Origin of the sequence: Janthinobacterium sp. LPB2021202312-11-4 (assembly GCF_037049705.1) — a bacterium.
Classification (GTDB): domain Bacteria; phylum Pseudomonadota; class Gammaproteobacteria; order Pseudomonadales; family Pseudomonadaceae; genus Aquipseudomonas.
Window position 1 is genome coordinate 57672 of sequence record NZ_JBAGKV010000020.1, and the last position, 56441, is coordinate 114112.

Sequence of the window (56441 nt, forward strand, 5' to 3'; positions counted from 1 at the left end):
TTGACTTGGTAGTAGAAGCGATTGGCGACCCAGCCCTGGATCTGCTCACGGCTGGCGCGGCCGGCGTACATGGCTTGGTGGAACGGATGATGGATGTGGTAATAGGCGCCTTTGGCGCGCAGGGCGGCTTCGAATTCGGTGGGGGTCATTGGGCGGTTGGTCATTGCGGATCTCCGGATTTTGCGGTGTCGGGTCTGGCGCCTTCGCGGGCAAGCCTCGCTCCTACAGGGTCAACACATGCCCCGTAGGAGCGAGGCTTGCCCGCGAAGAGGCCCTCCGCTACAACTCAATACTCATGCCATCAAACGCGACCTCAACCCCGCGCCGCTCCAGCAACGCACGCTCGGCCGAGTCTTCATCGAGGATCGGGTTGGTGTTGTTAATGTGGATCAGCACCTTGCGCTGACGGCTAAAACCTTCCAGCACTTCGAGCATCCCGCCGGGCCCACTTTGCGGCAGATGCCCCATTTCACTGCCCAGGCTCTGGCCGACTTCACACACGCGCATCTCATCGTCGCGCCACAAGGTGCCGTCCAGCAGCAGGCAATCGGCGCGTTGCATCCAGCTCAGCACTTCGTCATCGATTTGCCCCAGGCCCGGCGCGTAGAACACCGAAGCGCCGTTGCGCAGGTCTTCGATAAACAGGCCGATGGTGTCGCCCGGCTGCGGATTGCCACGGTTGGGCGAGTACGGCGGTGCGTTGCTGACCAGGGGAATCGCGCGAAATTGCAGGTGTTCGCAGGCGGCAATGTTGAAGGGCTCGCGGCCGAGTTCAATCGGTTGCCACTGCAAGCCACCGTTCCAGTGTTTGAGCATGCTGAACAGCGGAAAGCCACTGCTCAAATCCTCATGAACCCGTTCGGTACACCACACCGCATGCGGGCAACCTTCGCGCAGGCTCAGCAGACCGGTGCAATGGTCGATCTGGCTGTCGAGCAGGACCACCCCGGCAATCGCCGTGTCACGTAATCGACGGGCCGGTTGCAGCGGCGCGAAACTCTCGAGTTGCGCGCGAATATCCGGTGAAGCATTGCACAGCACCCAATCCACACCGTTATCGCTGACGGCAATCGACGACTGCGTGCGCCGTTGTGCGCGCAGGCTGCCGTTGCGCACGCCGGTGCACTGGCGACAGTTGCAGTTCCATTGCGGGAAACCACCGCCGGCGGCGGAACCGAGAACGCGGATGTGCATGAGCAATGCTCCAGAAGGCAGGCCCGGCCAACGCAACGGCTGGCCGGGTGATGGATCAACGGTTGGCGAAATACATCGTCACTTCGAAGCCAATGCGCAGATCGGTAAACGCGGGTTTAGTCCACATGGGTCAATCCTCTTCTTGTGCCGGGCAATTCCGGTAAAGCCATTAATGCACGGGCCGCCAAGGGTCCGAATGCTACTTTCGAAGGAGGTGGCGGCGTGCGTTGGTAGGGGGTCGGAATCCCCTGTAGGAGCTGCCGCAGGCTGCGATCTTTTGATCTTGAAAATCAAAATCAAAAGATCGCAGCCTGCGGCAGCTCCTACAGGGGTTGTGTGCATCCGTGAGTTGCGGCTATGCGCGGGAGGTTAGAAGAACCCCATCGGATTGATGTCGTAGCTCACCAGCAGGTTTTTGGTCTGTTGGTAATGGTCGAGCATCATCTTGTGGTTTTCACGGCCAACCCCGGACTTCTTGTAGCCACCGAACGCGGCGTGGGCCGGGTACAGGTGGTAGCAGTTGGTCCACACGCGACCGGCCTTGATCGCCCGGCCCATGCGGTAGGCGCGGTTGATGTCGCGGGTCCACAGGCCGGCACCGAGGCCGAACTCGCTGTCGTTGGCAATCGCCAGGGCTTCAGCTTCGTCCTTGAAGGTGGTGATGCCCACCACCGGGCCGAAGATTTCTTCCTGGAACACGCGCATTTTGTTGTGGCCCTTGAGCAGGGTCGGCTGGATGTAATAGCCGGTCGACAAGTCGCCTTCAAGACGCTCGGCCGCGCCGCCAATCAGCAGCTCGGCGCCCTCCTCCTGGGCAATTTTCAGGTACGAAAGAATCTTGTCGTATTGCTGCTCGGACGCCTGGGCGCCGACCATGGTTTCGGTGTCCAGCGGGTTGCCGCGCTTGATCTTGACGATCTTCTGCATCACCACTTTCATGAAGTCGTCGTAGATCGACTCTTGCACCAGCGCTCGCGATGGGCAGGTGCAGACTTCGCCCTGGTTGAAGAACGCCAACACCAGGCCTTCCGCCGCTTTTTCAATGAACTGCGGCTCGGCGTTCATGATGTCTTCGAAGAAGATGTTCGGCGATTTGCCGCCCAGTTCCACGGTGCTTGGAATGATGTTCTCGGCGGCGCAATGCATGATGTGCGCGCCCACCGGGGTCGAGCCGGTGAAGGCAATCTTGGCGATGCGTTTGCTGGTGGCCAGGGCTTCACCGGCTTCGCGACCGAAACCTTGCACGATGTTCAGCACGCCGGCCGGCAGCAGGTCGGCGATCAACTCGGCGAAGACCATGATCGACAGTGGCGTTTGTTCGGCGGGTTTGAGCACCACGCAGTTGCCGGCAGCCAGGGCCGGGGCGAGTTTCCACGCGGCCATCAGCAGCGGGAAGTTCCACGGGATGATCTGCCCGACCACGCCCAGCGGTTCGTGGAAATGGTAGGCGGTGGTCAGTTCGTTGATCTCGGCGGCGCCACCTTCTTGCGCGCGGATGCAGCCGGCGAAGTAACGGAAATGGTCGGCGGCCAGGGGTACGTCGGCGTTAAGGGTTTCGCGCACGGCTTTGCCGTTGTCCCAGGTTTCGGCGACGGCGAGGATTTCGAGGTTTTGTTCAATGCGGTCGGCGATTTTCAGCAGCACCAGAGAGCGGTCCTGAGCCGAGGTTTTGCCCCAGGCATCGGCGGCGGCATGGGCGGCGTCCAGGGCTTTGTCGATGTCGGCGGCGCTGGAGCGCGGGAACTCGGCAATCACTTCGCCATTCACCGGCGAGGTGTTGGTGAAGTATTCGCCATTGACTGGTGGCACGAACTCGCCACCGATGAAATTGCCGTAGCGCGGTTTGAAGGAAACGACGGCGCCGGGTGTGCCAGGTTGTGCGTAGATCATGGTGGGCCTCTGTCTGGGTCGATGCCTGTCGGGCAAACAGGCGATGCACCGATAGTAGAGAGCCCCGCTTGCCGGGCGAATGCGCCGTTGGCAGGGGGATTCTCGTTATTTGGTAGTAGGAGCAAGGCTTGCCAGCGATTGGGGCGCTGCGGTGATTCAGTAAAACCGCAGTGAGTTCATCGCGAGCAAGCTGTGCTCCTACAGGTTTTGTGCAGGTGTTCGATCAGTGCTTGGCCACTACAAGGTCTTTCGGCAACTTGAACGTCCAGAGCATGCCGCCCTGGTTGAAGTCCTTGATGCGCTTGGCCACTTCGCCGCCCCACAACGGAACCGCGCCGCCCCAACCGGACAGCACCGAGACGTACTGCTCACCGTCCATTTCCCAGGTCACAGGCGAGCCAAGGACGCCGGAGCCGGTCTGGAATTCCCAGACTTTTTCGCCGGTCTTGGCGTTGAACGCCTGGAGGAAACCTTCCGGCGTGCCGGTGAACACCAGGTTGCCCTTGGTGGTCAGCACCCCGCCCCACAGCGGTGCGTAGTTCTTGTGACGCCAGACTTCCTTGCCGGTGACCGGATCGATGGCGCGCAGCACGCCGATGTAGTCTTCGTTCAACGGTTTGATGGTGAAACCGGCACCGAGGAACGCCGCGCCTTTCTTGTAGGCGATGCCTTCGTTCCAGATGTCCATGCCCCACTCGTTGGACGGCACGTAGAACAGCTTGGTGTCCTTGTTGTAGGCCATCGGCATCCAGTTTTTCGCACCGAGGAACGCAGGCGCTACGAACACCGAACTGCCTTTGGCTTCAGCGCCAGGGGCACCCGGGCGGCTGGCTTCGTTGTAGATTGGCCGGCCGTCCTTATCCAGGCCGGTGGCCCAGGTGATCTTGTCGACGAACGGGAAGCCACGGATGAACTTGCCGTTGGTGCGGTCCAGCACGTAGAAGAAACCGTTACGGTCCGCAGTGGCGGCCGCTTTGATTTCCTTGCCGCCCTCGGTGTAGTTGAACGAGATCAGCTCGTTGACGCCGTCATAGTCCCAGCCGTCGTGGGGCGTGCTCTGGAAGTGCCATTTGATCGTGCCGTCGTCCGGGTTCAGCGCCAGGCGCGACGAGGAGTAGAGGTTGTCGCCAGGACGCAAGTGCGAGTTCCACGGTGCCGGGTTGCCGGTGCCGAACAGCAGCAGATTGGTTTCCGGGTCGTAGTAGCCGCCGAGCCAAGGGGCGGCGCCGCCGGTTTTCCACAAATCGCCGGGCCAGGTCTTACCCGCTTCGCCACCGGAGATGCCGTTTTCTATCGCTTTGCCGTCCTTGTAGACGTAGCCCATGTGGCCTTCGACGGTCGGACGAACCCACAGCAAATCACCGTTTTTCGGGTCGTAGGCGGAGATCTTGCCCACCACGCCGAACTCGCCACCGGCCACGCCGGTGATCAGTTTGCCGTTGATCACCAGCGGCGCGGCGCTGATCGAATAGCCTTCCTTGTGGTCGGCCACCTGCTTGCTCCACACCACTTTGCCGGTGTCTTTGTTCAGGGCCACGAGTTTGGCGTCGAGGGTGCCGAAGAACACCAGGTCGCCATACAGCGCCACGCCACGGTTGATCACGTCGCAGCACGGACGGATGTCATCCGGCAGGCGTGCGTCGTATTGCCAGAGCTTCTTGCCAGTGCGCGCATCCACCGCGAACACCCGGGAGTAGGAACCGGTCATGTACATGACGCCGTCCTTGATCATCGGCTGCGCTTGCTGGCCGCGCTGTTTTTCACCGCCGAAGGAGAAGGCCCAGACCGGCCGCAAATCCTTGACGTTATCGACGTTGAGGGTGTCCAGCGGGCTGTAGCGTTGACCCTGGACGCCCAGACCGTTGGTGACGATCTGCTCCGGGTTCTTGGGGTCCTGGAGGATGTCCTGGTCGGAGACGGCGGCCAATACCGAGCCAGACAGCAGCATGGCACTGAGCAGCACACTCAAGACGAAGGGTTGGCGACGTGCGGGTTGGGTCATGACGGCTACCTCTGCGGTTTTTGTTATACCCGGGAAATTTTCCCGGTCTGGTGCAGATTCTTGGGCGCCGCCGCCCTTCCAACAATTGCCCGCAATGCTGAGATTACTAGTCCCTTAGTACGGGGTCGATGTAGCGACCGCCACCAAACACCTGTGGGAGCGGGCTTGCTCGCGAAGGCGGTGTGTCAGGCAACATCACTGTGAACTGACACACCGCCTTCGCGAGCAAGCCCGCTCCCACAGGTGTTTGGTCATTGGGTTGCGGCGGAATCGACGCGGGTCATCTGCCCACGCTCATAGCGCGGGTACAAATGGCTGACGCTGCGGATCAGCTCATACCGGCTCAGGTTGATACCGGCAAACCGCTCGGGGATGGGGCTGCGGATCATCTCGGACATGTCACTGCCATTGGCAGCGCCGTCGCGCAGCAATTGATCGAGCCAGGTCAGGTAGTCGCGCATTTGCTCGAAGGGTTTTGCATCCGTGGCCACCGGGCCGTGGCCGGGCACGATCAGCGTCCAGGGCAAGGCTTGCAGGGTGGCGATGTCCGCCAACCACACCGCCAGCCCCGGGCTGTTGGGCGTGGTCAGGGCCCGTTGATAAAACACCAGATCCCCGGCAAACAGCACGCCGGTTTGCTGGTCGAGAATAGCCAGATCCGCGCCCGTATGCCCACCCAGGCTTAGCAGACGCAAATCGTGGTTCCCAAAACTTCGCACGCCCGGTGTCAGCGTCTCGGTCGGCAGCACCACCTCGGTGCCGCGCATCCAGTCGCCCACCAGCCGATACATATTCTCGGCCATCCCGTCACCCTGCTGATGCAGCAGCTCGGTGGTACCGGCCAACGCACCGATCGGCACGTCGGTAAACGCCTGATTACCCAGCGCATGGTCCGGGTGATGGTGCGTCAGCAGCACTTCGATCACCGGTTTATCGGTGACCGCCGCAATCGCTTTGCGCATGGCTTCGCCGTAACGTTTCGACGGGCCGGTGTCGATCACCACCACCCCGCGCTCGGTGACGAGGAACCCGGTGTTGACGATGTTGCCGCCGTTGGCCTTGGCGAAATTGTCGGTGCTGCCTTCCAGCAGCCAGGTGTCGGCCGCGATCAGCCGGGGCTTGAGGGTGTATTCAAGCTCCGCCGCCAACGCCGGCAGGCTCAAACCGATGAGCAACAGCAGAATCCAGCGCATCACGCGCTCCTTGAGTCAGGGGATGGCCGCATCGAATTGATTGCCGCTGTTATCGCGCAGCAACAGCCGCGTTTGCCCCGTGCCTTCGATGTCGAAGGCCAGGTTGGGGTTTTCGCTGACGGCGGGAAACAGCTCCAGCGTGGCCAGGACTTGATCGTTTTGATCCCGCAGTTCGGCGTGGTTGATATAGAACTCCGGAATGCCACCGACCATGCCGTTGTCCATCGGATGCGCCACTTGCAGGCGCAAGCGACTGAATTCACCACGGGGATAACGCCCGCCGAGCACTTCACCGATGTGTTCTTCCCAACCCGGCTGGGTACGCACCACGCTCGGCGCGGTGCAGCCGCCGCCCGCCGCGTCGATCAGGGTCGAACCGACGTGCCAGAGCCCATCCCGGGTCAGCACCGCCGCGCGCAACGGCGTGGCTTGTTCGATGCGGATACGGATCGACAGCCATGGCAACACGCGGTCCTGGGGTTGGAAGTCGACGATTTTCGGCAAGGGATTGAGTTCGGCCCAGGCGAGGATTTTCACGACATCGCCCTTGAACGCCCGGGCATCGATTTCCAGTGGCACTTGCCGGGCATCTTCAGCAAATGGCGGCGCCAGCAGCTTGACCCGATCATCAAACACGAACGGCGCGTCGCCGAGCATTTGCTTGTGATAGAAGGCCCACATTACCGACGGCACCGGGTCTTTGCCCGGATCGAGGTCCACCGCGTGGGCGGCCAGGGGCAACCAACAGGCCAGCAGGCAACCCGCTCGCCAGTTCATTATTGGTACATCTCGGGCACTTCGTACTGCAGACCGTAACCGGCATAAATGGCTTGCACCTTGCCCTCGCGAATCAAGGCTTCCAGCGCTTCTTCCACGGCATAGGACAATTGCCGGTTGCTTTCATGCACCGCCATGCCGATCTCCCAGCGTTGCTTGCCCATGTTCGGGTAGGCGTTTTCCGCCAGTGCCACTTGCGGGTCGTGGGCTTCGTGCACCTGCCAATCGACTTCGCCACGCATCGCCATCACCGCATCCACTTCGCCGGCCTTCATCGCGACAAACGCCTGGGGCACGCCGGGATAGTGGTGAGTCTTGGCGGCGAGCATGCCGTTGAACACCGAGGTCAGGTAGAACGACGGCACGCTATCGACTTCGACGCCGATCGGGTGCTGCTCGAACACCGCGACGCTGCCCACCGAATCCAGCCGACGACGGTCATAAGCAACCTGCCATTGTTCGTTCTGGTAGGGGCCGAACATCACCACATGGTCGTTTTCCAGCTCGCCGAGTTCGTTGCGTTTTTGTGCGTAATCGCGGTCGTAGGGCACGCGCATCATCAGGTCGGCCAGTTGCTGGTTGTGCAACTGGCTGCTGCGCCAGATGTAGTCGCGCAGGTCGTCGTCGAGCTTCTCGCCGGCCGGGGCCCAGATCAGTTTCAGCTTCACGCCCAAGGCTTTGGCCAAGGCTTGCGCGAGGTCAACATCAACCCCCCGGGCCTGGCCGGCGTCTTCAAAACTGTAGGGGGCGAAGTCCTTGTAGACCGCCACTTTCAGCTCCCCGGCGGCGATCATTTGGTCGTAGGTACGGACCTGCGCCTGCACCCCTTGGCAGCACAGCAACACAGCGCTGATCAACACAGCGAGCAGGCGCATGAATTACTCCTCGACGTGCACGCTATCCAGGTAGGTACGCACCGCCCACAAGGCTTCCTGACTCAGGTAATCGGCCATTTTCGGCATGTACACCCGCCCGTCACGCACCGCGCCGTGGCGCACCCGTTCGACGAACCATTCATCACCGGCATCGCCGACATCGAGCAGGCGCAGGTCCGGGGCGATACCGCCAGACTTGGCTTCCAGACCATGGCAGGCCGCGCAGTTCTGGTTGTAGGCCGAAGAACCGATTTCCAGCGCCTTATCGTGTTGCGGCGAATTGCGATACGGGTTCACCGCCGCCCAGCCATCGCCATCCACCGGCACGCCGGCGTCCTTGACAGGGGTCAGGCCCGGGGTTTCCACCGCTTGGGGCACCACGTTGCCGTGGGCCCAGACAGAACCTGCGCTGATAAAACCGGCCAGCAGTCCGGCAACGAGCAAGGCGTTGCGTTTTGTTGTCATTGTTATGCCCTCAGGGTTGCACGCAAAACCTCTTTGAAGAGGCTATGGCACCCATCTTAGGAACCCTGCCGCACCGGCCCCATGCTGCTTTGGTGGCCGCCATCCAGTACCTTGGTAGTAGGGCTTGTGGCGCACGCCCAATTCAGGTGCCCGATGGGAAGTCTTCCCGGCGACAGCGGGACTTTTTCCGTATCCGCAGACCCGTCCGGCGCACCACCCTGTGCAGGCCAAAACCTCCACTGGGAACTGCAACCATGACAATAAGATCGCTACCCGCCCTTTCCCCGCTGTCTATCGCCGTGCAGGCTTTTCTGCTGATGGGCAGCCTTTCGCTGAGTGCTGTCAGCTACGCCGCCAACGAACCGGCGACCCCGACCCACAACGTCACCTGGGAAGACATCGCCAACGATCACCTGACCACCAAGGACGTGCTGCAATACGGCATGGGCACCAACGCCCAGCGCTGGAGCCCGTTGGCCCAGGTCAACGACAAAAACGTGTTCAAGCTGACGCCGGCCTGGTCCTACTCGTTCGGCGATGAGAAGCAGCGCGGCCAGGAATCCCAGGCCATCGTCAGCGACGGCGTGGTCTACGTCACCGGTTCCTACTCCCGGGTATTTGCCCTCGACGCCAAGACCGGCAAGCGCCTGTGGACCTACAACCATCGCCTGCCGGACAACATTCGTCCGTGCTGCGACGTGGTCAATCGCGGGGCGGCGATCTACGGCGACAAGATCTACTTCGGCACCCTCGACGCGCGGCTGATCGCCCTCGACAAAAACACCGGCAAAGTGGTCTGGAACAAGAAGTTCGGCGACCACGCCGCCGGCTACACCATGACTGGCGCCCCGGTGCTGATCAAAGACAAAGTCACCGGCAAGGTGCTGCTGATTCACGGCAGCTCCGGGGATGAGTTCGGCGTGGTCGGCCAGTTGTTTGCCCGGGACCCGGACACTGGCGAAGAAGTCTGGATGCGGCCCTTCGTCGAGGGCCACATGGGCCGGTTGAACGGCAAGGACAGCACCACCACTGGCGACGTCAAGGCGCCGTCCTGGCCGAATGACCCGACCACCGAAACCGGCAAGGTCGAGGCCTGGAGCCACGGCGGCGGTGCCCCTTGGCAGAGCGCCAGTTTCGATGCGGAAACCAACACCATCATCGTCGGCGCCGGTAACCCCGGGCCGTGGAACACCTGGGCGCGGACCTCCAAGGACGGCAATCCCCACGATTTCGACAGCCTCTATACCTCGGGCCAGGTCGGTGTCGACCCGAGCACCGGCGAAGTGAAATGGTTCTACCAGCACACCCCGAACGACGCTTGGGATTTTTCCGGCAACAACGAGCTGGTGCTGTTCGACTACAAGGACAAGGACGGCAAAGTCATCAAGGCCACCGGCCACGCCGACCGCAACGGCTTCTTCTACGTGGTGGACCGCAACAACGGCAAATTGCAGAACGCCTTCCCCTTCGTCGACAACATCAGCTGGGCCAGCCACATCGACCTGAAAACCGGTCGGCCGGTGGAAAACCCGGGCCAGCGTCCGGCCAAACCGTTGCCGGGGGAAACCAAGGGCAAATCCGTGGAAGTCTCGCCGCCGTTCCTCGGTGGCAAGAACTGGAACCCCATGGCCTACAGCCAGGACACCGGGCTGTTCTACATCCCGGGCAACCAATGGAAAGAGGAATACTGGACCGAAGAGGTCAACTACAAGAAAGGCTCGGCGTACCTGGGCATGGGGTTCCGCATCAAGCGCATGTACGACGATCACGTCGGCACCCTGCGCGCGATGAACCCCACCACCGGCAAAGTGGTCTGGGAACACAAGGAACACCTGCCGTTGTGGGCCGGCGTGCTGGCGACCAAGGGCAACCTGGTGTTTACCGGGACGGGCGACGGTTTCTTCAAGGCGTTCGATGCGAAAACCGGCGAGGAACTGTGGAAGTTCCAGACCGGCAGCGGCATCGTCTCGCCGCCAATCACCTGGGAACAGGACGGCGAGCAGTACATCGGCGTGACCGTGGGTTACGGCGGCGCGGTGCCGTTGTGGGGCGGCGACATGGCCGAACTGACCAAACCGGTGGCTCAGGGCGGGTCGTTCTGGGTGTTCAAAATCCCGAGTTGGGATAACAAGACCGCGCAGAAGTAACCCACCTCTGATCATTCCCACGCTCCGCGTGGGAATGCAGCCCCGGACGTTCCGCGTCCACTCGGCGCTCCCTCACCCAGAGAAACCTGCCATGAAATACCTGCCCCTTTTTCTTCTTCTCATTGGCTCCTTGGCTCACGCCGAAGACGGCGACGACGCTCCCCTGATCATCAACGGCTGCACCCTCGCCGAACACAGCCAATGCCCCGGCGCCAACCTCAGGGGTGCCAACCTGAGCAATCAGGACCTGCGCGGCATGAACCTGGCCGGCGCCGACCTGCGTGATGCCGATCTGCGTCACGCCCAACTCGACCTCGCCAACCTGGAAAAAGCCCAACTGCAAGGCGCCAACCTGACCCGCGCCAGCCTGCAACAAAGCAACCTGCGCCTGGCGGATTTCACTGGAGCGACGCTGATGGCGATCCAGGGTTGGGGCCTGTTCGCCCAAGGCGCGCAGTTCGAAAACGCCAATCTCAGCGCCGCCTACCTGCAATTCGCCCGCCTCTCCGGAGCCAAACTGCACAACGCCAACCTGCGCGCCGCCGACCTGGAAATGACTTGGCTGAGCAAGGCTGATCTAAAAGGCGCCAACCTCAGCGACGCCAATCTGCAAGAAGCCAAGTTCGGCGAAAGCAACCTGGAACAGGCGAACTTAAGCGGTGCCCGCCAGCACTATGCGAATTTTCAGGACGCGAATATGGAAGGCTGCACAGGGTGCCCGACAACCTGGGACAAGTAACACAATCCATTGTGGGAGCGGGCTTGCTCGCGAAGGCGGCGGCACATCCAGCATTGATGTGACGCAAAGACCGCTTTCGCGAGCAAGCCCGCTCCCACAGGGTCCGGCGGTGGGCTGAATCAACTCGCCACCCGCACCACCCCCATATCAATCCCCAAATGCACCAGCTCCGTATGGGACGTGACCTGCAATTTGCTCTTCAACAACGTCAGGTGATTGGAAACGGTCTTGCTGCTGATGTTCAACTGCTCGGCAATCAACCGCGCCGGGGTGCCTTTGGCGAGCATCACGAAAATCTCCAGTTCACGCTGGGTCATGCTTTGCAAACGCGGATCACTGGCGTCCTGTTGCGGATGGCATGCCAGTTGGGTCGCCAGGGGTTGTTCGATATAGGCATGCCCGGCGAGGATGCGCCGCACCGCTTCGATCAACACTTCCGGCGCCGAGCTTTTGGTCAGATAGCCCGAAGCCCCCGCCTCCAGGGCCTGGCGCACCAGCGGCAACTCATCGTGCATGCTGAAAAACAGCACGCGCAATTGCGGTAGACGCTGGCGCAAGCGGCGGGTGGTTTCGAGGCCGCTGATGCCCGGCAAACCGAAATCCATGATCACCAGGTGCGGCACCGCTTCCTGAACCCGGAGCAGCGCCTCTTCACCGGTGGCGGCTTCGCGCACTTCCATCGCCGGCAACAGCGCCCGCAACAGACTGGCGTAGCCCTGGCGGACCACCGCATGGTCATCGACCAACAGAATATTCATGACGCCTCCAAAGGCATGCTCAAGGCCAGCGCCCAACCGGCGCCGGGGTGGCTGATGATCCGCAGATTGCCGCCGAGGCTGCGGGCGCGTTCGAACATCGAGTACAAGCCGACACCCGGCCGTTGCGGTTGTCTGGCGCCACGACCGTTATCGCGAATCAGCAAGCGCAGGTGCCCGCCGCAATGCTGCAGGCGAATCCGCACCTGACTGGCCTCGGCATGCCGCGCAATGTTGGTCAGGGCTTCCTGCAACAAGCGATAGAGATGGGTTTTGTTCGGCCCCGACAGCGCCGGCAACTGCGCGCTGACCTGCAACCGGCAATCGATACCTTGGCGGCCCTGCCATTGCTCCACCAGCATTGCGAAGGCTTCGGACAGCGGCAGGTGTTGCAGCACCACCGGGTACAAGTCGTGAACCAGTGCGCGAAAGCCCTGTTGCAGGTGTTCGCAGTTGTGCTCCAGTTCGCGCACCGTGCGCTCGACGGTCTCCGGCTGATCCGCCACCAGGCGCAACAGGCAAGCCTGGGCACGAATCCCGGCCAGGTACTGCCCGAGATCGTCGTGCAGGGTCTGGGCCAAATGCGTGCGCTCTTGCTCCTGCACCGCCAGCAAGGTGTGCGTCAGTTGGGTGTTGTCGGCGCGGGCCTGTTCCAGCGCGCCGGTCATACGGTTGAAATGCGTCGCCAGTTGCCGCGCCTCGGGCATGCCTTGCGCCCGCAACCGCACATGCAACTGGCCGCCGGAGACCTGCTGCAACGCCCGCAGCAACTCGTCGAGCAAGCGCATGCCCCGGCGCACCGCCCAGCGAATGGTCAACAGGCTGACCAGCAGCGCCAGCCCACAGAGGAACAGCACTTGCTGAAGGGAATCCCAGACTTCATCGATCTCGTCACGCGGGTCCACCGCGATCATCACCCGCCGGCCATCCTTCAAATCCAGCACCTGGGCGCTGTGCCGGGCTTCGGCGAACAACAGCCGTCCGAGCCAGGCGTCGAGGCCGTCCTGCGCCGGCAGCCGCGCCGCTTCGCCCGGTTCCAGCCAGTGCACCCGCACGTGGCGCAAGCTGCGGGTCAGGCGCGGTTGCAGGCTGACCGGGTCGCGCTCGGCGGTTTCGCTCAGGTATTCGACCACCGCCTCGGCGGATTGCAGCTCACGCTCCACGTCCGCCAGCGCCTGATGCACCAGCAACGCCATGCACGCCAGGGTAACCATGGCGAAAAAACCGCAGACCCACAGGTTGATCCGCCACAGGGCCGACACGCCTAGCGCCCCGGCAGCGTGGGCGACATCTGCACCAGCGTAGGTCGCGGGCCGTGCAGTTTATCGACGCCGATCAGGCTCAGGATCAGCAGCAACGGCAGGAGCAGCGCTTTGAGAATACGCATGGTCGATCTCCTCCTCAGTAATGGCCGTTGAAACCCATGCTAAAACCGCGCCGCCCGAGATGAGTTACTACCTTGGTACTGGCCCACCGGTACTTTCTGCATATTTCTTCTGCCCCGCAGGCTTCCTATGCTGGCTCTACCGTCATGGAGTGCCCTATGCGCCAGCTTGCCCCCTACGCCTTGATCTACCTGCTGGCGATTGCCTGCGCCGCCGGGCTGGCGACCCAGAGCCAGGCCGCCGATGCGCCGTTGCAGGTGCAAATCGGCTACTTGAGCTATCGGCCTGATCCGGGGCCGCTGCTGTCGAATGTCATTCCCGAACCCACCGATGCCGGACTGCGCGGCGCCGAACTGGCGATCACCGACAGCAACAGCACCGGGCGTTTTCTCAACCACAGCTACAGCCTGGTCAGTGCCAGCACGGATAACCCGGATGCGTTGATCGAAGCGGCCAAGGCCCAGCATGAACAAGGCCTGCGCCTGTTTGTGGTGAATGCGCCGGTGGAAACCCTGCGTCGGCTCAGCGCGGTGCTGACCGACAGTTTGCTGTTCAACGCCGGCAGCCCGGATGACAGCCTGCGCACCACCGACTGCTTACCGAACGTCCTGCACAGCCTGCCGAGCCGGGCGATGCTCGCCGATGCGCTGGCGCAGTTTCTGGTGGTGCGCAAATGGCAACGGGCGCTGCTGATTGTCGGTCCGACCCCGGACGATCAAGCCTACGCCGCCGCCCTGCGCCGCGCCGCCAAACGCTTCGGCCTGAAACTGGTAGCGGAAAAAGCCTGGAGCTTCGACAACGATCAACGCCGCAGCGCCCAGGCCGACATGCCGCTGTTCACCCAGACCGCCGAGTACGACGTGGTACTGGTGGCGGACGAACGCGGTGATTTCGGCGAATACGTGCCTTACCAGACCTGGTACCCGCGCCCGGTCGCCGGCACCCAGGGCCTGACCCCGGTGGGCTGGCACAAAACCGTGGAAACCTACGGCGCCGCCCAATTGCAAAAACGCTTCGAGGCCCTGACCGGGCGCTGGATGAATGACCGGGATTTCGCCGCGTGGATGGCCGTGCGCAGCATCGCCAGCGCGGTGACCAAATTGCGTCAAACCGACCCGATGGCGATCCGCACGCTGGAGATCAGCGACCAACTGCCGCTGGACGGTTTCAAGGGGCGCAAGCTCAGTTATCGGGCGTGGAACGGCCAGTTGCGCCAGCCGATCCCGATCGTTCAACCCCGCGCGCTGGTCAGCACTTCGCCCCAGGACGGTTTCCTGCACCCGGTCAACGAAATGGACAGCCTGGGCTACGACAAGCCTGAAGTGACCTGCCGCTTTCCCTGATTGTTCTTCCAGCACAACCACAATAAAAAGGAATCCGCCATGCGCCGTACCCTGCTCTCATGCGCCCTGCTGCTTGCCGCCGGGCACGCCGTGGCCAGCACCGCCTGGGTCTCCAACGAAAAAGACAACACCCTGAGCCTGATCGACATGCAGACCCTGCAAGTCACCGACACCCTGCCCGTCGGCCAGCGCCCGCGCGGTCTGTTGCTGTCCCACGACAGCAAGTTGCTGTACATCTGCGCCAGTGACTCGGACCGGGTCCAGGTGATGGACGTGGCCACCCGCAAGATCATCAAGGAATTGCCATCGGGCAAAGACCCGGAACAATTCGCCCTGCACCCGAACAACCGCTGGCTCTACGTTTCCAACGAAGACGATGCGCTGGTGACCGTGATCGACACCGAAACCTCCAAGGTCCTGAGCCAGATCAACGTCGGCGTCGAACCGGAAGGCATGGCGGTCAGCCCGGACGGCAAGTGGGCGGTGAACACCAGCGAAACCACCAACATGCTGCACTGGATCGACACCAGTACCCAGACCCTGGCCGACAGCACGCTGGTGGATCAGCGCCCGCGTTTCGTCGAGTTTTCCCCGGACGGCAAACAGCTCTGGGCCTCGGCGGAAATCGGCGGCACGGTGACGATTCTTGATGTGGCCACGCGCAAGATCCTCAAGACCGTGAACTTCCAGATCAAGGGCGTGCACCCGGACAAAGTCCAACCGGTCGGCATCAAACTCAGCGCCGACGGCAAGTACGGCTTCGTCGCCCTCGGCCCGGCCAACCATGTGGCGGTGGTCGATGCCAAAACCTTTGAAGTGCTGGATTACCTGCTGGTGGGCCGCCGCGTCTGGCAGATGTCGTTCACCCCGGACCAGAAGCAATTGCTCGCCACCAATGGCGTGAGCGGCGATGTGTCGGTGATTGATGTCGACAGCCTGAAAGTCAGCAAATCGATCAAGGTCGGGCGCTATCCGTGGGGCGTGGTGGTCACGCCATGAACGCACTGGACGTCAGCGATGTGAGCTTTGCCTATGGCGCCAAAGAAGCGTTGCGCCAGGTGAGTTTCAGCCTGGTGCCCGGGCGATTCGCGGCGTTGCTGGGCCCCAACGGGGCGGGCAAATCGACGCTGATTGCGTTGCTGACGCGGCTGTATGATTTGCAGCGCGGGGAGATCCGGGTCGGCGGCTGTTCGTTGCGCGATGCGCCGCGTCCGGCGCTCAAGCAATTGGGCGTGGTGTTTCAACAAAGCACGTTGGACCTGGACCTCAGCGTCGAGCAAAACCTGCGTTATCACGCCGCCCTGCACGGCATGTCCCGGCGCCAGACGGGCCTGCGGGTCGAAGCCGAACTGGCCCGCCAGGGCCTGACCGAACGCCGTCGCGAAAAAGTCCGTGAACTCAATGGCGGCCATCGCCGCCGGGTGGAAATCGCCCGGGCGTTGCTGCATGAACCGCGTTTGTTACTGCTGGATGAGGCCAGTGTCGGCCTCGACCCAGCGAGTCGCCTGGCGCTCAATCAACACATCCGCAGCCTCTGTCGCGAGCAAGGCATCAGCGTGCTCTGGACCACGCACTTGCTCGATGAAGTGCAGCCCAGCGACGACTTGCTGATCCTGCATCAAGGCCGACTCGTCGCCAGCGGCCAAGCCGAAGAACTGACCCAGGAACATGGCGGCGACCTCGGTTCGGCCTTCGCTCGACTGACCACCTCAGGAGCCGCCCGATGAATGCGTATTGGCAGTGTTTCAGCGGCATCGTCTTGCGCGAATGGCTGCGTTTTGTGCTGCAACGCACACGGTTTCTCAGCGCATTGGTGCGGCCGCTGCTGTGGCTACTGGTGTTCGCCGCCGGGTTTCGCGCGGCGCTGGGCATCGCGATCATTGAGCCTTACGACACCTACATTCCCTATGAGGTGTACATCATTCCGGGGCTGGCCTGCATGATCCTGCTGTTCAACGGCATGCAGGGTTCACTGTCGATGGTCTACGACCGGGAGATGGGCAGCATGCGCGTGCTGCTGACCAGTCCCCTGCCCCGGACCTTTCTGCTGTGCAGCAAGCTGTTGGCGACGTCGCTGATTTCGTTGTTGCAGGTGTATGCGTTTTTGGCGATTGCCTGGGTCTACGGCGTGCAACCGCCGGCGCCGGGCCTATTGATTGCGTTGCCGGCATTGTTGCTGGTGGCGTTGATGCTCAGCGCGCTGGGGTTGTTGCTGTCGAATGCAATTCGCCAGTTGGAGAACTTTGCCGGGGTGATGAACTTTGTGATTTTTCCGCTGTTTTTCCTGTCCTCGGCGCTGTATCCGCTATGGAAAATGCGCGAGTCCAGCGAGTGGCTGTACTGGCTGTGTGCGTTGAACCCCTTCACCCACGCGGTGGAACTGGTGCGGTTTGCCCTGTACGAGCGCTTCAACCCGCTGGCGCTGGGGGTGTGCATCGGCTTGACGCTGGTGTTCGTGCTGCTCGCCGTACTCACCTTCAACCCCCAGCACGCCGCCCTGCGCAAATCCACCTGACCACACATTCCCCGTAGGAGCTGTCGAGTGCAACGAGGCTGCGATCTTTGCTTTTAAAGATCAAAAGATCGCAGCCTCGTTGCACTCGACAGCTCCGACGGGGGATTGTGTTGAGCACAGGCACAAAATTACTACTTTAGTACTGGTTTACCTGTCTATCGTCGCATTCCAATCGCACCGCACCTGGCATGTAATGGGCTCATAACTATAAGGATTGAGCCCACATGCCGCGTGCCCGACGTCGTCTGCTACGCCCCACCCTCGCCGCGCTGTCCCTTGGCCTGTTGCTGAGCACCGCGCACGCCGAAACCCCGTTGTTTTCCGCTGACGGCTACCGCATCAGCCTGTACCGCAGCCCGACGCCCAATCAGCTTCAGGGCGCGACCATCGTCGACACCCCGGCCCTGCAAACCCTGCTCAGCCAGACACCGCGCCCGGTGCTGATCGACGTCTACCGCCGCCAATGGCTGCAAGGGCGTTTCATCGAAGACCAGCCCCACGAGAACCTGCCCGGCAGCCACTGGCTGGCCAATACCGGTGACGGTGATCTGACGCCCGACTGGCAGGCCTACTTTGCGCGTAATCTGGAGGCCTTCACCGATGGCGATCACCAGCAACCGCTGGTCTTCTACTGCCGCTCCGATTGCTGGTCGAGCTGGAACGCGGTAAAACGCGCCACGGCCATGGGCTATAAGTCTGTGTATTGGTATCGCGATGGCCTGGATGCCTGGCAAGCGGCGAACCTGCCCGTCGCGCCCGCCCAGCCCGAGCCCTTTCCCTGACTGAAACCCTGCGTGTGGTTGCCCCACCCAAAAACACAATAATGAGGTGAAAGGCTATGTACAAAATTCTGATTGCCGACGATCACCCGCTGTTTCGCGAAGCCATTCATAACGTCATCAGCGACGGTTTCCCTGGCAGCGAAGTAATGGAAACTGCCGACCTGGACAGCGCTTTGCTGCTGACCCAGGACCACGACGACCTGGACTTGATCCTGCTCGACCTGAACATGCCCGGCATGCACGGCCTCAATGGCCTGATCAACCTGCGCAACGAAGCGCCGACCATCCCGGTGGTGATCGTCTCCGCCGAGCAGGACAAACAAATCGTGCTGCAAGCCATCACCTATGGCGCGGTGGGGTTCATCACCAAATCCTCGCCACGCCTGCAAATGACCGAGGCGATCCAGCAGATTCTCAATGGCAATGTGTACCTGCCGCCGGACATCATCCGCACGCAAAAAACCGGCACCCATCGACGAATGAATGACAACCCGAGCTTCCCGCCGGAACTGCTCCAGGCCCTGACCCGCAAGCAGTTGCTGGTGCTTGAACGCATGACCAAGGGCGAATCGAACAAACAGATCGCCTACACCCTGGAAATCGCCGAAACCACGGTCAAGGCCCACGTCTCGGCGATCCTGCGCAAACTCAACGTGCACAACCGGGTGCAAGCGATCTTGAGTGCCGGGGATATTGATTTCGGGTCTTACCTGCGGCGCTGAGACCGAGTCGCCCCATTCGCGAGCAAGCCCGATCCCAGCTTGGAATGCGTTCCAACTGTGGGAGCGGGCTTGCTCGCGAAGAGGCCAGCACAAACACCTAAAGTCTCAAGGCCTGCCGAGCAGGTGACTCATCGCCGTCTTGAGCTTCATCGGCCGTACCGGTTTATGCATCAAGGTGTGCCCCAGCTCACGGATCTGCAGCTTGAGTTCATTGCTGTAATTGGCGGTGATCATCATCGCCGGAATAGCCGAGCCACGCCGGGCGTTGATCCGGGCCACGGCGTCAACGCCGTTCTGGTCGTCGTCCAGGTGATAGTCGGCGATCAGCAGGTCGGCCTCTTCGTGGTAGTTATCGACTTGCCGCGCCAGGTCTTGCTCCGACAGCGCCGTGACCACCCGACAGCCCCAACCTTCCAGCAACGTCCTCATCCCCGCACAAATCGCCGCGTCGTTATCCAGCACCCAGACCCGGGCACCGCGCAGGCGCTCAAGCATCGGCTCGCTCATCATCAGGCTCGGCAACGCCTTGGGCGCCGTGGCGCTGAGCGGCACTTCGACGGAAAACATCGAGCCCTTGCCCGGCCACGACCGCACATGAATCCGATGCCCAAGAATCCCGGCGATTTTCTCGACAATCGCCAGACCCAGGCCCAACCCGCGATCCTGATCCGGACGCTGCACATCGCCGCGTTTGAACTCCTGGAAAATCTCTTCCAGGCGATTTTCGGCAATGCCCATACCGCTGTCCCAGACTTCAATCGACAAGCGCTGATGATGACGCCGACAACCGAGCACGATGCGACCGCTGTAGGTGTAGCGAATCGCGTTGCTCAGCAGGTTGCGCAGTATCCGCGCCAGCAACTGGATATCGCTGCGCACCAACGCAGAACAGGCAATGAAGTGCAGCTCAAGCCCTTCGCTGCGGGCCACTTGGGTGTATTCGGCGGCGAGGTTTTCCAGCAATTCGCTGAGGGCGAACGGCGCGATGTCAGCCTTGATCACCCCGGCATCGAGTTTGGAAATGTCCACCAAGGTGCCCAACAGGTTTTCCACGTCTTCCAGGGAATTGCTGACGTTGCGCACCAGAATCGCGTTGGCCACCGGCTCCCGGCGCTCCAGCAAAGCGCTGGTAAACAACCGCGCAGCGTTGAGCGGTTGCAGCAGGTCGTGGCTGACGGCGGCGAGAAACTTGGTCTTCGACAGGTTGGCCTGTTCGGCTTCGAGCTTGGCCTCGCGCAGGCGCGACTCCACCCGCCGACGCTCGTCGATCTCGCGCAGCAGTTGATCGTTGAGGGTGGTCAGTTCCGCCGTGCGTTCGCGCACCCGCAGTTCAAGGTTTTGATAGGCCTGATGCAGCGCCTCGGCGGTGCGGCGGCGCTCGGTGATGTCGCGGATCAACACGAAAATCCCCACCACTTCCCCGGTGGCCAGGCGATTGGGCACGTAGGAACGCAGCATGTAGCGCTCCTGATTGTTGATGTTGGTTTCGGCGAACTCGAAGGTCACGCTTTCACCCGCCAAGGCCCGGGCGACATAGGCTTCCAGGCGTTGGTAATGCTGCTCGCTGTGCACCTCGCGCAGGCTCTGCCCGAGCATTACGCCCCGGGGCCAGCAGTACCATTCTTCGTAGACCTTGTTGGTGAACTCGTAGACCAGATCCGCATTCAGGTAAGCGATCAGCGCCGGCACGTGGTCAGTGATCAGGCGAATCCAGCGCTCGCTTTCACTGAGCGCTTCGGCGTGCTGGTAGCGTTCGGTGATGTCGGTAAACGTGTTGACGAAGCCACCGGTGGGCAGCGGATGGGTGCGGATTTCCAGAACCCGGCCGTCGTAGAGACGCTGTTCACATTCCTGCACCGGCCGACCGTTGCTGTCACGACTGGCCGGAGTCAGCAGGTTCAATTCGCTGTCGGCGATGACTTCGGCGAACGGACGATGGGCCGCCACCGGGGCCAAGCCGCTGAGTTCAAGAAAACGTCGGTTCCACAGTTCCAGGATGCCGTCGGCGTTAACCATCGCCACGCCTTGGGACAGGTTGTCCACGGCCCGCTGCAACAGATGGGATTTCTGCGCCACCGCTTGCTCGCGGCGTACGGTTTCGCTGAGTTTGACGTCGGTGATGTCGGTGAACAGGATCACCCGCCCGCCCTCCTGGGTCGGCCGTTCGCTGACTTGCAGCCAGCGGCCGTTTTGCAGGCGATACAACAGATTCTGATCGGCATGGCCCCGGGGCTCTTCGGTGAACAACCCGGTGGCGGTCATCAGTCGCTTGACCTCGGCCAGGTGCATGCCGGCAATGATCCGCACTCGGCTGTTGCCCCAGAACGCCTTGAAGCGGCTGTTGAACAGCACAATGCGCTGGTCTTCGTCGAACAACACGAAGGCGTCGGAAATGCTCTCGATGGCGTCGATCAAATGCTGGTGCGCGGTTTCTGCGCGCAAACGCGCGTCGCTGAGCAAGTGGTTGCCAGCCTTGAGTTCGGCCATGGCCTGGTTCAGGGCGTCGGTACGTTCGCGGACCTGCTCGGCCAGCACCACCGAATGCTGGAACGCCGCGTACGGATCGTTGCCCCGGGTGATGCCGGATTCGATGCGCTCGATCAGCGCGGCATTGATGCGCTGCAGTTTTTGATTATCGCGCTGCAGGCGGGCGATCTGTGCCTGGAGCTCAACGGTGTCCAGGGGAACGGCCTCGGGCAATGGCAACCCCGGTGAAGGTCTGGTTGATGTGCATGCCATTGAACTGTTCTCCGTAGGTGTTGAACCCCATCACCCGATGCTCACGCAAAAACGCCCCGATCGGCTCCAGGCTGTCGCGGTCTTCCAGTTCCAGGCGCCGCAGGAAGCAGTCGCAACCGATGGTCAGCAACAGGTCGCCGAGGCGTTCTTCCAGGCCTTCGAACAGCGCTTGCAGGTTCGGGAGCATGGGGCCGGGGGTCATGGCGGTGAGGACGATGCCGGTTTCCACGGCGCAGTAGAAACTCAGGCTCAGGTCCGGGTGGACTTGCTGGATGGCGCGCACGTAATACTGATCGTTGATCCGCACCGCCAACGGGTGCGCGGCGAAGATCCGGTGATCGAGTTCGGCCACCGGCACACCGATGTGCCGGGCGTACTCCTCGGCGGCGGGCTCGGCGTTGAGTTCGAAGACTCGCCGCGACGCGCTGTCGGCCCCGGTGACCACCAGTTTTTCCGCCCGGGGCAGGATGTGGTGGGTGGTGAACACTTCGAAATCGAGCCAGGTGTTGACCAGCACCACCACCGCCGCGCCGCTGTGGAATTCACCGCCGAAGTACACATGGGTGTGGGTCAGGTAATTGTCATCGCCGGCGGAACCGCCGAAATGCGGAATGTCGCCCAATGCCGCACTCAGCGCGGCGAGGACCATTTCTTCACGGCTGGACAGACCATCGAGCAGGGTCAGGGCAAAGCTGTTGCCCTTGATCGGCGCCAGGGTGTTGCTGCGGCAACCGCTCACCAGTCGCTCGACCATTTGCTGGGCGTCGATCAGGCTGAAGCGCTCCATTTCGTCGATCAGTTCGATGGCGATGGAAAAATGCCGATGGTCGAAACCCACCGCCGTCACGCAATTGCGGCCATAGCCTTGCGGGGTGATTTCCCCGGCGCTGGTGCAACCCACCAGGCGAATCCCGCCGAAACTCTGCTCCAGGGCCTGTCCCAGCGCCTGCAAGTCGTACTCGGCGGAACAGAAAAACAACACAAAACCCAGATGCGGATGCAACAACTGTCGCGCCAACTCCTGGGCTGCCTGCTGCGCGTCGGTGGCCTGGGACATCGCGCTGACCACGCCTTCACTCTGGACCTGCTGCATTGTCGCCTCCCGCAGGTGCGCCTGTATGAGGTGCGAGTGTACGAAGCTTGCGGGCCGGGACGTATGCTACTTGGGTAGCGGTCTTGGGATTCGATGGGATGAGAGTGGTGACAGATCTACAAAACACCACACAGATCACTATAGGAGCGAGGCTTGCCCGCGAAGAGGCCGTCACATTCAACATCAATGTCGACTGACACACCGCTTTCGCGGGCAAGCCTCGCTCCTACAGGGATCTGCGTGTGGGAAAATCTCGCCGCGATGCGCGCAGCCAGACTCGCCACCCAAGCCTTACCAGGTCAACACCGCCCCCACCGCAAACGTATCGGTGTCTTCGTTCTGCGCACTGGTGTCGTGGCCGTCGATGCTGAACTGGTTGTACTCGGCCACCAGCTTCAGGTTGTCATTCACGTCATGGAACAGCGCAATGCCACGGGTTTTATAGTCCGCGCCGCTGCCGACCACGCCGTTGCCGTCGTCATCGGTCTTGCCATAGGACAGCGCCAAGCGGTTCTTGCCCAGTTTGTAGGAGCCCTGCATCAGGTAACCGGTGCTGTCGACGTTACGCAACGTGGCTTCGCCGGCATTGTTGGTGAAAAACGGGTTGATGCCTTTGGCCTGGAACCCGGAACCGGTCAGCGACAAGCCGCCCATTTTCGCCTGCACGCCATAACCGACGCCTTTGGAGGTGACGGATTTAACCGTGGAATCGGTGTTGTCCGAGGTCTGGTAGCTGCCGTTGACCCAGCTGTAGATCTTCGCCCCGGCCACATCGAACTGGTAGGTGATCTCGCTCTCGGTACGCGGGTTTTCCTGATAGGCCTTGCCCAAGGCGCTGCTGTTGTTGGTGTCCACCGGGTCCATGATCCCCACCGCTACCCGCAAACCGTCCATCACCGGCGTGCGGTAGGTGATTTGCGAGGTCGGGAACGGGTATGGATAACCGCTGCCGATGTTGCCGAACGACACCCCGCCACCGTCCACCAGCCCCAGGCTGTCGCTGACCTGGCCGTAACCGGCGAGCAGTTCATCGAGCAGGATGTTGGAGCGGGCAAACAGGCCGAAATCCTTGCCGATCAGCACCTCGCCCCACTCGGGATTAGCCACCGTGCCATAGAACTGCCGCACGTCGATGGCGGTGTCGGTGCCGTTGGTCTGGCTGTCGTTGATGGTCACCCAGAACGAAGCCCGGGCGCCGAGTTTGAGGTCATCGATCTGCTTGCCCATGTTGAAGCCCAGGTAGTTGGGCAAAAAACCCATCTTGACCCGCGCCTGGCGGCGGTCGTACTGATCGCCGGCCCGGTCCACGTTGCTGTTCACATAGAACGCGTTGATGTAACCGTCGGTAGAGAACGTGGTCTGGTCCTTGTCGTACAGCATGATCTCGGCGTCAGCCCATGGGCTCAGACCAAAGGACGACAGGCCGGCGATAACGGCAGGCAAGAAACGATGCGTGAAGTTCTTATTGTTATGCATGGCGCACTCCGCAACAGGGGACGAGTTGTCGGAGGCGATTATCGAAAGCTGACCGGCGGCGTCATACGCTGCCTTGGAGGTGGTTTTGAACTGCTTTGGAGGGGCCGGTGGCGCGCGGCAACTCCGGCGTAAGACCGGGCCGTTGCAAGGCCCGGAACTTAAGGCGTACGCCTGCAAGCGGGACTGGCACCCGGAGGAACCAGTACCGGCTAGGCGCCCGCTCTAAACAGCATGTAAGCGGCGACCACGACACAGACGCTGGCGAAGCCGACCTGCAACGCGCGAGCCGGCACCAGGGCACACAACCTGCGGCCAATGACCATGCCGACGATGCTGGCGACGATAAATGCCACGCCCAGGCTGTCGATCCGGACACCGGCATGAAACGCGCCGATCACGCCGATGGCCGAAATCAAACTGATCACCATCAACGACGTCGCAACGATCCCGCGCATCTGCACGTCGGTCAGTTGCTTGAACGCCGGGACGATCAGAAAGCCACCGCCCACACCGAGCAACCCCGAAACCACACCGGTCACCGCGCCAAGTGCCGCCAGGGTCGCGGTGCATTTGGCGGTCCAGGAAAAGCGCCCGGTCTGCTGATCGAGCATGCAGTTCTTCTGGCCCCAGTTGGCGTGGCCGTGGTCGCTCGGGCCTTCGTCCTCGCGTTCGCGGCGCAACATCCGCCAGGCCACCATGACCATCAGCAAGCTGAACAGGATCATCAGGATTTTTTCCGGCAACTGATGGGCGAAGTAGATGCCCACCGGGGAAAACACCGCGCCCAGCAAGGCGATCAGCAGCGCCGCGCGATAACGCACCAGACCATGGCGCAAACCGTCGATGGCCCCCACCGCCGCAGCGCTACCCACCGCAAACAACGCGACCGGCGCCGCTTGAGTCATGGTCCAGCCGAGCCCCAGCACCAACGCCGGCACCGCCAGAATCCCGCCCCCGGCCCCGGTCAGACCGAGGAGCAGGCCCATCAGCACACCAAAAAAACTTGCCAGCAACATAGGGTTCTCTCAATCGACCTTGGACACGGCAGTCAGCCACTCGCGGCCCTTGAGCATGCCGTTCCAGTAGAACCACGGCAGCAGCGTCGCCTTGAGCCACCACGCCGAACGCCGGGGCACCGTCGGGTCGAGGGCGAAGGTCGGCAGCAACCTGCCGGCATAGCCGAATTCGGCGAGGATCACCTTGCCCTTCTCCACCGTCAGCGGGCAGGAGCCGTAACCGTCGTATTTGAGTGGCATCGCCAGTTCCTTGCGCAGCGCCAACAGGTTTTCGGCGACCACGACAATCTGCTTGCGCACGGCGGCGGCGGTTTTCGCGTTGCTGGTGGAGCAGATATCGCCCAGGCCGAAGACCTCGGGATACCGCACGTGTTGCAGCGTGTGCAGGTTCACCTCGCACCAACCAGCGGCGTCGGCCAACGGGCTGTGGCGGATGAAATCCGGGGACACCTGAGGCGGCACGACGTGCAGCAGGTCGAAGGTTTTTTCCTCGACCGTGACCGTACCGGCCGCATCCTTGACCTCGAACCACGCGGTTTTCGCCGGGCCATCGACCTTGATCAGGTTGGAGGTGAAGGCCAACCGGGCGTTGTATTTTTCGATGTACTTCATCAGCGGCGGGACGAAGGTCGGCACGCCGAACAGCGCGACGCCGGCCAGATTGAACTCGACATCAATGTTGTTCAGCACACCGCTTTTGAGCCAGTGATCACAGGACAGGTACATCGCCTTCTGCGGGGCTCCGGCGCATTTGATCGGGATCGGTGGCTGGGTGAAGATCGCCTTGCCGCCGCGCATACCCTTGACCAGTGCCCAGGTATAGGCCGCGTGCTGGTAGCTGTAGTTGGAGGTGACGCCATGCAGGCCGAGGGTTTCCTGCAAGCCTTCGATCTTCTCCCAGGCCAGGCGCAGGCCAGGGCAGACGATGAGATTTTTATAGCCGATAGTGCGGCCATCATCGAGGGTCAGGTACTGGCGGTCGGCGGCGATATCGGTGACGGCTGCCTGAACCCAAGTGGCTTGGCGCGGCATGACGCTGGACATTGGCCGTACCGTGTCTTCCACCGTGTAGGCGCCACCGCCAACCAAGGTCCAGGCCGGTTGGTAGTAGTGCCGGGCGCTGGGTTCGATGACGGTGATGTTCAACGACGGATCGCGCTTGAGGAGGCTGGCAACCAAGCCAATCCCGGCACTGCCGCCGCCTATCACCACGATGTCTGCACTGATGGTTGGGCCCCAGTGTTGATCGTTCATAGGTTTTCCTTTTTGCTGCACGCATATAGCAGGGTCATGCCCAGCTTTTTAATACCGCTCCGCAATACAGGCCAGAGAGGGTTTTCATCACTTGAATCACTTCGTGACTGGCCAGGCCATAAAAAATGTATTTGCCTTCGCGGCGGGTCGCTACCAAGCCCTCGTCGCGCAAGATGCCCAGCTGTTGGGACAGTGTGGGCTGGCGCACGCCGGTCATGGTTTCCAGCTCGCCAACGTTGCGTTCGCCTTGAGTCAATTGGCAGAGAATCAGCAAGCGATCTTCGTTGGCCAACGCCTTGAGCAGCGCGCAAGCTTTGGAGGCCGACGCCCGTAATTGGGCGACTTCACATTCGGTCAGACTGGATTGCATTTGCAGGATGCCTTCGACGTCACTTAAGCTGCAGACATTATGTGTAAACATAAAGTGTTGCAACTGGTTACTGTCTTTCCACCCTTTTCCCAGGTCCGATTCCATGTCCGCGCAGATTGAAGCCTTCCTCGACCCCGCCTCGTCGACCTACAGCTACGTCATCTACGAGCAGGATGGCGGGCAGTGCGCGATTGTCGATCCGGTGCTCGATTACGACCCGGCAGCCGGGCGAACCACCACCGTCCAGGCCGACCGCATCATTGCCTTCGTGCGCGAACACCAGTTGCAGGTGCAATGGCTGCTGGAAACCCACGCTCACGCCGATCACCTGTCCGCTGCGCCGTACTTGCGTCGGGAGCTGGGCGGCAAGATTGCGATTGGTCAGTCGATCAGCAAGGTCCAAGGCGTGTTCAAGAGCCTGTTCAATCTGGAGCCGGAATTTTGCGTTGACGGTTCGCAGTTCGATCACCTGTTCGCGCCGAACGAGTCGTTCATGATTGGCAATCTCAAGGCCAGCGCCCTGCACGTGCCCGGCCACACCCCGGCAGACATGGCGTATTTGATCGACGGCGATGTGATTCTGGTGGGCGACACGCTGTTCATGCCGGATGTCGGCACCGCGCGTTGCGATTTCCCGGGTGGCAACGCCAACCAGTTGTTCGCCTCGATCCACAAGCTACTGGCCTTCCCTGCCGGCGTGCGGCTTTACGTTTGCCACGACTATCCGCCCGAAGGTCGCGAGCCCCACTGCCAGACCACCGTGGGCGAACAACGCAAAAGCAACGTTCACGTACATGACGGGATTGATGAAGCGGCGTTCGTCGCCATGCGCACCCAGCGTGATGCCGGGTTGGGCATGCCAAACCTGTTGCTGCCAGCGATTCAGGTGAATGTGCGGGCGGGGAATATGCCGCCGGCCGAGGATAACGGCGTGACGTACCTGAAGATCCCGATTAACAAACTTTAAGATTAAAAGATCGCAGCCTTCGGCAGCGCCTACACCGATCGTGTGCAACCGCAATCCGGCGGAGGCACCCGTTCCCGTAGGAGCTGCCGAAGGCTGCGATCCTTTGACGTTGCCTTAGGCGAGAGTCAACCCGTTCGCCGGCAACGGCAACGCCGTCTTATATCGCACCTGCTTGAGCGCAAAGCTCGACCGAATGTTGGCCACCCCAGGCACTTTGGTCAGAAAATCCATCATAAAGCGCTCCAGGGACTGAATGGTCGGCACCAGCACCCGAATCAAATAGTCCGGGTCGCCGGCCATCAAATAGCACTCCATCACTTCCGGGCGATCCGAAATCGCCTCCTCAAAATGCGCCAGCGCCTCTTCCACCTGCTTCTCCAGGCTGACATGAATAAACACATTCACATGCAGCCCCAACAGGTCGGCATCCAGCAAGGTCACTTGCTCGCGAATCAGCCCTAATTCCTCCATTGCCTTGACCCGGTTGAAACACGGGGTCGGCGACAGGTTGACCGAGCGTGCGAGGTCGGCATTGGTGATGCGGGCGTTCTCTTGAAGGCTATTGAGAATGCCGATATCGGTACGGTCCAATTTGCGCATGAGACAAAACCACCTGTTATTTTTGTTTATGCAGAATTTCTATCCTCAAATGACCGCCAACGCAACGAAACACAGAGAAATATTCTCCTGCGCCGGGCCTATGATGTTTGTAGGACAAGATTTCCATCACCCATGGAATGACCGTCAGCTCACTACAAAAAATTCACAAGATCGAGCGTAGAAGCCATGAACCAAGCGTACGAACCGCTGCGCCTGCACGTTCCCGAACCCTCGGGCCGTCCCGGCTGCAAAACAGACTTTTCCTACCTGCGTCTGACCGACGCCGGCCTGGTGCGCAAACCTCCAATCGACGTAGAACCCGCCGACACCGCAGACTTGGCCAAAGGCCTGATTCGCGTGCTCGACGATCAGGGCAACGCCCTCGGTCCATGGGCTGAAGGGGTGCCGGTCGAGATCCTGCGTAAAGGCATGCGCGCCATGCTCAAGACGCGGATTTTCGACAACCGCATGGTGGTCGCCCAGCGTCAGAAAAAAATGTCGTTCTACATGCAAAGCCTCGGCGAAGAAGCCATCGGCAGTGCCCAGGCCCTGGCCTTGAACATCGACGACATGTGCTTCCCCACCTACCGCCAGCAAAGCATCCTGATGGCCCGCGAAGTGCCGCTGGTGGACCTGATCTGCCAACTGCTGTCCAACGAGCGCGATCCGCTCAAGGGCCGCCAGTTGCCGATCATGTATTCGGTGCGCGATCACGGCTTCTTCACCATTTCCGGCAACCTCGCCACCCAATTCGTACAAGGGGTGGGCTGGGGCATGGCGTCGGCGATCAAGGGCGACACCAAAATCGCCTCGGCCTGGATCGGTGACGGCGCCACCGCTGAATCGGACTTCCATACCGCCCTCACCTTCGCCCACGTTTACCGGGCGCCGGTGATCCTCAACGTGGTCAACAACCAATGGGCGATTTCGACCTTCCAGGCAATTGCCGGTGGTGAAGCCACCACGTTTGCCGGTCGTGGCGTTGGTTGCGGCATCGCCTCGCTGCGGGTCGATGGCAACGATTTCATCGCGGTCTACGCCGCCTCTGCCTGGGCCGCCGAACGGGCGCGCCGCAACCTCGGCCCGACCATGCTCGAATGGGTCACCTACCGAGCCGGCCCGCACTCGACCTCCGATGATCCGTCCAAATACCGTCCGGCCGACGACTGGAGCCACTTCCCGCTGGGCGACCCGATTGCGCGCCTCAAGCAGCACCTGGTGAAAATCGGCCAGTGGTCCGAAGAGGAACACACCGCCGTCAGCGCCGAACTGGAAGCCGAAGTGATCGCCGCGCAAAAAGAAGCCGAACAGTACGGCACCCTCGCCGGCGGCCAGATTCCAAGCGCCGCGACCATGTTCGAAGACGTCTACAAAGAGATGCCGGAGCACTTGAAGCGCCAGCGTCAAGAGTTGGGGATCTGACATGAACGATCACAACACCAGCATTGAATTGGAAACCGCCATGACCACGACCACCATGACCATGATCCAGGCCCTGCGCTCGGCCATGGATGTGATGCTTGAGCGTGACGACAACGTCGTGGTGTTCGGCCAGGACGTGGGTTACTTCGGCGGTGTATTCCGCTGCACCGAAGGCTTGCAGAGCAAGTACGGCACCTCCCGCGTATTCGACGCGCCGATCTCCGAAAGCGGGATCGTTGGCGTCGCCGTGGGCATGGGCGCTTACGGTTTGCGGCCAGTGGCCGAGATTCAGTTCGCCGACTATGTATACCCGGCGTCCGACCAGATCATTTCCGAAGCGGCGCGCCTGCGTTATCGCTCGGCCGGCGAGTTCACCGCGCCGATGACCCTGCGCATGCCTTGCGGCGGCGGCATCTACGGCGGCCAGACCCACAGCCAAAGTATTGAGGCGATGTTCACCCAGGTCTGCGGCTTGCGCACGGTCATGCCGTCCAACCCGTACGACGCCAAAGGCTTGCTGATCGCCTCCATCGAAAACGATGACCCGGTGATCTTCCTGGAGCCGAAACGCCTGTACAACGGCCCGTTCGACGGCCACCACGACCGCCCGGTAACCCCGTGGTCGAAACACCCGGCCGCGCAAGTGCCGGACGGTTACTACACCGTGCCACTGGACGTCGCCGCCATCACCCGTCCGGGCAAGGACGTGACCATCCTGACCTACGGCACCACGGTTTACGTGTCGCAAGTCGCCGCTGAAGAAAGCGGTGTCGATGCGGAAGTCATCGACCTGCGCAGCCTGTGGCCGCTGGACCTGGAAACCATCGTCAAATCGGTTAAGAAAACCGGCCGCTGCGTGATCGTTCACGAAGCCACCCGCACCTGCGGTTTTGGTGCCGAACTGGCCGCGCTGGTGCAAGAGCACTGCTTCCACTACCTGGAAGCGCCGATCGAACGCGTCACCGGTTGGGACACCCCCTACCCGCACGCGCAAGAGTGGGCGTATTTCCCTGGCCCGACCCGTGTGGGCGCGGCTTTGAAACGGGTCATGGAGGTCTGAATGGGCACGCACGTTATTAAGATGCCGGACATTGGCGAAGGCATTGCAGAAGTTGAACTGTCGGTTTGGCACGTGAAAGTCGGCGACATGGTCGTCGAGGATCAGGTGCTGGCCGATGTGATGACCGACAAGGCGATGGTCGATATCCCTTCGCCGGTGCATGGCAAAGTCATTTCTCTGGGCGGTGTGCCGGGGGAAGTGATGGCGGTTGGCAGCATCCTGATCAGCATTGAAGTCGAAGGCGCGGGTAACTTTAAAGAGTCCACGCAGCCTGCGGCGGTTGTTGCTAAAGAAGCGCCGGTTGCAGCGCCTTCTAAAGTTGAAGCCGTGGTTGAAAGCAAACCGGTCGCGTCTCCTCGTCCAGCCGCCGTTTGCCAAGGCCCGATGGTGGCTCGCGAGGCCGATGAGCGTCCGCTGGCCTCCCCGGCCGTGCGCAAACATGCGCTGGACCTCGGCATCCAGTTGCGTCTGGTCCGCGGCACCGGCCCGGCCGGCCGCGTACTGCACGAAGACCTCGATGCGTATCTGGCCGAAGGTCAGTCAAATGCCTGCGCACCGGTTGCCGCTTACGCCCAGCGTAACGACGAAGCGCAAATCCCGGTGATCGGCATGCGCCGCAAGATCGCCCAGCGCATGCAGGACGCCACCCAGCGCGCCGCCCACTTCAGTTATGTGGAGGAAATCGACGTCACTGCCGTGGAAGAATTGCGCGCGCACTTGAACGAAAAACACGGCGCGACGCGCGGCAAGCTGACGTTGCTGCCGTTCCTGGTTCGTGCCCTGGTCGTGGCCCTGCGTGACTTCCCGCAGATCAATGCCCGTTACGACGACGAAGCCCAGGTCATCACCCGCCTCGGCGCGGTGCATGTCGGCGTCGCCACCCAGAGCGATATCGGTTTGATGGTGCCGGTGGTGCGTCACGCCGAGGCCCGCAGCCTGTGGGACAGCGCCCAGGAAATCTCGCGCTTGGCCACCGCCGCGCGTAATGGCAAGGCCAGCCGCGATGAACTGTCCGGCTCGACCATCACCCTGACCAGCCTCGGCGCGTTGGGCGGCATCGTCAGCACCCCGGTGCTGAACCTGCCGGAAGTGGCGATTGTCGGCGTGAACAAAATCGTCGAACGGCCGATGGTGGTCAAAGGCCAGATCGTGATTCGCAAGATGATGAACCTCTCCAGCTCCTTCGATCACCGGGTGGTCGATGGCATGGACGCGGCGCAATTCATCCAGGCCATCCGTGGCTTGCTCGAACAACCCGCCACCCTGTTTGTGGAGTGACCGATGCAAACTTTGAACACCACGCTGCTGATCATCGGTGGCGGCCCTGGCGGTTATGTCACGGCGATTCGTGCCGGTCAGTTGGGCATTTCGACCATTCTGGTGGAAGGCGAATCGTTGGGCGGCACCTGCCTGAACATTGGCTGCATTCCGTCGAAGGCGCTGATTCATGTCGCCGAGCAGTTTCACCAGACGCAACACCACAGCCAGCATTCGGCCCTGGGCATCAGCGTTTCGGCGCCGACCCTCGACATCACCAAGAGTGTCGAGTGGAAGGACGGCATCGTTGATCGCCTGACCACGGGCGTCTCGGCGCTGCTGAAAAAGCACAAGGTCCAAGTCGTACAAGGCTGGGCCAAAGTGATCGACGGTAAAACCGTGGAAGTCGGCGACACGCGGATTCACTGCGAACACCTGGTGCTGGCCACTGGCTCGAAAAGCGTGAACCTGCCGATGCTGCCGATTGGCGGGCCGATCATTTCGTCCACCGAAGCCCTGGCGCCTAAATCCGTGCCGAAACGGCTGATCGTGGTCGGCGGCGGTTACATCGGTCTGGAGTTGGGGATTGCCTATCGCAAGCTCGGTGCCGAGGTCAGTGTGGTCGAGGCGCAGGATCGGATTCTGCCGGCCTACGACGCTGAACTGACCCAACCGGTGCACGAAGCGCTCAAGCAACTGGGTGTAAAGCTTTACTTGAAGCACAGCGTTCAAGGCTTTGATTTTAATAACAACACCTTGCAAGTTCTTGATCCGAATGGTGACGTTCTGAACCTTGAAACCGATCAGGTGCTGGTGGCGGTCGGTCGCAAGCCGAACACCCAGGGTTGGAATCTTGAAGGGCTGAATCTGGCGATGAACGGTTCGGCGATCAAAATCGATAACCGCTGCCAGACCAGCATGCGCAACGTCTACGCCATCGGCGACCTGAGCGGCGAACCGATGCTCGCGCACCGGGCCATGGCCCAGGGCGAAATGGTCGCCGAGCTGATCAGCGGCAAAACCCGCGAGTTCAACCCGACCGCCATCGCGGCCGTGTGCTTCACCGACCCGGAATTGGTGGTGGTCGGCAAGACTCCGGACGAAGCCAAGGCTGCGGGCCTGGACTGCATCGTGTCGAGCTTCCCGTTCGCCGCCAATGGCCGGGCGATGACCCTGGAGTCGAAAACCGGCTTCGTGCGGGTGGTCGCTCGTCGGGATAATCATTTGATTGTGGGTTGGCAAGCGGTGGGGGTCGGGGTCTCGGAATTGTCGACGGCGTTCGGCCAGAGCCTGGAAATGGGCGCACGGCTGGAAGACATCGCCGGCACGATCCACGCGCATCCGACGCTGGGCGAAGCGGTGCAGGAAGCGGCGTTGCGTGCGTTGGGGCATGCGCTGCACCTGTAAAGATCAAAAGATCGCAGCCTTCGGCAGCTCCTACAGGGGATCGCCGGACCTGTAGGAGCTGCCGAAGGCTGCGATCTTTTAGCTTTTTTACACTGCGAAATAGCCTTGGAATGAAGTATTGTTGTCCCCATCCAAAAAACGTCAGAAGCCTTGAACCGTTTCGGCGGTTGTTAAGTGATAGAGGGTGTCATGGGTAACGAAAGCATCAATTGGGACAAGCTGGGTTTTGACTACATCAAGACCGACAAACGCTATCTGTCGTACTGGCGCAATGGCGAGTGGGACGCAGGCACCCTGACCGAAGACAACGTGCTGCACATCAGCGAAGGCTCAACTGCCCTTCACTATGGCCAGCAGTGCTTCGAAGGCATGAAGGCCTATCGTTGCAAGGACGGCTCGATCAACCTGTTCCGCCCGGACCAGAACGCCCTGCGCATGCAACGCAGTTGCGCACGCCTGCTGATGCCGTTCGTGGAAACCGAGCAGTTCATCGAAGCCTGCAAAGCCGTGGTTCGCGCCAACGAACGTTTCATCCCGCCTTACGGCACCGGCGGCGCGCTGTACCTGCGCCCGTTCGTGATCGGCGTGGGTGACAACATCGGCGTGCGTACCGCGCCGGAGTTCATCTTCTCGATCTTCGCAATTCCGGTCGGCGCTTACTTCAAGGGTGGCCTGACCCCGCACAACTTCCTGATCTCCAGCTTCGACCGTGCAGCCCCACAAGGCACCGGTGCGGCCAAGGTCGGTGGCAACTACGCTGCCAGCCTGATGCCAGGTTCCCAGGCCAAGAAGGCGCATTTCGCCGACTGCATCTACCTGGACCCGATGACCCACTCGAAAATCGAAGAAGTTGGTTCGGCCAACTTCTTCGGCATCACCCACGACAACAAATTCGTCACGCCGAAGTCCCCTTCGGTGCTGCCGGGCATTACCCGTCTGTCGTTGATCGAGCTGGCACAATCGCGTTTGGGCCTGGAGGTGGTCGAAGGCGACGTGTTCATCGACAAGCTGTCGGACTTCAAGGAAGCCGGCGCTTGCGGCACCGCTGCCGTGATCACCCCGATCGGCGGCATCAGCTACAACGACCACCTGCACGTGTTCCACAGCGAAACCGAAGTCGGCCCGGTCACCCAGAAGCTCTATAAAGAGCTGACCGGTGTACAGACCGGCGACATCGAAGCGCCAGCGGGCTGGATCGTTAAGGTTTGATCTGACGCTCCTGCTGCATAGAAGCCCTCCATCGAGTGATTGATGGGGGGCTTTTTGTTGAGAGACACAAGATCAAAAGATCGCAGCCTTCGGCAGCTCCTACGGGGTGTACGCCAATCCGTGTAGGAGCTGCCGAAGGCTGCGATCTTTTAATCTTCACCTTTTCAAGGCAACTCGCTTCCCCGCCCTCCCCGCAATCCCGCTGGCCTGCCCATCCTGTTGCTTGCCGGTGCGCGCCTGGGTGATCAACCCCGGAATCAACGCGCCCTCGGGCAGGTTTTTCCAGAACCGCGCCGGCAAATGCCCCTGCATCACTTTCGGGTTCAACCGCGCCGGGTTGAAGATATGGCTGTAGTAGGTCAGCCACATATCGCCGTGGGGGTCGTCGACGTTCTGCGCCAGCCGTTGCCATTCAACCGGGCATTGGCGCTCGTGGATCAACCGTTGGCCGTCGTAGTAGACGCCATCGCGAGGCGTAGCGATCAACCAGCGGTGGCGGCCCATGCGAGCGACGAAATGCTCGCTGGCACTGTGCAGGATGTCGTGGGCCGGTTCATGCCAAGCAACATATTGCGGGCCTTCGGTAGCTTGAGGTCGCTCAACGAAACGCACAAACGCATGCAAGTGATGGGCTTCACGCTGAACCTGTTTGATGCGCCGCTGCAATTCACTGCCGAGCTGGTCGCCCGCCAGCATCGCCGTACGATCGCCATGACTGACCCGCCACAACACCTCATAAAGCAGACTCCAGCGCTGATCGCCGCGATAACGTGCGGCGTTCTCAAGAATGCCCAGCAACGCCAAGGGAATGCGCGCCTGAAACGGGCCGTTACCGTCGGGTGGCGAGTCGTCGCTGGCGAACAGGTCCGCGACACCCTCCGAGACCCAGCTCACCAGGCTCGGATCGACTTCATGGCTGAGCAACCAGCGAGCCTGCTGGCGCCAGGTGTCGAACAGGTCGTCGCAATCGAGATTGATCATCCCCACAACCCCATTTGCTGCGGCTGCGGCCGGTCACGCAGTTGCTGGTAGAGCAAGTGGCTGGTGACTTCAGCTTGCTGCGGATGGTAATCGCTGGTGATGAAGAACGGCTTGGCCTTGGCCAGCACGCAACGCATGCGCGCCAGGTCTTCATAGCGAATGCGCCGTTGCTGGCGCAGTTCCACCAACCGCTCGGTGGTGCGCAGGCCGATCCCGGGAATGCGCGCGATCAACGACGCCTCGGCGCGGTTGAGGTCCAGTGGAAACACCTCGCGATTTTCCAGTGCCCAGGCCAGTTTCGGGTCGATGTCCAGTGCCAGGTGCCCCGGTCCCTTGAACAGCTCCCCAGCCGTAAACCCATAGCTGCGTAGCAGAAAATCCGCCTGGTACAAACGGTGTTCGCGCATCAACGGTGGCGCGGCCAGCGGTACGCTTTTCGGGCTGTTGGGGATCGGGCTGAACGCCGAGTAATAGACCCGCCGCAGGCGATAGTTGCCATACAGGGCCTGGGCGCTATGGAGGATGGTGCTGTCGTCGGTGTCGTCGGCGCCGACGATCATCTGCGTGCTTTGCCCGGCCGGGGCGAACTTCGGCGCCCGTGGCTCATTGAGCACCGTCTGCTCGCCGGTGTAGATCGTCTGCATCGCTTGCTTGATCGAGCCCAGTTGCTTTTCCGGGGCCAGGGTTTGCAGGCTGGCGTCGGTCGGCAGTTCGATGTTGACGCTCAACCGGTCAGCATAGCGCCCGGCTTGCGCGATCAGCGCCGGGTCGGCTTCGGGAATGGTCTTGAGGTGGATGTAGCCACGGAATTCATGCTCTTCCCGGAGCAATTTGGCCACGCGGATCAGTTGCTCCATGGTGTAGTCCGCCGAACGAATGATCCCGGAGCTGAGAAACAACCCGCTGACGCAATTGCGCCGGTAGAAATCCAGGGTCAGCGTCACCACTTCTTCCGGAGTGAACCGCGCCCGGGGTACATCGCTGGAACGCCGATTGACGCAATACTGGCAATCGTAGAGACAGAAGTTGGTCAGCAGGATTTTCAACAACGAGACACAACGTCCGTCCGGCGTGTAGCTGTGGCAGATGCCCATGCCATCGGTGGAACCCAGGCCGCTCTTGCCTTCCGAGCTGCGCTTGGGCGCGCCACTGCTGGCGCAGGACGCGTCGTACTTGGCGGCGTCGGCGAGAATGCTGAGCTTGTCGATGAGTTCCATGGGGCACGCCTTATACTGTTCGGATATACAGTATCGCGCCAACCCCGACAGCACAAGGCATCGGCGCTCCTTTCATCGGGCGGGAAGATGAAGGCGTTCAATGTCGCTACACGCCGGCACTACTGATCAGGTGATGGATTCGTTACTATGGCGGCCATACGAAACCCGCACGCTTTACCCCTTTGGAGCCCCGCATGCCCAGTCAAAAGGACATCGCAGCCAATAGCGCCGCACCGGTGATTCCTGATCAGCGCCGCGAGTTGATTTTGCGGCAACTGCGCAAGCATCAGGTGCTGAGTGTCCACCAGTTAATGGAGATGTTCGACTGCTCGCACATGACCGTGCGGCGCGATATCGCGTTGCTTGAACAGGAAGGACGCGCGTATTCGGTGACCGGTGGGGTACGCATTGCCAGCCAGCTTCACAGCGAGCCCAGCCATCAGTTCAAAGCCGTGGTCGAGTTGCCGCAAAAGCAAGCCATGGCCAAGCTCGCAGCGCGGTTGCTGCATGCCGATATGACGATTTATCTGGACGCCGGCACCAGCACCCTGGAGATCGTGCCTTACATAAAAGCACTGTCTGGCATGACCGTGGTGACCAACGATTTCGGCGTGGTGCAAGCCCTGCTGGATGCGCCGCAGGTGACGGTAATTCACACCGGTGGCCAACTCGATCACTCCAACCATTCCTGCGTCGGCGGACTGGCCGTTGCCACCTTGCGTCAAGTGGTCACGGACATCGCCTTTATCTCCACCAGTTCCTGGGATCTGCGGCGCGGCATTACCACCCCGTCGGCCCTGAAGGTGGAGGTCAAGCAGGTGGCGATGCAGTCAGCGTCGCAGGTGGTATTGATTGCCAGCAGTTCCAAGTACGGCACTTTCAGCATGTACAAGATCGCCGGACTTGAGCAGTTCGATTTCATCATCAGCGACGATGAACTGGCATCGGCCGCAGCCGATGGGATTCGTAAGCAAGGCGTCGAATTGCTGTTGCCAGCGGATCAGAAACCGGCCTGAAAAAAAGAGCTCCGGCACTGACCGGAGCTTTCTTGCTGCTCAATACGGCCAGGCTCAGCGCGCCTTCCAGTCCCGCAACCATTGCAACCCCACCGAGGTATCACCCTTGGGGCGATACTCGCAGCCCACCCAGCCGTCATACCCCAACTGATCCATCAGTTCGAACAGGTAGGGATAGTTGACCTCCCCCAGATCGGGCTCATGGCGATCCGGCACTCCGGCAATCTGAATGTGGCCGATACCGTCAAAGTCGCGACGAAGCTTGGTGGCCAAATCCCCTTCGACGATTTGGCAGTGATAACAGTCGAACTGCACTTTCAAGTTACTGGCGCCGACTTCCTTGCAGATCGCCTGCGCCTGATCCTGACGATTGAGGAAAAAACCCGGCATGTCCCGCGTATTGATCGGTTCCAGCAACACCGTGACGCCCGACTGACGGGCCTGGGCCGTCGCGTAGGCGAGGTTTTCCAGGTAGACGGCGTGGTGGCGTGGGCGGTCGCTTTCCGACGGCAGCAAGCCCGCCATCACATGGATACGCGTGTTACCGAGTACGGCAGCGTATTCCAGTGCGCGGTCGAAGCCCGAGCGAAATTCAGCCTCGCGGCCCGGCAAGGTCACGATGCCCCTTTCCCCTGCCGCCCAGTCACCGGGCGGCGCATTGAACAGGGCCTGGACCAGGCCGTTGTCGCTCAGCCGCTGCTTGAGTTCCTGGGCGCTGTAGTCGTAAGGAAACAGGTACTCCACCGCTTCGAAACCGTCGGCAGCCGCTGCCGCGAAACGATCCAGAAACCCGTGCTCCGGGTAGAGCATGCTGAGATTGGCAGCAAAACGAGGCATGTTAACTCCTTGGAAAATGGGTCAGACAAAAGGCCAGATCAACAGCGTGATGCAGAACCCGAGCGTGCCGAGCAAGGTCGTGATCACGGTCCAGGTGCGCAAACCATCCGCCACGTTCAGCCCGGCCAGTTTGGTGAAAATCCAGTAACCGGCATCGTTAATGTGCGACATGGCCAACCCGCCACCGCCCATGGCCAGACACAGCAGCGCCATGTGGTTGGGGGTCAGGTTAAGGGTGGCGATCAGCGGGCTGATGATACCCGCTGTGGTAACCAGTGCCACGGTGGTAGAACCCTGCACCGCACGCAACAACATGGTCAGCAGAAAGCCCAGCGCCAGCACCGGCAGCCCGGTGGTGCGCAGCAGGTCAGAGACCACCGCACCGATCCCGGTGTCCACCAGCACTTTGCCAAATACACCGCCGGCACCGGCAATCAGGATCACCATCGCCACACCGGGCAACGCCGAACCGATGACGTCGGACACTTGACTGCGACTCCAGCCTCGACGGGAACCGAGCAACCAGGCGCAGAGCAATGTGTCGAGCAACAGCGCCACCAGCGGCGCACCGAGTACAGTCATCACCCCACGCAGAATCGATTCCGGCGGCAGCAGCGAGTTGGCCAGGGTACCCAGGAGAATCAGCACGATCGGCAGCAGAATCAGGGCTGAAATCAGCGCGAAACCGGGCGGCGGTGCTGGCGGCAGCTTGGCAACCAGGCTGCTGGTGGACTCCTCCAGCCCCATATGAGCCACCGCCGCAGCGGCTTGTTCGGTGTTGCCGGCGTTACCGTTGGTCCACGCCGCCAGGTCTTCGTTGGTCACATGCGGGCCGTAGACTTCCGCGCGGATGTCGTCGGTCATCGGGTAAAAGCGACGGGTCATGCGCCCCGCCACGCGGTAGCCGACATAGCACAGGAACGCCGTCATCGGCAGGCCGGACATCAGCACGCGACCCAGGTCAGCCCCCAATTGGCTGGCAGCGGCCACGGCACCCGGATGAGGTGGCAGGAAGGCATGCACGGTGAGCAGCGCCGCACACATCGGCAAGGCAAACATCAACAGCGGCTTGCGTGCTCGACGAGCCACACCGTAGGCCAGTGGCATGAGAATGATCACCCCGACCTCGAAGAACACGGGCACGCCGATGATGAAACCGGCCACTGTCAACGCCAACGGCGTGCGGCGGTTACCGAAGCGTTCGATCAAGGTTTTCGCCAGCGCCTCCGCACCACCGGAGAGTTCGATGATCCGCCCGATCATCGCGCCCAGGGCAATGATGATCGCGATGTGACCGAGGGTCTTGCCCATGCCGCCTTCAATGGTCGCCACCAGATCCGCCGGTTTCACCCCGGCCACCAATGCCACCAGGATGCTCACCAGCATCAAGGCCACGAACGGCTGAAACTTGTACTTGAGCACCAGGAACAGCAGGAGTGCGATCCCGACCCCAGCGGTGATCATCAGAATGAGCGGGCTCATACCAGGAGCCCTCCACGCGGAGTGACGCAGAGTCGGTTGCCACTGAAAACATACGGAGTGCGGTCAGGGTACGTCATGCGGGTAAGTCCTATTGTTATTGTTTTTCAGGCAAGCCGATTCCCACGGGAGTCGCACGGCGTCTCCCGGGTATAGCCTGCGTTAGCGGTGAATCGGGTAAATCCGGCGCCCTACCAATGGACGCCGAACGCCTCGCGCAACTCGTCCAGCGCGTCCTTGCCCAAGGGCTCGGGACGCGGGTTGCTCATCAGCCAGAGGCGCGCCGTTTCTTCAAGTTCTTCCAGGGCATAGCTGGCCTTGGACACCGAGCTTTCCCAGACCACCGGCCCGAGACGTTCAAGCATCACGCCGCGCACGCTGTTGGCCAGTTGCGCCACTTGCTCGGCGACCTTTGGCGAGCCCGGTCGCTGATAGCCAATCAGCGGAATGTGCCCGACCTTCATCACCTGATACGGCGTCAGCGGCGGCAGGATGTCATTCGGTTGCCAGACCCCGGCCAGGGTCAGCGCGACCAGATGCGTGGAATGGGTATGCACCACGCCACCAACCCCGGGGTTGCGATCGTAGACCTGGCGATGCAGGGCCAGGGTCTTCGACGGCTTGTCCCCGGAGACCCACTCCCCCGCCAGATTGACCTTGGCGATGGCCGTCGGGTCGAGGCGACCGAGGCAGACATCGGTGGGCGTGATCAGCCAGCCATCGTCGAGACGGGCGCTGATGTTGCCCGCGCTGCCCACGGTGTAGCCGCGCTGATAGAGGCTGTGGCCGACGTCGCAAATCTCTTCGCGCAGGGCGTTTTCATTAATCATTTAGCACCTCCGGCCAATTGCTTGAGGGCCTTATCGAAGAATTCCCGACAACCGAAATTGCCCGACTTAAGGGCCAGGGCCAAAGGCTCGGATGTACTGCTCACCGTGGCCGGCACGCCCGGATCGATCTGCGCGCCGATCTGCAGCAGTTGCACGCCCAATGCCTGAACCACGGCGCCCGAGGTTTCCCCGCCCGCGATAACGAAGCGGCGCACACCGCTTTGCAGCAGCCCATAGGCAATCTCGCCGAAGGCACGCTCCACCAGACTGCCGGCGTGCTCGACACCCAGTTGCTGTTGCACAGCCTTCACCTCATCCGGCGAACTGGTGGCGTAGATCAGTACGGTCTGCTCATTGTCCCGGGCGAAGGCCAAGGCTTGCGCGACCACCGGCTCGCCGGCCGCCAGCGCGAAAGGATCGATCCGCAAGGCTGGCCGACCGGATTCAAGCCAGGCTGCGACCTGCCCGTTGGTGGCCACCGAGGCGCTGCCGGCCAGGACCACTTCATCACCAAACACCGCAGGCAATACAGCGGCATCCAGGTCCCGCAGCTTGCCGGCCCGACGAAAGTTTTCCGGCAGCCCCAACGCCAGGCCCGAACCACCGGTCAGCAAAGGCAGATCGGCGCAGGCAGTGCCGAGGGTGTAGAGATCCTGATCGGACAACGCATCGGCGATGGCCATGCCGATGCCTTGGGCCCGCAGTTCAGCAATCTTTTCCCGTACAAGCTCAGCGCCCTGGGCGATGCTGTCGTAGCGCAACAACCCGACCTTCAGCGTGGTTTGCGATTGCAGCACCCGCACCAGATTGGCATCGGTCATCGGCGTCAGCGGGTGATGCTGCATGCCCGACTCATTGAGCAGTTGGTCCTGCACAAACAAGTGACCACGAAAAATCGTCCGGCCGTTTTCCGGGAATGCCGGACAGGCCAGCGTGAAATCACTGCCCAGCGCCTTGAGCAACGCCTCGCTGACCTGGCCGATGTTGCCGGCCGCGGTCGAGTCGAAGGTGGAGCAATATTTGAAGAAAATCTGCTCACAACCTTGCGCCCGCAACCAGTTCAGCGCCGCCAGGGATTCTGCGACCGCATCCGTGGTCGGGGTGGTACGGGATTTCAGCGCAATAACGATTGCATCGGCATCGAGCCCCGCGGCCACTTCACTGCTGGGGATACCAATGCTCTGCACGGTGCGCATACCACCGCGCACCAACATATTGGCCAGGTCCGTGGCACCGGTGAAGTCATCGGCGATGCAACCCAGCAAGGGGCGTGCAATGGAAAGCGTCATGGAGCGGTCCTCAAACAGATTCAGGCTTGGCGGTCGGCAGCGTTATGCCTGGGAAAATCTTGATCACCGCCGAGTCGTCCTCGCGCCCGAAGCCGGCGCTGGAGGCCTGCATGAACATCTGGTGTGCGGTGGCCGACAAGGGCAGCGGGAATTTGCTGGCGCGGGCGGTATCCAGCACCAGCCCCAGGTCCTTGACGAAAATATCGACGGCGGACAATGGCGTGTAATCGGCCTTGAGAATGTGCGGCACGCGGTTCTCGAACATCCACGAATTACCCGCGCTGTGGGTGATCACTTCATACAGGGCATCGGCATCAACCCCTTCACGCAACCCCAACGCCATGGCTTCGGCAGACGCGGCAATGTGCACGCCGGCGAGCAACTGGTTAATGATTTTGACCTTGGAGCCCAAGCCATGAACGTCGCCCAGGCGATACACCTTGCCCGCCATGCCCGCCAGCACCGCGTCGGCTTTGGCGTAGGCCGGTGCCGGGCCGGACGTCATCATGGTCATCTCACCGGCCGCTGCTTTGGCGGCGCCACCGGAGATGGGCGCGTCCAGGTACAGCAAGCCTTTTTCGGCCAGGCGTTGCCCCAGGTCCACGGCGTAAGTCGGCGCTACGGTGGCACAGCCAATCACCAGGCTTTCAGGACGTAACGCAGCCGCCGCACCGCCTTCACCGAACAATACGGTTTCAGTCTGTTCGGCATTGACCACCACCGTGATGATCACGTCGCACTCACCCGCCATGTGCGCCGGTGAAGTGCAAGCGACGCCGCCCTCGCTGGCGAACTGCCGGGTGACGGCTTCATGCACGTCACAGGCATGCACATTGAAGCCGCTGCGCAACAACGAGCGGGCAATACCCAGGCCCATCGCGCCAAGACCGATAACGCCGACATTCTTGTTATTCATGGGGTACTCCGGAGAAAAGCAGCGGCTGTGTCCACGCCAGGCAGGCATAGGCCACTGTCCACGTTAGAGAGAGGGGGATGCGAGATACCGGGCCCTTGAGCGGGACGCGGTAAATAGGGGGATGTCTTGTCGAGCATCGTCGCCATCCTGTTTTGTTTTGTTTTCAGGTTGCCATACGGGTTGGGCAGATAATCCACCAATGAACAGATTATGTGAAGTCCTTTTTCATAAATAACATTTTTTAACATCACGTCGAGCGCATCGGGCCTCCAGGATGAAAGCGGCGCCCAAATCAATTCGCCGCTAGACTTGCCGCCTGCAACCGCGATCAATAGGTTCAAAAAACCATGAGCAAACTCTGGCGCAAGTATCTGACCTTGCTCGACACCGACTTCACCACCCAGGTGTTCGACAACATCAAAAACCTGCTGGTGTGTGCGCTGCTGTTGGCGGCGGGAACCAATGCGCTGCACAGCGGCCACCACCTTTACATGGGGCTGCTCGCTTCGGATTTTGCGGGATGGGTGCTGATCGGGGTGTCAGCGGTGCTGATGCTGCTCAATGTCAGCGATGGCCTGCGGCGTTTGTCACGGCTGCGGTATCACACGGCGTTCCAGGTAGTTTTGTTTCTGGTTTATCTGGTGCTGGCCATCCGGGTGGTGGAAATCGTCTGGGATTTCAGGGCGTAGGGGCTGGCGCATCGGGCGATGACCAGCGCAACACATCCTCGGCAATCCGGGCAAACAACCAATCCACGAATGCGCTGTCATCTGCGCGGCCACACCGTAGTAGTAACGCGGCAACGGCATGCGCAATTTGGGCAACGGGCAAACCTCGGCCAGCCATTAGCCTGCGATCGCCGGGCGTCGGGACTTTGCGGGCGCGGGAGGTGCGATCGTCAGCGGAACGGGCAGTTCAACGGCGAATCGGCTGCCCAGTTCCTTGCGCCCCAGCGCCGTCAACGCCAGCGCCCGACTGTCCAGGTCCTGGGTCAGCCATTTGCGTTTGATCGCCACCTGCAACAACGCCGCCCCCAGCGAACCGCCAAGGTGCGGCCGGCGCATGCTCCAGTCCAGGCAAGGGCAGGCAAAGCTGCGGCGCAATGTGCTCAAATCCTTGACCTCGATGCCCAACCCTTCAAAAAACGCCTCGCCGCTGTCACTCAGTTGATAAACCTGCTCATCGGTTTCCAGCAACCACCCCGCCTCGATCATCCGGTCATGCAGCGACACCGCCAAGGTGCCAGCCATGTGGTCGTAGCAGGTGCGGGCGAATTGCAGGCGATCCGGGGTGCGCGAATTGAAGGTCGGCGCAGCGTTCTGGCCGAGCACCATCAAGGCTTCCAATGCCTGGGCCACGGGTTTGCCGGCGAGGCTGTAATAGCGATGGCGGCCCTGAACGTGCAAACGCACCAGCGCCGATTCCTTGAGCTTGGCCAAATGTGCGCTGGCGGTGGAAGCACTGACTTCAGCAATCGCCGCCAGCTCGGTGCTGGTGCGGGCGTGGCCGTCCATCAACGAACAGAGGATTTTCGTCCGGGCCGGCTCCGCAATCGCGGCGGCCACTTGAGAGACGCCGATGTCGTGTTGTTCAACGTTCATATTTCGCTCCCGGACGAATCGAGGCCTGGTTGGACTGGAGATAGTAGCAACACTTCTCCCACCACGAACAAGGCTGCGACTTATGGACCCGATCATCGCTGCGACTCATGCCGATCCTTATCCCTATTACGCGCAACTGCGCACCGAGGCTGGGCTGGTTTTTCATCAAGGACTGAACCTGTGGGTGGCCAGCAGCGCCGCCACGGTAGCTGCGGTGCTGGCCCATCCGGATTGCCACGTACGCCCGTCGAATGAGCCCGTGCCCAAGACGATTGCCGACGGTTTGGCCGGCGCCGTGTTCGGTCGGTTAATGCGCATGAACGAGGGCGAACGCCAGCGGTGTCCGCGCTCGGCGATTGAGCCCGGGTTGGCGTTGATCGACCCCAATCAAGTGCAGGCGTTAGTCGGTGCGCGGTTGATCACCCCGGACGTCGAGGGCCTGGCCAAAGCCATGTTTCGCGGCCCGGTGTGCGTGGTCGCGGCGTTGCTGGGGTTCTCCCCGGCTCAGGCTCGGGTGATCAGCGAGTTGACCGCCGATTTCGTGGCGTGCCTGTCGCCGCTGAGCCAACCGGTGCAACTGGAGGCTGCGCATGCGGCGGCGGAGCAGCTACGGGGCTATTTCATCGAGTTGCTGGAGGAACCGGACGCACAGAGTCCGCTGTTGAGTGGCATCAGGCAACGGTTCACGTCTTCAGATAAGGAGGTGCTGATCGCCAACCTGATCGGCCTCTGCTCCCAGGCATATGAAGCCAGCGCCGGGTTGATCGGTAATGCGCTGGTGGCGTTGATTCGCAATCCGTCATTGCAACGTGATTTGCCGCTCGTTGAAGACCTGATCGCGGAAGCCCAACGCTTCGATCCCCCGGTGCAGAACACCCGCCGCTTCGTCGCTGCGCCTTGTGAAATCGAAGGCGCGAGCCTCAACCCCGGTGACGCGATTCTGGTCCTGCTGGCCTAGGCCAATCGCGACCCGCAGCTCAACGACAACCCGGACACCTTCATCCTCGACCGTCCAGACCGGCGCAGCTTTACCTTCGGCGCCTGCCGCCATCAATGCCCCGGACAGGCGCTCGCGTTGAGCATCGCCAGCGCCACGCTGACGCAAATCCTGGCAATGAAACCGGCGCTGGAGCGCTTGACCTGGGTTTACCGCCCGTCCCTGAACGGCCGACTTCCGCTGTTCAGCGAAGCCCAAGCATGATTGCTATGCGGTGCGGTGTTCGACCGTCAGGTGAGACAACTCATGCACCGGCGCCAGACGTTCGCGAATGGCATCGGCACTGACACTGGCCGCCGCCACCACGCTGACAATCGCGGCCCGCGCGTCCGGGCCGACCTGCCAGACGTGCAGGTCGCTGATGGTCACGTCGCCAGAGGATTCGAGCAACTCGCGAATCTCCTCGGCCACGTGCTCATCCGTGGTGTCCAGCAGCACGGCGGCACTGTCGCGCATCAGGCCATAGGCCCATTTCGCGATCACAATGGCGCCGACCAGGCCCATCACCGGATCGAGCCATACCCAGCCCAAATAACGCCCGGCCAGCAACGCGGCGATGGCCAGGATCGAGGTCAAGGCATCGGCCAGGACGTGGACGTAGGCTGAGCGCAGATTGTTGTCGTGATGATGAGCATGGTCGTGGCTGTGATCATGATCGTGATGACCATGATTGCCCGCCAACAGAAAGGCACTGACGATGTTCACGGCCAACCCCACCACCGCAATGATCGTCGCTTCGGTAAACGCCACGGACGTCGGCTGGAACAAGCGCAGGATCGACTCGCCCGCGATCCCCAGCGACACCAGCCCCAGCACCATGGCCGAAGCAAAACCGGCCAGATCACCGACCTTGCCGGTGCCGAAACTGAATCGCGCATTATTGGCGTGACGTCGGGCAAACCCGTAGGCCGCCGCGGCGATGCCCAGGGCCACGGCATGGGTCGCCATGTGAAAACCGTCGGCCAGCAGCGCCATCGAACCGGTGATATAACCGGCGACGATTTCGCCAATCATCATCACGAAGGTCAGCGCCACCACCCACAACGTGCGACGACCGTTTTCATCGTGGGCATCACCGAGGAACACGTGGCTATGGGTGAAGGATGGAGCTTGAGGTGTCAGCGTCATGGTGATCGCGCTCTATTTCGAATAACGGCGAATGGCTTGCAGCAACTCTTCCACGCCTTGTGCGCGTTGCTCGTTGCTGAGGTCGGGATGGGCCACGTGTTCACGGGCATGGGCGTCGATGAACTGATCCATCAAACCGTTGACCGCCCCACGAATCGCCGCGACCAAGTGCAAGGTCTTGGCGCAATCGGCATCGGATTCCAGCGCCTTCTCCACCGCCTGAACCTGCCCGGCGATGCGCCGGACGCGGTTGAGCAAATCGTCTTTGTGTTCGTGAATGTGCGACATACCCATACCCCCTACCCCTATATGGCGAGCATAGTCGCTGATAGGGCCGGGAATTGGCAAGGTGTTACTGGAGGTTTCTTGAATTGATGGTCCCCTCGCTCGCGTGGGCATGCAGCCAGGGACGCTCCGCGTCCCAAAGCCGAACGCGGAGCGTCCGGTGAGGCGTTACCACGCACAACGTGGGAACGATCCCTGCCCCCCAAACAGGCTGTAGTTATTCAGACGGCTCGATTTGATCCAGCACCCGGTTCGCCGTGATTTCCGCGAGCATGACGCTGTTGGAAATGCCCAGCAGCGCATTGCGCGACCCACCCTCCAGAAGGTCCACCAAGTGATGGACCATCACGTCGGTCGAAGCCAGCGTCTCGCACAAAAACGCCATGAGGGTTTCGGGGCTGGCGTCAGGGTCTACGTGGAACAGCGTGCAGGGTTTACGCGGGGTGGCTTTGATGTCGGCGAATGAGGGGTAATCGAGGGTTGGCTGGGGTGCTTCGTTGCCGGGTGTTGAATCGGGTTCGTTCGGGGATGTCGGATCGGTTTCTGGCGGGTCTGGCGTTACTTTAGACATATCTACTAACTCCTGAATCGGAGCCGTTCACACTTCGCTGCTAAACGGAGGGTGGCGGCTGTGCGCAGGTTAGCAGACCGGGAGTTAGTAAAACCGGCGCGCCCGAGGGCGCCCTGCGCACAGCCACCATCAAGTGCAGGGTTATAAATACCTGACTGAAGGGAGCGCTATGCATCTCACTAACGACTCGGGCTGCTAAACCCGACCACTGAAGGGCAGTGGCACGCAAACGATAGAAGCCGGGGGCAAGGCGCACAAGCCGGCGGATTCTGGCGTAGCCGTAGGCAACGACGCAAGGTCTTGTAGCTTTTCAGGAAGTAACTTTGAGGGTGCTTAAACACAAGCGTTATTGAGGTGTTTAACCGACGCGCCAAAATCAAAAGATCGCAGCCTTCGGCAGCTCCTACCGGGATACCGCGCATTACGCTGGCCAGGTAGGAGCTGCCGAAGGCTGCGATCTTTTGATCTCCCCCCCAAACCCTACAAATCAATCATCCCGCGTCAGCACTTCCAGCAATTCAATCTCGAAAATCAAATTCGAATTCGGCGTAATCGCACCCATCGTCCGTTCGCCATACGCCAGATGCGCCGGCACCAGCAACTTGCGCTTGCCGCCAACCTGCATCCCAATGATCCCCTGATCCCAACCCTTGATCACCCGCCCGGTGCCGATCACGCACTGAAAAGGTTTGCCACGGCTGTAGGAAGAATCGAACTCGGTGCCGTCTTCCAGCCACCCGCGATACTGGGTGGTGATCAGCGCACCTTTGACTGCGGCTTTACCGTCACCCTGTTCAAGATCGATTACCTGAAGATCTTCATTCATTAAATGCACTCGTCTGTTTGCTCCCCTGAAGGGCCTGATGGGCGCCGTTTTCCCAGAATTACAGGCAATTGGCAACTGTTCGGAGCGGTTTAGATCTATTTCCGGTCGTAACCGTGAACTAAGATAAGCGCCATCACCCCGACGGTTAAACACGCCACGATGGCCAATTCTGAATGATGCTCCTCTGGATCAGCGCTGCCATTGGCTCAGTGATGCTCGCCGCGCTTATTGCGCTGGCCGGCCGCCTATTTGCCCTGCAACGACAATTGACCGAATGCCGTGCGCTGATTGCCAGCCTGTCCACGGGGCAAAACATTCATCTGGACGGCGACGCCGAACGCTTCAAACGCAGCCAGTACTTCGCGCGCATCGGCACCTGGGACTGGGACGTGGACACCGACAAGCTCTACTGGTCGGAAGCGATCTACGGCATGTTCGGGTTCAAGGTCGGCGAAGTCACGCCCTCCTACGCCTTGTTCTGCTCCTGCGTGCACCCGGACGACCGGGCCAAGGTCCGCGCCGGCGAATTGCGCTGCCTGGAAACCGGTGAAAACCATGACGAGGAATACCGCGTGGTCTGGGCCGACGGCACCCTCCGCTGGTTGCGCGAGACCGGCAATGTGGTGAAGAACGACCAGGACGCGACGATCAAAATGATGGGGGTGGTGCGCGACATCACCGAAGAAAAAGCTTCCGCCAGTTACCTGCAACACCTGGCCCACTACGACCCGCTGACCGGCCTGCCCAATCGCCTGGCGCTCGAAGAACGCCTGTCCGAAGCGCTGGAACAGGCCCGCATAACCGCCACACGGGTGGCGTTGGTGTTTGTCGATCTCAACGGTTTCAAGGCGATCAACGACCATTACGGCCACGCGGCCGGCGACCGGGTGCTGGTCACCACCGCCACGCGCCTGAAGAGAGTCCTGCGTTCAACCGACACCGTCGCACGGATTGGCGGCGACGAGTTCGTGGTGATCCTTCAAGGCCTGTCCCCGGGCATCAACCTGCAAGACGAAGCCCGCAGCATCTGTCAGAAAATTTTCGTCGAGCTCTCGCCACCCGTGACGATTGGCAATGACCAGCGCCACATCGGCACCAGCCTCGGGGTCGCGGTGTTCCCGGATCACGCCCCGAGCATGGACCGGCTGCTTCATATCGCGGATCTGGCGATGTATGAAGCCAAGCGCAGTGGTAATAATCAGTATCGGTTGGGGACGAACAGTGCGGCCCGCGTCCACAGCGAATAGCTGTTGGCCCCCCTGATAGTCAAGAGCGCAAAAAAACTGTGGCGAGGCAGTCACTGCCCGACGTTTGATCGGCGGTTTAACGCTCCACTGGCGTCACATCCACAATCGTCCCGTTAGTAATTTTGACCATCATGTACTTGTCATTGATCTGCACCCACTGCGCGTCAGCCGACGGCGCTTTCAGGCCTCTCTGCTTCCAGTTTTTCACGGCTTTTTCGCTGCGCTGATACATGTCAGGCGCACGGTCGCCTTTCACCAGGCTGCGGCTGTTGTTGACGCCGGGCTGGACGGTTTTCTGCGGGGTTTCATCAGCCTGGACGAGCGGGCTGATAGCGGTAATGCCGGCGACAAGGGCGAGGCTGGCGATAAGGGTTTTGCTGTTCATCGGTGAACCTCCGGGGTTGTCGTGGTACTGAGTTCCGACTGCGCGGGTGGCGAATCATTCCTTACTGTAGCGATAATTTTGCGACGCACTGTACGGGAGGCATTACATCGGCTGGGCGTAGGCTGCGAAAAAACCTGCGGGATTCGCCATGCACATCGCCATTCTGACCTTTGACGGTTTCAACGAGCTGGATTCGCTGATCGCCTACGGCATGCTCAGCCGGATTTCCCTGCTGGGGGATCAGGACTGGCGGGTGAGCATTGCGTCACCGACGCCTCGGGTGACGTCGATGAACGGGCTGACCATCGATTCGCACATCGATTTGCAGCAAGCCTGTGCCGCCGACGCGGTGCTGTTCGGCAGTGGCATGAAGACCCGTGAAGTGGCCAACGACCCGGCCGTCATGGATCAACTGAAGTTCGACGCGACGCGGCAATTGCTGGGCTCGCAATGCTCCGGCACGTTCCTTCTGGCCAAGCTTGGGCTACTCGGCGATGCACCCGCCTGCACCGACACCACCAGCAAACCCTGGGTGCAGGCGGCCGGGGCCAATATCGTCAATCAAGCGTTCTACGCCAACGGCAACATCGCCACGGCCGGTGGATGTTTGTCGGCACAGTACTTGTCGGCCTGGCTGCTGGCCCGGCTCAAGGGCACCGAAACAGCGCGGGAAGTGCTGCACTATTTCGCGCCGATGGGTGAGAAGGAAGAGTATGTAGAGCGAGCGCTGTCGCATATCCAGGCCTGAAATATCGCTACAGGAGCAGCAAGAAGCGGTCAGGCACAAGGATTTCAGCTAACATCCCGCGCTCAAACCCGCTCGTTGATAAGGACATCACATGGCAGCTAGCAACGCCGTTCTTCTGGTCCTCCTGGCCCTTTTCATTCTCTATGCCGTTGGCGTGTTCAATGCCTTGGTCGCTCGCAAAAACCAATTCAAGAATGCCTTTGCGCAACTTGAGGTTCAGCTCAAACGTCGTTATGACCTCATCCCCAATCTGGTAGCAACCGCCAAGGGCTACATGACCCATGAGCGCGAAACCCTTGAGGCCGTGATTGCTGCGCGCAACGGCGCAATCGCCGGATTGCAGGCGGCCCGGTCGCAACCGGGCGATTCGGCCAACATCGCCCGACTGAGCCAGGCAGACGGCGCGCTGAACAGTGCCATGGGCCGCCTTAACATCACCATGGAAGCCTATCCCGACCTCAAGTCCTCGCAAAACATGCAGCAACTCAGTGAAGAGTTGAGCAGCACCGAAAACAAAGTGGCCTTCGCCCGCCAAGCGTTCAACGATGCGGTCATGACCTATAACACCCTCAAGCAGAGCTTCCCGGCGTTACTGCTGGCCAAACTCTTCGGCCATGGCGCCGACGCCAGTCTGCTCGAATTTGCCGACAGCGCAACGATTCAGGATGCACCCAAGGTTTCGTTCTGAAACCCTTTGCCCACGGATGGCCCCATGAATTTCTTTGAACAACAACGCAAGGCCAGGCGCCGGACGGTACTGCTGATCTTTCTGATGATCCTTGCAGTGTTCAGCCTGATCATCATTTCCAGCGTGTTGATGACCGTGCCGGTTACCGATGGCAACGGCCACACCCTCATGGACCTGGAGATGAGTTGGCGGCTTATCACCATTGTTTCAGCGGTGGTGGTGAGCATTGTGCTGTTTGGCAGCCTGGCGAAACATTCCGAGCTGTCGGCGGGGGGCAAAGTGGTTGCGCGACGCCTCGGCGGGCGCCTGATCAACCACAGTGCGCAGACGCTGGAAGAACAGCGTTTGGTCAATGTGGTTGAGGAAATGGCCCTCGCCTCGGGCACCGTCGTGCCATCGGTGTACCTGCTGCCTGATCATGGCATCAACGCCTTCGCCGCCGGTTTCACGCCTCAGGATGCGGTCATCGGCGTGACGCAGGGCGCGATAACCCTGCTGACCCGCGAAGAGCTGCAAGGCGTCATTGCTCATGAATTCAGCCATATCTACAACGGCGACATGCGCCTCAATACCCGCCTGGTGGCCATCGTCCACGGCATTCTGGTGCTCGGGCTGACAGGCAGTTTCATCTTGCGTGGCATGGACCGCGTCCGCGATACCCCGGCCAATCGCTTCCAACTCACCGTCCTCCCCGTTCTGATTGGCTTCGTGCTGTGCATCGTGGGGTTTGCCGGTACGTTCTTTGGCAATCTGATCAAAGCGGCAGTCAGCCGGCAACGTGAGTTCCTGGCCGATGCGACGGCGGTGCAATTCACCCGCAACCCGCAGAGCATCGCCGGGGCACTGAAAAAAATCGGCGGCTATGAACTGGGGGCGACAATCAACGCCGCCCGCGCCGCAGAGTTCAGTCATCTGTATTTCGGCTCGGGCACCTCGTCGCTGGGGGATGACTTATTGGCTACCCATCCAGACCTGAGTGACCGCATTCGGCGGATCGATGCGCAATGGGATGGCAATTTTCCGACCATCGCTGCACCCGAACTGGCCACCCCTGAGGCCAGCACCGTCTCACCGATGCTGGACGCGTTCAGCGGTGTGCCCGCCGCTGCCACGGCAGTGCTTTACGACGTGAGCGCCATCCAGGCTTCGGTTGCAACCATCGGTTCTGCGCGACCCGAACATTTGACCGAAGCTCGCCGCATGCTGGACGACATTGCGCAGACACTCAAACTGGCGGCCCGCAGCGCTGACGGCGCCCAAGCCTTGATTTACGGTTTGTTGTTATCCCGCTCGACGTCCCTGCTGACGATTCAATTGGAGACGCTGCAATCGAATATCGACAGCTCGGTGTTCAACATGCTGAGCCTGTTGCGCGAACCGCTGTTGACCCTAGACCCGGGGCTGCGCCTGCCGCTGGTGGACCTGGCGATCCCCAGCCTCAAACTATTGGGCAAAAAACCCTTTGCGGCGGTGAAGCGCAATCTGAATCAGTTGATTGAGGCCGATAACGAAACCGAATTGCTGGAATGGACCTTGTTGCGAATCGTCGAGCTCAATGTCGAAGGCGCGCCGCCAGTGCAATTCAAGTTCGGGCTATTCCAGTGTGCCGAGGAGTTGATGGTTTTGCTGACCAACCTCGCGCGTACCGGTCAGCCAGGCCCGGAGGACGCCGCGCGGGCCGTTGAATATGCGTGGGAAGGCTTGGAGTTCGAGCGTCCCGAAGAACTGCCGCCCGAGCTGGAAGATCTGGCCGGCCTGGAAGCGGCGCTCAAGCGCTTGCGCCATCTCATGCCGGACGAACGGCCCGCACTGTTAAACGCCATGGTGCGCTGCATTGTGCATGACGGAACCGTGTCGGTCGCCGAAGCGGAACTGATGCGTGCTGTGGCCGATTTGCTGGATTGCCCGCTACCGCCGTTGTTGGCGGCACAAAGGCAGGTAGCCGCTGATGCCTCAGCAATCGAACAACCGATGGCCACGGCCTGACCACAATCCTTTGGCGAGCGGTGTATTGATCCACTTCACGCATCAATACATGCCAACTATGCAATTAACATATCGATGCCCCTGGCCCACTATCCGCCCCAATAAGAACCGTGCGCCGCCCCCACGCAGCGCACGTCATAAAAGCGGTGGAGTACAGGTCAATGACAGCATCAATCCCTTCCGGTCGCTCCCGGGCCAGTGCGATTTTCCGAGTCACCTCGGGCAACTTTCTGGAACAGTTCGACTTCTTCCTTTTCGGCTTCTACGCCACGCAGATCGCCGCCGTGTTCTTCCCGGCCAGCAGCGAATTCGCCTCCCTGATGATGACCTTCGCGGTGTTCGGCGCCGGGTTCCTGATGCGTCCGCTCGGCGCTGTGGTGCTGGGCGCGTACATCGATGACGTGGGCCGGCGCAAAGGCTTGATCGTGACGTTGTCGATCATGGCCAGCGGCACGATTCTGATTGTGTTGGTGCCCGGCTACGAGACCATCGGGCTGTTTGCCCCCGCCATTGTGTTGATCGGCCGCTTGCTGCAAGGCTTTTCGGCCGGTGCGGAAATGGGCGGTGTCTCGGTGTACCTTTCGGAGATTGCCACGCCGGGCAACAAGGGCTTCTTCACCAGTTGGCAATCGGCCAGCCAGCAAGTGGCGATCATCGTCGCGGCAGCGCTGGGCTATGGACTGAACCAATGGATGGCGCCAGCGATGATTGCCGATTGGGGCTGGCGGATTCCGTTCTTCGTCGGCTGCATGATCGTGCCGTTCATCTTTTTCCTGCGCCGCAACCTCGAAGAAACCGAAGAATTCGCCGCGCGCAAACACCGCCCGAGCATGGGCGAGGTGTTCCGCACCCTGGCGCAAAACTGGGGGATCGTGCTCGGCGGAATGATGATGGTCGCTCTGACCACCACCGCGTTTTACCTGATCACCGTGTACGCGCCGACCTTCGGCAAAACCGTGCTGCACCTGAGCACGTCCGATGCGTTGCTGGTGACGCTGCTGGTGGGTGTGTCGAACTTCTTCTGGCTGCCGATTGGCGGTGCCCTGTCCGACCGCATCGGCCGGCGTCCGGTGCTGATCGCCATGGCGCTGCTGACCCTGGCCACGGCCTATCCGGCGCTGACGTATCTAGTGAACGCGCCGAGTTTCCTCAACATGCTGCTGGTGTTGCTGTGGCTGTCGTTCATTTATGGCTTGTACAACGGCGCGATGGTCGCCGCGCTCACCGAAATCATGCCGGTGGAAGTGCGGGTGGCCGGGTTCTCCCTGGCATACAGCCTGGCGACGGCGGTGTTTGGCGGGTTTACCCCGGCGATGTCGACCTTCCTGATCCAGTACACCGGCGACAAGGCGGCGCCGGGTTACTGGATGAGTTTTGCCGCGCTGTGTGCCCTGTGCGCGACGCTGTTTCTCTATCGTCGCTCCACCGGGCGCCTGCAACCGGCCGTGTCGTGACTGACCTTTGACTGCGAGACTTATTCGATGAAAAAGATTTTCAACTACGCCGCCCTGCTGCTCATCGCTGGTTTGAGCGCCGTTGCCCAGGCCGAAGAGATCCACGTGATGACTTCCGGCGGTTTTACCGCTGCCTACAAAATCCTCGGCCCGGCATTCGCCCAGTCCACCGGCAACTCCCTCGACACCGCCCTCGGCCCTTCGATGGGCAAGGCGCCGGAGGCGATCCCCAATCGCCTGGCGCGCGGTGAACACGCCGACGTGGTGATCATGGTCGGCTACGCGTTGGACGACCTGATCAAACAAGGCAAAGTCGACCCCGCGTCACGGGTGGAGCTGGCGGATTCGCGGATCGGCCTGGTGGTGCGCGAAGGCGCGGCAACACCCGATATCAGCTCCGTGGAGAGCTTGAAAAAGACCCTGCTTGACGCCCAATCGGTGGCCTATTCCGACAGCGCCAGCGGTGTGTACATCGAGGAGCAGTTGTTCAAAAAACTCGGCATCGAGGACCAGCTCAAGCCGAAGTCGAAGATGATTCCGAAGATCCCCGTGGGCTCGGTGGTTGCGACCGGCGATTATCAACTGGGCTTCCAGCAGGTCAGCGAATTGCTGCCGGTGCCGGGGGTGAGTTTTGTGGCGAAGATTCCGGAGTCGGTGCAGTCGGTGACGCGTTTTGCCGCCGGCATTCCGGTGGGCGCGCAACACCCGGCACAAGCCAAGGCGTTGCTGGAGTACCTGGCCTCCCCGGCTGTTCAGCCGCAGGTGCGAGCCACCGGGCTGGATTCGGTCAGCCGCTGACCGGCTGCACTTTCATTTCCACCACCAGCCGTTCCAGCTCCAAGGCTGCCGGGGTCAAGGTGCGACCCCGGCGCTTGATCAGCCCGACACTGCGCATCACCTGCGGATCGGTCAGCGGCACCCGCGTCAGAATCGGGTGATCTTCGGCCGGCATCGCCATCAACGGCACCGCCGCCACGCCTAATCCCGCCTCTACCAAGCCGATCATCGTCGTGACGTGACGGGTTTCGCAGATGCTCGGCCGTTGCGGCACCACGCCGGCCAGCGCTTGATCCAGTAAAAAACGGTTACCTGAAGTCTTGTCGAGGGAGATGTAGTCCTGCCGGTAAAACTCGTCCCAGGTCACGCTGCTGCGCCCGGCCAACGGGTGATCGCGGCGACAGGCCACCACATACCCTTCCTGCACCAAGGGTTCAAAATCGACCTCGGCCTCCAGCGTACCCATGAAACTCAACCCGAAATCCGCCTCGCTGTTGACCACGGCACTAAGCACATCGTGGGCACTGGA

At 61.2% G+C, this 56441-nt stretch carries 57 protein-coding genes (2 of these 57 cut by a window edge); 24 read left to right on the top strand and 33 right to left on the bottom strand.

What is annotated here, in order from left to right; all coding sequences use genetic code 11:
- From pqqC to pedF, 9 genes are all read right to left on the bottom strand, one after another.
- Positions 1-164 carry the 5' portion of a pyrroloquinoline-quinone synthase PqqC gene (gene pqqC / locus V5E99_RS20725; RefSeq protein WP_499804119.1) on the bottom strand. Its footprint begins 589 nt before the window's first position, so the window shows 164 of its 753 coding nt (coding positions 1-164); it begins with the start codon at positions 162-164; its stop codon lies off the left edge, out of view.
- 115 nt (positions 165-279) lie between these two features.
- Positions 280-1194: a pyrroloquinoline quinone biosynthesis protein PqqB gene (pqqB, locus tag V5E99_RS20730; RefSeq protein WP_499804120.1), complete on the bottom strand. Its 915-nt coding sequence runs from the start codon at positions 1192-1194 to the stop codon at positions 280-282.
- Between the two features lie 55 nt (positions 1195-1249).
- Positions 1250-1321: a pyrroloquinoline quinone precursor peptide PqqA gene (gene pqqA / locus V5E99_RS20735; protein ID WP_003253598.1), complete on the bottom strand. Its 72-nt coding sequence runs from the start codon at positions 1319-1321 to the stop codon at positions 1250-1252.
- A 242-nt stretch (positions 1322-1563) separates the two neighbouring features.
- A complete protein-coding gene (gene exaC / locus V5E99_RS20740; RefSeq protein ID WP_499804121.1) occupies positions 1564-3084 on the bottom strand; it encodes an acetaldehyde dehydrogenase ExaC in 1521 nt (506 codons plus the stop codon).
- Positions 3085-3307: 223 nt separating this feature from the next.
- Positions 3308-5086 (bottom strand): PQQ-dependent methanol/ethanol family dehydrogenase, encoded by a 1779-nt coding sequence (locus V5E99_RS20745; protein ID WP_499804122.1) that lies wholly within the window; start codon positions 5084-5086, stop codon positions 3308-3310.
- 251 nt (positions 5087-5337) lie between these two features.
- Complete coding sequence (locus V5E99_RS20750; protein WP_499804123.1) at positions 5338-6279, bottom strand: quinoprotein relay system zinc metallohydrolase 1; 942 nt, start codon at positions 6277-6279, stop codon at positions 5338-5340.
- A gap of 15 nt (positions 6280-6294) precedes the next feature.
- Positions 6295-7056: a quinoprotein dehydrogenase-associated SoxYZ-like carrier gene (locus V5E99_RS20755; RefSeq protein ID WP_499804124.1), complete on the bottom strand. Its 762-nt coding sequence runs from the start codon at positions 7054-7056 to the stop codon at positions 6295-6297.
- On the bottom strand, positions 7056-7931 hold the full coding sequence (locus V5E99_RS20760; protein WP_499804125.1) for a substrate-binding periplasmic protein: 876 nt from the start codon (positions 7929-7931) through the stop codon (positions 7056-7058). The genes V5E99_RS20755 and V5E99_RS20760 overlap by 1 nt, the downstream gene beginning before the upstream one ends.
- Before the next feature lie 3 nt (positions 7932-7934).
- Complete coding sequence (gene pedF, locus V5E99_RS20765; RefSeq protein WP_499804126.1) at positions 7935-8396, bottom strand: cytochrome c-550 PedF; 462 nt, start codon at positions 8394-8396, stop codon at positions 7935-7937.
- Positions 8397-8650: 254 nt separating this feature from the next.
- Between pedF and exaA the strand changes: the two genes are divergently transcribed.
- Both exaA and V5E99_RS20775 read left to right on the top strand, forming a co-directional pair.
- Positions 8651-10543, top strand: a complete 1893-nt coding sequence (gene exaA / locus V5E99_RS20770; RefSeq protein ID WP_499804127.1) for a quinoprotein ethanol dehydrogenase — start codon at positions 8651-8653, stop codon at positions 10541-10543.
- Between the two features lie 91 nt (positions 10544-10634).
- Complete coding sequence (locus V5E99_RS20775) at positions 10635-11282, top strand: pentapeptide repeat-containing protein (protein WP_499804128.1); 648 nt, start codon at positions 10635-10637, stop codon at positions 11280-11282.
- 119 nt (positions 11283-11401) lie between these two features.
- Here V5E99_RS20775 and V5E99_RS20780 read toward each other — a convergent pair whose 3' ends face one another.
- From V5E99_RS20780 to V5E99_RS20790, 3 genes are read right to left on the bottom strand one after another with little or no spacing between them, the layout of a single operon-like run.
- The gene (locus V5E99_RS20780) at positions 11402-12040 is read right to left on the bottom strand and encodes a response regulator (RefSeq protein ID WP_499804129.1); all 639 of its coding nucleotides are present in this window, start codon (positions 12038-12040) and stop codon (positions 11402-11404) included.
- On the bottom strand, positions 12037-13299 hold the full coding sequence (locus tag V5E99_RS20785) for a sensor histidine kinase (RefSeq protein ID WP_499804130.1): 1263 nt from the start codon (positions 13297-13299) through the stop codon (positions 12037-12039). The genes V5E99_RS20780 and V5E99_RS20785 overlap by 4 nt, the downstream gene beginning before the upstream one ends.
- A gap of 2 nt (positions 13300-13301) precedes the next feature.
- On the bottom strand, positions 13302-13424 hold the full coding sequence (locus V5E99_RS20790; protein ID WP_499804131.1) for a hypothetical protein: 123 nt from the start codon (positions 13422-13424) through the stop codon (positions 13302-13304).
- Between the two features lie 156 nt (positions 13425-13580).
- Between V5E99_RS20790 and V5E99_RS20795 the strand changes: the two genes are divergently transcribed.
- The 6 genes from V5E99_RS20795 to V5E99_RS20820 all read left to right on the top strand — a co-directional run bounded on the left by V5E99_RS20795 (position 13581) and on the right by V5E99_RS20820 (position 18784).
- Positions 13581-14765 carry an ABC transporter substrate-binding protein gene (locus V5E99_RS20795; RefSeq protein WP_499804132.1) on the top strand — a complete coding sequence of 395 codons (1185 nt, stop codon included), beginning with the start codon at positions 13581-13583 and terminating at the stop codon, positions 14763-14765.
- A gap of 39 nt (positions 14766-14804) precedes the next feature.
- Entirely contained in the window at positions 14805-15764 is a 960-nt protein-coding gene (locus tag V5E99_RS20800; RefSeq protein WP_499804133.1) for a YVTN family beta-propeller repeat protein, read from the top strand.
- Positions 15761-16492, top strand: a complete 732-nt coding sequence (locus V5E99_RS20805) for an ABC transporter ATP-binding protein (RefSeq protein ID WP_499804134.1) — start codon at positions 15761-15763, stop codon at positions 16490-16492. Before V5E99_RS20800 ends, V5E99_RS20805 begins: the two co-directional genes overlap by 4 nt.
- Positions 16489-17280 carry an ABC transporter permease gene (locus V5E99_RS20810; RefSeq protein WP_499804135.1) on the top strand — a complete coding sequence of 264 codons (792 nt, stop codon included), beginning with the start codon at positions 16489-16491 and terminating at the stop codon, positions 17278-17280. Before V5E99_RS20805 ends, V5E99_RS20810 begins: the two co-directional genes overlap by 4 nt.
- A 224-nt stretch (positions 17281-17504) precedes the next feature.
- A complete protein-coding gene (locus V5E99_RS20815) occupies positions 17505-18062 on the top strand; it encodes a PQQ-dependent catabolism-associated CXXCW motif protein (protein WP_499804136.1) in 558 nt (185 codons plus the stop codon).
- Between the two features lie 56 nt (positions 18063-18118).
- On the top strand, positions 18119-18784 hold the full coding sequence (locus tag V5E99_RS20820) for a response regulator (protein WP_499804137.1): 666 nt from the start codon (positions 18119-18121) through the stop codon (positions 18782-18784).
- A gap of 105 nt (positions 18785-18889) precedes the next feature.
- On the opposite strand, the gene nahK is transcribed toward V5E99_RS20820, so the two are convergent.
- The 6 genes from nahK to V5E99_RS20850 form a co-directional block, all read right to left on the bottom strand.
- Positions 18890-21523, bottom strand: a complete 2634-nt coding sequence (nahK, locus tag V5E99_RS20825) for a hybrid sensor histidine kinase/response regulator NahK/ErcS' (RefSeq protein WP_499804138.1) — start codon at positions 21521-21523, stop codon at positions 18890-18892.
- Positions 21453-22616 carry a nitric oxide-sensing protein NosP gene (gene nosP, locus V5E99_RS20830; protein WP_499804139.1) on the bottom strand — a complete coding sequence of 388 codons (1164 nt, stop codon included), beginning with the start codon at positions 22614-22616 and terminating at the stop codon, positions 21453-21455. The genes nahK and nosP overlap by 71 nt, the downstream gene beginning before the upstream one ends.
- A 291-nt stretch (positions 22617-22907) precedes the next feature.
- Entirely contained in the window at positions 22908-24092 is a 1185-nt protein-coding gene (locus tag V5E99_RS20835; RefSeq protein ID WP_499804140.1) for a porin, read from the bottom strand.
- Positions 24093-24301: 209 nt separating this feature from the next.
- Entirely contained in the window at positions 24302-25108 is an 807-nt protein-coding gene (locus V5E99_RS20840) for a sulfite exporter TauE/SafE family protein (protein WP_499804141.1), read from the bottom strand.
- Positions 25109-25117: 9 nt separating this feature from the next.
- Positions 25118-26362 (bottom strand): NAD(P)/FAD-dependent oxidoreductase, encoded by a 1245-nt coding sequence (locus tag V5E99_RS20845; protein WP_499804142.1) that lies wholly within the window; start codon positions 26360-26362, stop codon positions 25118-25120.
- A gap of 34 nt (positions 26363-26396) precedes the next feature.
- Positions 26397-26732 carry an ArsR/SmtB family transcription factor gene (locus tag V5E99_RS20850; RefSeq protein WP_427628806.1) on the bottom strand — a complete coding sequence of 112 codons (336 nt, stop codon included), beginning with the start codon at positions 26730-26732 and terminating at the stop codon, positions 26397-26399.
- Positions 26733-26835: 103 nt separating this feature from the next.
- Here V5E99_RS20850 and V5E99_RS20855 point away from each other — a divergent pair, with 103 nt between their 5' ends.
- The gene (locus tag V5E99_RS20855; protein ID WP_499804143.1) at positions 26836-27699 is read left to right on the top strand and encodes an MBL fold metallo-hydrolase; all 864 of its coding nucleotides are present in this window, start codon (positions 26836-26838) and stop codon (positions 27697-27699) included.
- A 114-nt stretch (positions 27700-27813) separates the two neighbouring features.
- Here the strand turns inward: V5E99_RS20855 and bkdR are convergent, their stop codons facing one another.
- Positions 27814-28299, bottom strand: coding sequence for a Bkd operon transcriptional regulator BkdR (gene bkdR, locus V5E99_RS20860; protein ID WP_123408806.1), 486 nt, complete (start codon positions 28297-28299; stop codon positions 27814-27816).
- Positions 28300-28485: 186 nt separating this feature from the next.
- On the opposite strand from bkdR, the gene V5E99_RS20865 reads away from it, so the two are divergent.
- The 5 genes from V5E99_RS20865 to V5E99_RS20885 all read left to right on the top strand — a co-directional run bounded on the left by V5E99_RS20865 (position 28486) and on the right by V5E99_RS20885 (position 34654).
- Positions 28486-29721 (top strand): 3-methyl-2-oxobutanoate dehydrogenase (2-methylpropanoyl-transferring) subunit alpha, encoded by a 1236-nt coding sequence (locus V5E99_RS20865; RefSeq protein ID WP_499804144.1) that lies wholly within the window; start codon positions 28486-28488, stop codon positions 29719-29721.
- A gap of 61 nt (positions 29722-29782) precedes the next feature.
- Positions 29783-30781, top strand: a complete 999-nt coding sequence (locus V5E99_RS20870) for an alpha-ketoacid dehydrogenase subunit beta (RefSeq protein ID WP_499804185.1) — start codon at positions 29783-29785, stop codon at positions 30779-30781.
- Complete coding sequence (locus V5E99_RS20875) at positions 30782-32059, top strand: dihydrolipoamide acetyltransferase family protein (RefSeq protein ID WP_499804145.1); 1278 nt, start codon at positions 30782-30784, stop codon at positions 32057-32059.
- A gap of 3 nt (positions 32060-32062) precedes the next feature.
- Positions 32063-33445 (top strand): dihydrolipoyl dehydrogenase, encoded by a 1383-nt coding sequence (lpdA, locus tag V5E99_RS20880; protein ID WP_499804146.1) that lies wholly within the window; start codon positions 32063-32065, stop codon positions 33443-33445.
- A gap of 189 nt (positions 33446-33634) precedes the next feature.
- A complete protein-coding gene (locus V5E99_RS20885) occupies positions 33635-34654 on the top strand; it encodes a branched-chain amino acid aminotransferase (RefSeq protein WP_499804147.1) in 1020 nt (339 codons plus the stop codon).
- A 156-nt stretch (positions 34655-34810) separates the two neighbouring features.
- Here V5E99_RS20885 and V5E99_RS20890 read toward each other — a convergent pair whose 3' ends face one another.
- Positions 34811-35635, bottom strand: a complete 825-nt coding sequence (locus V5E99_RS20890; RefSeq protein WP_499804148.1) for a TIGR03915 family putative DNA repair protein — start codon at positions 35633-35635, stop codon at positions 34811-34813.
- Positions 35632-36852, bottom strand: a complete 1221-nt coding sequence (locus V5E99_RS20895; RefSeq protein WP_499804149.1) for a putative DNA modification/repair radical SAM protein — start codon at positions 36850-36852, stop codon at positions 35632-35634. The genes V5E99_RS20890 and V5E99_RS20895 overlap by 4 nt, the downstream gene beginning before the upstream one ends.
- Positions 36853-37046: 194 nt before the next feature.
- On the opposite strand from V5E99_RS20895, the gene V5E99_RS20900 reads away from it, so the two are divergent.
- Positions 37047-37868, top strand: a complete 822-nt coding sequence (locus V5E99_RS20900) for a DeoR/GlpR family DNA-binding transcription regulator (RefSeq protein ID WP_499804150.1) — start codon at positions 37047-37049, stop codon at positions 37866-37868.
- A 54-nt stretch (positions 37869-37922) separates the two neighbouring features.
- Here V5E99_RS20900 and otnI read toward each other — a convergent pair whose 3' ends face one another.
- From otnI to ltnD, 5 genes are all read right to left on the bottom strand, one after another.
- Positions 37923-38705: a 2-oxo-tetronate isomerase gene (gene otnI, locus V5E99_RS20905; protein WP_499804151.1), complete on the bottom strand. Its 783-nt coding sequence runs from the start codon at positions 38703-38705 to the stop codon at positions 37923-37925.
- Between the two features lie 21 nt (positions 38706-38726).
- The gene (locus V5E99_RS20910) at positions 38727-40187 is read right to left on the bottom strand and encodes a GntT/GntP/DsdX family permease (protein WP_499804152.1); all 1461 of its coding nucleotides are present in this window, start codon (positions 40185-40187) and stop codon (positions 38727-38729) included.
- Between the two features lie 188 nt (positions 40188-40375).
- Positions 40376-41014, bottom strand: a complete 639-nt coding sequence (gene otnC / locus V5E99_RS20915) for a 3-oxo-tetronate 4-phosphate decarboxylase (RefSeq protein ID WP_499804153.1) — start codon at positions 41012-41014, stop codon at positions 40376-40378.
- On the bottom strand, positions 41011-42303 hold the full coding sequence (gene otnK, locus V5E99_RS20920; protein WP_499804154.1) for a 3-oxo-tetronate kinase: 1293 nt from the start codon (positions 42301-42303) through the stop codon (positions 41011-41013). The genes otnC and otnK overlap by 4 nt, the downstream gene beginning before the upstream one ends.
- Positions 42304-42313: 10 nt before the next feature.
- The gene (gene ltnD / locus V5E99_RS20925) at positions 42314-43267 is read right to left on the bottom strand and encodes an L-threonate dehydrogenase (RefSeq protein WP_499804155.1); all 954 of its coding nucleotides are present in this window, start codon (positions 43265-43267) and stop codon (positions 42314-42316) included.
- A gap of 299 nt (positions 43268-43566) precedes the next feature.
- Here ltnD and V5E99_RS20930 point away from each other — a divergent pair, with 299 nt between their 5' ends.
- Positions 43567-43908, top strand: a complete 342-nt coding sequence (locus tag V5E99_RS20930; protein WP_499804156.1) for a hypothetical protein — start codon at positions 43567-43569, stop codon at positions 43906-43908.
- A gap of 156 nt (positions 43909-44064) precedes the next feature.
- Here the strand turns inward: V5E99_RS20930 and V5E99_RS20935 are convergent, their stop codons facing one another.
- Complete coding sequence (locus V5E99_RS20935; RefSeq protein WP_499804157.1) at positions 44065-44820, bottom strand: ArsR/SmtB family transcription factor; 756 nt, start codon at positions 44818-44820, stop codon at positions 44065-44067.
- Positions 44821-44902: 82 nt separating this feature from the next.
- On the opposite strand from V5E99_RS20935, the gene V5E99_RS20940 reads away from it, so the two are divergent.
- Positions 44903-45778 carry a cytochrome P450 gene (locus V5E99_RS20940; RefSeq protein WP_499804158.1) on the top strand — a complete coding sequence of 292 codons (876 nt, stop codon included), beginning with the start codon at positions 44903-44905 and terminating at the stop codon, positions 45776-45778.
- 117 nt (positions 45779-45895) lie between these two features.
- Positions 45896-46021 carry a hypothetical protein gene (locus tag V5E99_RS20945; protein WP_499804159.1) on the top strand — a complete coding sequence of 42 codons (126 nt, stop codon included), beginning with the start codon at positions 45896-45898 and terminating at the stop codon, positions 46019-46021.
- A gap of 3 nt (positions 46022-46024) precedes the next feature.
- Here the strand turns inward: V5E99_RS20945 and dmeF are convergent, their stop codons facing one another.
- From dmeF to V5E99_RS20965, 4 genes are all read right to left on the bottom strand, one after another.
- A complete protein-coding gene (dmeF, locus tag V5E99_RS20950; protein WP_499804160.1) occupies positions 46025-46945 on the bottom strand; it encodes a CDF family Co(II)/Ni(II) efflux transporter DmeF in 921 nt (306 codons plus the stop codon).
- Positions 46946-46957: 12 nt separating this feature from the next.
- Complete coding sequence (locus V5E99_RS20955) at positions 46958-47233, bottom strand: metal/formaldehyde-sensitive transcriptional repressor (protein ID WP_054054437.1); 276 nt, start codon at positions 47231-47233, stop codon at positions 46958-46960.
- A gap of 214 nt (positions 47234-47447) precedes the next feature.
- A complete protein-coding gene (locus V5E99_RS20960) occupies positions 47448-47801 on the bottom strand; it encodes a DUF6124 family protein (RefSeq protein ID WP_499804161.1) in 354 nt (117 codons plus the stop codon).
- A gap of 487 nt (positions 47802-48288) precedes the next feature.
- Complete coding sequence (locus V5E99_RS20965) at positions 48289-48627, bottom strand: FKBP-type peptidyl-prolyl cis-trans isomerase (RefSeq protein ID WP_499804162.1); 339 nt, start codon at positions 48625-48627, stop codon at positions 48289-48291.
- A gap of 173 nt (positions 48628-48800) precedes the next feature.
- Here V5E99_RS20965 and V5E99_RS20970 point away from each other — a divergent pair, with 173 nt between their 5' ends.
- Positions 48801-49874, top strand: coding sequence for a diguanylate cyclase domain-containing protein (locus tag V5E99_RS20970; protein WP_499804163.1), 1074 nt, complete (start codon positions 48801-48803; stop codon positions 49872-49874).
- 76 nt (positions 49875-49950) lie between these two features.
- On the opposite strand, the gene V5E99_RS20975 is transcribed toward V5E99_RS20970, so the two are convergent.
- Complete coding sequence (locus tag V5E99_RS20975) at positions 49951-50259, bottom strand: RcnB family protein (protein ID WP_499804164.1); 309 nt, start codon at positions 50257-50259, stop codon at positions 49951-49953.
- Between the two features lie 148 nt (positions 50260-50407).
- Between V5E99_RS20975 and V5E99_RS20980 the strand changes: the two genes are divergently transcribed.
- From V5E99_RS20980 to V5E99_RS21000, 5 genes are all read left to right on the top strand, one after another.
- A complete protein-coding gene (locus V5E99_RS20980) occupies positions 50408-51007 on the top strand; it encodes a DJ-1/PfpI family protein (protein WP_499804165.1) in 600 nt (199 codons plus the stop codon).
- Positions 51008-51098: 91 nt separating this feature from the next.
- Positions 51099-51695, top strand: coding sequence for a LemA family protein (locus V5E99_RS20985; RefSeq protein WP_499804166.1), 597 nt, complete (start codon positions 51099-51101; stop codon positions 51693-51695).
- A gap of 24 nt (positions 51696-51719) precedes the next feature.
- Positions 51720-53681: a M48 family metallopeptidase gene (locus V5E99_RS20990; protein WP_499804167.1), complete on the top strand. Its 1962-nt coding sequence runs from the start codon at positions 51720-51722 to the stop codon at positions 53679-53681.
- A 161-nt stretch (positions 53682-53842) separates the two neighbouring features.
- The gene (locus tag V5E99_RS20995; RefSeq protein ID WP_499804168.1) at positions 53843-55135 is read left to right on the top strand and encodes an MFS transporter; all 1293 of its coding nucleotides are present in this window, start codon (positions 53843-53845) and stop codon (positions 55133-55135) included.
- A 27-nt stretch (positions 55136-55162) separates the two neighbouring features.
- A complete protein-coding gene (locus V5E99_RS21000) occupies positions 55163-55933 on the top strand; it encodes a substrate-binding domain-containing protein (protein WP_499804169.1) in 771 nt (256 codons plus the stop codon).
- Here the strand turns inward: V5E99_RS21000 and V5E99_RS21005 are convergent.
- Positions 55923-56441 carry the 3' portion of a LysR family transcriptional regulator gene (locus V5E99_RS21005; protein WP_499804170.1) on the bottom strand. 390 nt of this gene lie beyond the right edge of the window, so 519 of the gene's 909 nt are visible here — the last part of the coding sequence; the start codon falls outside the window, past its right edge; the stop codon is at positions 55923-55925. The genes V5E99_RS21000 and V5E99_RS21005 overlap by 11 nt on opposite strands.

Bases quoted from the DNA above. Each gene is read 5' to 3' on its own strand.
- pqqB (WP_499804120.1), bottom strand. From the start codon at position 1,194: ATGCACATCCGCGTTCTCGGTTCCGCCGCCGGCGGTGGTTTCCCGCAA.
- exaC (WP_499804121.1), bottom strand. From the start codon at position 3,084: ATGATCTACGCACAACCTGGCACACCCGGCGCCGTCGTTTCCTTCAAA.
- V5E99_RS20745 (WP_499804122.1), bottom strand. From the start codon at position 5,086: ATGACCCAACCCGCACGTCGCCAACCCTTCGTCTTGAGTGTGCTGCTC.
- V5E99_RS20750 (WP_499804123.1), bottom strand. From the start codon at position 6,279: ATGCGCTGGATTCTGCTGTTGCTCATCGGTTTGAGCCTGCCGGCGTTG.
- V5E99_RS20755 (WP_499804124.1), bottom strand. From the start codon at position 7,056: ATGAACTGGCGAGCGGGTTGCCTGCTGGCCTGTTGGTTGCCCCTGGCC.
- V5E99_RS20760 (WP_499804125.1), bottom strand. From the start codon at position 7,931: ATGCGCCTGCTCGCTGTGTTGATCAGCGCTGTGTTGCTGTGCTGCCAA.
- pedF (WP_499804126.1), bottom strand. From the start codon at position 8,396: ATGACAACAAAACGCAACGCCTTGCTCGTTGCCGGACTGCTGGCCGGT.
- exaA (WP_499804127.1), top strand. From the start codon at position 8,651: ATGACAATAAGATCGCTACCCGCCCTTTCCCCGCTGTCTATCGCCGTG.
- V5E99_RS20775 (WP_499804128.1), top strand. From the start codon at position 10,635: ATGAAATACCTGCCCCTTTTTCTTCTTCTCATTGGCTCCTTGGCTCAC.
- V5E99_RS20780 (WP_499804129.1), bottom strand. From the start codon at position 12,040: ATGAATATTCTGTTGGTCGATGACCATGCGGTGGTCCGCCAGGGCTAC.
- V5E99_RS20790 (WP_499804131.1), bottom strand. From the start codon at position 13,424: ATGCGTATTCTCAAAGCGCTGCTCCTGCCGTTGCTGCTGATCCTGAGC.
- V5E99_RS20795 (WP_499804132.1), top strand. From the start codon at position 13,581: ATGCGCCAGCTTGCCCCCTACGCCTTGATCTACCTGCTGGCGATTGCC.
- V5E99_RS20800 (WP_499804133.1), top strand. From the start codon at position 14,805: ATGCGCCGTACCCTGCTCTCATGCGCCCTGCTGCTTGCCGCCGGGCAC.
- V5E99_RS20805 (WP_499804134.1), top strand. From the start codon at position 15,761: ATGAACGCACTGGACGTCAGCGATGTGAGCTTTGCCTATGGCGCCAAA.
- V5E99_RS20810 (WP_499804135.1), top strand. From the start codon at position 16,489: ATGAATGCGTATTGGCAGTGTTTCAGCGGCATCGTCTTGCGCGAATGG.
- V5E99_RS20815 (WP_499804136.1), top strand. From the start codon at position 17,505: ATGCCGCGTGCCCGACGTCGTCTGCTACGCCCCACCCTCGCCGCGCTG.
- V5E99_RS20820 (WP_499804137.1), top strand. From the start codon at position 18,119: ATGTACAAAATTCTGATTGCCGACGATCACCCGCTGTTTCGCGAAGCC.
- nahK (WP_499804138.1), bottom strand. From the start codon at position 21,523: ATGGCATGCACATCAACCAGACCTTCACCGGGGTTGCCATTGCCCGAG.
- nosP (WP_499804139.1), bottom strand. From the start codon at position 22,616: ATGCAGCAGGTCCAGAGTGAAGGCGTGGTCAGCGCGATGTCCCAGGCC.
- V5E99_RS20835 (WP_499804140.1), bottom strand. From the start codon at position 24,092: ATGCATAACAATAAGAACTTCACGCATCGTTTCTTGCCTGCCGTTATC.
- V5E99_RS20840 (WP_499804141.1), bottom strand. From the start codon at position 25,108: ATGTTGCTGGCAAGTTTTTTTGGTGTGCTGATGGGCCTGCTCCTCGGT.
- V5E99_RS20845 (WP_499804142.1), bottom strand. From the start codon at position 26,362: ATGAACGATCAACACTGGGGCCCAACCATCAGTGCAGACATCGTGGTG.
- V5E99_RS20850 (WP_427628806.1), bottom strand. From the start codon at position 26,732: ATGCAATCCAGTCTGACCGAATGTGAAGTCGCCCAATTACGGGCGTCG.
- V5E99_RS20855 (WP_499804143.1), top strand. From the start codon at position 26,836: ATGTCCGCGCAGATTGAAGCCTTCCTCGACCCCGCCTCGTCGACCTAC.
- bkdR (WP_123408806.1), bottom strand. From the start codon at position 28,299: ATGCGCAAATTGGACCGTACCGATATCGGCATTCTCAATAGCCTTCAA.
- V5E99_RS20865 (WP_499804144.1), top strand. From the start codon at position 28,486: ATGAACCAAGCGTACGAACCGCTGCGCCTGCACGTTCCCGAACCCTCG.
- V5E99_RS20870 (WP_499804185.1), top strand. From the start codon at position 29,783: ATGATCCAGGCCCTGCGCTCGGCCATGGATGTGATGCTTGAGCGTGAC.
- V5E99_RS20875 (WP_499804145.1), top strand. From the start codon at position 30,782: ATGGGCACGCACGTTATTAAGATGCCGGACATTGGCGAAGGCATTGCA.
- lpdA (WP_499804146.1), top strand. From the start codon at position 32,063: ATGCAAACTTTGAACACCACGCTGCTGATCATCGGTGGCGGCCCTGGC.
- V5E99_RS20885 (WP_499804147.1), top strand. From the start codon at position 33,635: ATGGGTAACGAAAGCATCAATTGGGACAAGCTGGGTTTTGACTACATC.
- V5E99_RS20890 (WP_499804148.1), bottom strand. From the start codon at position 35,635: ATGATCAATCTCGATTGCGACGACCTGTTCGACACCTGGCGCCAGCAG.
- V5E99_RS20895 (WP_499804149.1), bottom strand. From the start codon at position 36,852: ATGGAACTCATCGACAAGCTCAGCATTCTCGCCGACGCCGCCAAGTAC.
- V5E99_RS20900 (WP_499804150.1), top strand. From the start codon at position 37,047: ATGCCCAGTCAAAAGGACATCGCAGCCAATAGCGCCGCACCGGTGATT.
- otnI (WP_499804151.1), bottom strand. From the start codon at position 38,705: ATGCCTCGTTTTGCTGCCAATCTCAGCATGCTCTACCCGGAGCACGGG.
- V5E99_RS20910 (WP_499804152.1), bottom strand. From the start codon at position 40,187: ATGAGCCCGCTCATTCTGATGATCACCGCTGGGGTCGGGATCGCACTC.
- otnC (WP_499804153.1), bottom strand. From the start codon at position 41,014: ATGATTAATGAAAACGCCCTGCGCGAAGAGATTTGCGACGTCGGCCAC.
- otnK (WP_499804154.1), bottom strand. From the start codon at position 42,303: ATGACGCTTTCCATTGCACGCCCCTTGCTGGGTTGCATCGCCGATGAC.
- ltnD (WP_499804155.1), bottom strand. From the start codon at position 43,267: ATGCCTGCCTGGCGTGGACACAGCCGCTGCTTTTCTCCGGAGTACCCC.
- V5E99_RS20930 (WP_499804156.1), top strand. From the start codon at position 43,567: ATGAGCAAACTCTGGCGCAAGTATCTGACCTTGCTCGACACCGACTTC.
- V5E99_RS20935 (WP_499804157.1), bottom strand. From the start codon at position 44,820: ATGAACGTTGAACAACACGACATCGGCGTCTCTCAAGTGGCCGCCGCG.
- V5E99_RS20940 (WP_499804158.1), top strand. From the start codon at position 44,903: ATGGACCCGATCATCGCTGCGACTCATGCCGATCCTTATCCCTATTAC.
- dmeF (WP_499804160.1), bottom strand. From the start codon at position 46,945: ATGACGCTGACACCTCAAGCTCCATCCTTCACCCATAGCCACGTGTTC.
- V5E99_RS20955 (WP_054054437.1), bottom strand. From the start codon at position 47,233: ATGTCGCACATTCACGAACACAAAGACGATTTGCTCAACCGCGTCCGG.
- V5E99_RS20960 (WP_499804161.1), bottom strand. From the start codon at position 47,801: ATGTCTAAAGTAACGCCAGACCCGCCAGAAACCGATCCGACATCCCCG.
- V5E99_RS20965 (WP_499804162.1), bottom strand. From the start codon at position 48,627: ATGAATGAAGATCTTCAGGTAATCGATCTTGAACAGGGTGACGGTAAA.
- V5E99_RS20970 (WP_499804163.1), top strand. From the start codon at position 48,801: ATGATGCTCCTCTGGATCAGCGCTGCCATTGGCTCAGTGATGCTCGCC.
- V5E99_RS20975 (WP_499804164.1), bottom strand. From the start codon at position 50,259: ATGAACAGCAAAACCCTTATCGCCAGCCTCGCCCTTGTCGCCGGCATT.
- V5E99_RS20980 (WP_499804165.1), top strand. From the start codon at position 50,408: ATGCACATCGCCATTCTGACCTTTGACGGTTTCAACGAGCTGGATTCG.
- V5E99_RS20985 (WP_499804166.1), top strand. From the start codon at position 51,099: ATGGCAGCTAGCAACGCCGTTCTTCTGGTCCTCCTGGCCCTTTTCATT.
- V5E99_RS20990 (WP_499804167.1), top strand. From the start codon at position 51,720: ATGAATTTCTTTGAACAACAACGCAAGGCCAGGCGCCGGACGGTACTG.
- V5E99_RS20995 (WP_499804168.1), top strand. From the start codon at position 53,843: ATGACAGCATCAATCCCTTCCGGTCGCTCCCGGGCCAGTGCGATTTTC.
- V5E99_RS21000 (WP_499804169.1), top strand. From the start codon at position 55,163: ATGAAAAAGATTTTCAACTACGCCGCCCTGCTGCTCATCGCTGGTTTG.